The 56,277-nt window shown below is 56.0% G+C and carries 54 protein-coding genes and 1 tRNA gene (2 of these 55 running past the window's edge); 31 read left to right on the forward strand and 24 right to left on the reverse strand.

Going from position 1 to position 56,277, the window contains the following annotated elements; translation table 11 throughout:
• Positions 1-233, reverse strand: partial view of a GntR family transcriptional regulator gene (locus I9187_RS06010; RefSeq protein ID WP_171619306.1) — the start only. Its footprint begins 469 nt before the window's first position; the window shows 233 of its 702 coding nt (coding positions 1-233); the start codon lies at positions 231-233; the stop codon falls past the left edge of the window.
• A 232-nt stretch (positions 234-465) separates the two neighbouring features.
• Between I9187_RS06010 and I9187_RS06015 the strand changes: the two genes are divergently transcribed.
• Entirely contained in the window at positions 466-1,593 is a 1,128-nt protein-coding gene (locus tag I9187_RS06015; RefSeq protein ID WP_171174693.1) for an aminotransferase class V-fold PLP-dependent enzyme, read from the forward strand.
• Positions 1,594-1,605: 12 nt separating this feature from the next.
• Here the strand turns inward: I9187_RS06015 and I9187_RS06020 are convergent, their stop codons facing one another.
• The 3 genes from I9187_RS06020 to I9187_RS06030 all read right to left on the reverse strand — a co-directional run bounded on the left by I9187_RS06020 (position 1,606) and on the right by I9187_RS06030 (position 3,855).
• Complete coding sequence (locus I9187_RS06020) at positions 1,606-2,802, reverse strand: UbiH/UbiF family hydroxylase (protein ID WP_171174691.1); 1,197 nt, start codon at positions 2,800-2,802, stop codon at positions 1,606-1,608.
• Between the two features lie 74 nt (positions 2,803-2,876).
• Positions 2,877-3,125, reverse strand: a complete 249-nt coding sequence (locus I9187_RS06025; protein WP_171091130.1) for a hypothetical protein — start codon at positions 3,123-3,125, stop codon at positions 2,877-2,879.
• A gap of 85 nt (positions 3,126-3,210) precedes the next feature.
• Positions 3,211-3,855 carry a pyrimidine 5'-nucleotidase gene (locus tag I9187_RS06030; RefSeq protein WP_171174689.1) on the reverse strand — a complete coding sequence of 215 codons (645 nt, stop codon included), beginning with the start codon at positions 3,853-3,855 and terminating at the stop codon, positions 3,211-3,213.
• Between the two features lie 100 nt (positions 3,856-3,955).
• Between I9187_RS06030 and I9187_RS06035 the strand changes: the two genes are divergently transcribed.
• Complete coding sequence (locus tag I9187_RS06035; RefSeq protein WP_171174686.1) at positions 3,956-4,603, forward strand: GntR family transcriptional regulator; 648 nt, start codon at positions 3,956-3,958, stop codon at positions 4,601-4,603.
• Between the two features lie 3 nt (positions 4,604-4,606).
• On the opposite strand, the gene I9187_RS06040 is transcribed toward I9187_RS06035, so the two are convergent.
• Together I9187_RS06040 and carA are read right to left on the reverse strand one after the other, a co-directional pair.
• Positions 4,607-6,484, reverse strand: a complete 1,878-nt coding sequence (locus tag I9187_RS06040) for a glycosyltransferase family 2 protein (protein WP_209509222.1) — start codon at positions 6,482-6,484, stop codon at positions 4,607-4,609.
• An 82-nt stretch (positions 6,485-6,566) separates the two neighbouring features.
• Positions 6,567-7,733: a glutamine-hydrolyzing carbamoyl-phosphate synthase small subunit gene (carA, locus tag I9187_RS06045; protein WP_171174681.1), complete on the reverse strand. Its 1,167-nt coding sequence runs from the start codon at positions 7,731-7,733 to the stop codon at positions 6,567-6,569.
• Positions 7,734-7,916: 183 nt separating this feature from the next.
• On the opposite strand from carA, the gene I9187_RS06050 reads away from it, so the two are divergent.
• Positions 7,917-8,402, forward strand: a complete 486-nt coding sequence (locus I9187_RS06050) for a GatB/YqeY domain-containing protein (RefSeq protein WP_171174673.1) — start codon at positions 7,917-7,919, stop codon at positions 8,400-8,402.
• Between the two features lie 21 nt (positions 8,403-8,423).
• Here I9187_RS06050 and I9187_RS06055 read toward each other — a convergent pair whose 3' ends face one another.
• The 3 genes from I9187_RS06055 to ctaD all read right to left on the reverse strand — a co-directional run bounded on the left by I9187_RS06055 (position 8,424) and on the right by ctaD (position 11,340).
• Positions 8,424-8,915 (reverse strand): DUF2244 domain-containing protein, encoded by a 492-nt coding sequence (locus tag I9187_RS06055; RefSeq protein WP_171174670.1) that lies wholly within the window; start codon positions 8,913-8,915, stop codon positions 8,424-8,426.
• Between the two features lie 44 nt (positions 8,916-8,959).
• Positions 8,960-9,559: a 2-hydroxychromene-2-carboxylate isomerase gene (locus tag I9187_RS06060; protein WP_171174668.1), complete on the reverse strand. Its 600-nt coding sequence runs from the start codon at positions 9,557-9,559 to the stop codon at positions 8,960-8,962.
• Positions 9,560-9,681: 122 nt separating this feature from the next.
• Positions 9,682-11,340, reverse strand: a complete 1,659-nt coding sequence (gene ctaD, locus I9187_RS06065; RefSeq protein WP_171089416.1) for a cytochrome c oxidase subunit I — start codon at positions 11,338-11,340, stop codon at positions 9,682-9,684.
• 305 nt (positions 11,341-11,645) lie between these two features.
• On the opposite strand from ctaD, the gene I9187_RS06070 reads away from it, so the two are divergent.
• Positions 11,646-12,062, forward strand: a complete 417-nt coding sequence (locus I9187_RS06070; RefSeq protein WP_209940110.1) for an HIT domain-containing protein — start codon at positions 11,646-11,648, stop codon at positions 12,060-12,062.
• A gap of 390 nt (positions 12,063-12,452) precedes the next feature.
• Here I9187_RS06070 and lipB read toward each other — a convergent pair whose 3' ends face one another.
• Positions 12,453-13,109: a lipoyl(octanoyl) transferase LipB gene (gene lipB / locus I9187_RS06075; protein WP_171174664.1), complete on the reverse strand. Its 657-nt coding sequence runs from the start codon at positions 13,107-13,109 to the stop codon at positions 12,453-12,455.
• Between the two features lie 39 nt (positions 13,110-13,148).
• Entirely contained in the window at positions 13,149-13,808 is a 660-nt protein-coding gene (locus I9187_RS06080; protein ID WP_171174662.1) for a DsbA family oxidoreductase, read from the reverse strand.
• 141 nt (positions 13,809-13,949) lie between these two features.
• Here I9187_RS06080 and I9187_RS06085 point away from each other — a divergent pair.
• The 6 genes from I9187_RS06085 to I9187_RS06110 all read left to right on the forward strand — a co-directional run bounded on the left by I9187_RS06085 (position 13,950) and on the right by I9187_RS06110 (position 21,133).
• Positions 13,950-14,036 (forward strand) — tRNA-Leu (locus I9187_RS06085).
• A gap of 468 nt (positions 14,037-14,504) precedes the next feature.
• Positions 14,505-15,314 (forward strand): type I restriction-modification system subunit M, encoded by an 810-nt coding sequence (locus I9187_RS06090; protein ID WP_348540075.1) that lies wholly within the window; start codon positions 14,505-14,507, stop codon positions 15,312-15,314.
• Between the two features lie 161 nt (positions 15,315-15,475).
• Complete coding sequence (locus I9187_RS06095; protein ID WP_171174653.1) at positions 15,476-17,350, forward strand: glycosyltransferase family 2 protein; 1,875 nt, start codon at positions 15,476-15,478, stop codon at positions 17,348-17,350.
• 108 nt (positions 17,351-17,458) lie between these two features.
• Positions 17,459-18,130 (forward strand): class I SAM-dependent methyltransferase, encoded by a 672-nt coding sequence (locus I9187_RS06100; RefSeq protein WP_171174651.1) that lies wholly within the window; start codon positions 17,459-17,461, stop codon positions 18,128-18,130.
• 22 nt (positions 18,131-18,152) lie between these two features.
• A complete protein-coding gene (locus I9187_RS06105) occupies positions 18,153-19,205 on the forward strand; it encodes a glycosyltransferase family 2 protein (protein WP_245223145.1) in 1,053 nt (350 codons plus the stop codon).
• A gap of 26 nt (positions 19,206-19,231) precedes the next feature.
• Complete coding sequence (locus tag I9187_RS06110; protein ID WP_171174649.1) at positions 19,232-21,133, forward strand: ATP-grasp fold amidoligase family protein; 1,902 nt, start codon at positions 19,232-19,234, stop codon at positions 21,131-21,133.
• Between the two features lie 43 nt (positions 21,134-21,176).
• On the opposite strand, the gene I9187_RS06115 is transcribed toward I9187_RS06110, so the two are convergent.
• Entirely contained in the window at positions 21,177-21,479 is a 303-nt protein-coding gene (locus I9187_RS06115; protein WP_171174647.1) for a DUF6476 family protein, read from the reverse strand.
• On the opposite strand from I9187_RS06115, the gene I9187_RS06120 reads away from it, so the two are divergent.
• Together I9187_RS06120 and rpoH are read left to right on the forward strand one after the other, a co-directional pair.
• Positions 21,478-22,515, forward strand: a complete 1,038-nt coding sequence (locus I9187_RS06120; protein ID WP_171174645.1) for an RluA family pseudouridine synthase — start codon at positions 21,478-21,480, stop codon at positions 22,513-22,515. The two genes, I9187_RS06115 and I9187_RS06120, sit on opposite strands and share 2 nt — an antisense overlap.
• 142 nt (positions 22,516-22,657) lie before the next feature.
• A complete protein-coding gene (rpoH, locus tag I9187_RS06125; RefSeq protein WP_171174643.1) occupies positions 22,658-23,554 on the forward strand; it encodes an RNA polymerase sigma factor RpoH in 897 nt (298 codons plus the stop codon).
• A 44-nt stretch (positions 23,555-23,598) separates the two neighbouring features.
• Here rpoH and I9187_RS06130 read toward each other — a convergent pair whose 3' ends face one another.
• On the reverse strand, positions 23,599-24,684 hold the full coding sequence (locus tag I9187_RS06130) for a fasciclin domain-containing protein (protein WP_209940111.1): 1,086 nt from the start codon (positions 24,682-24,684) through the stop codon (positions 23,599-23,601).
• A 253-nt stretch (positions 24,685-24,937) separates the two neighbouring features.
• Between I9187_RS06130 and I9187_RS06135 the strand changes: the two genes are divergently transcribed.
• The 3 genes from I9187_RS06135 to I9187_RS06145 are packed head-to-tail and all read left to right on the forward strand — an operon-like array spanning position 24,938 to position 27,129.
• On the forward strand, positions 24,938-25,912 hold the full coding sequence (locus tag I9187_RS06135) for a Gfo/Idh/MocA family oxidoreductase (protein ID WP_171619255.1): 975 nt from the start codon (positions 24,938-24,940) through the stop codon (positions 25,910-25,912).
• 58 nt (positions 25,913-25,970) lie between these two features.
• Entirely contained in the window at positions 25,971-26,240 is a 270-nt protein-coding gene (locus tag I9187_RS06140) for a DksA/TraR family C4-type zinc finger protein (protein ID WP_171174636.1), read from the forward strand.
• Positions 26,241-26,253: 13 nt separating this feature from the next.
• Entirely contained in the window at positions 26,254-27,129 is an 876-nt protein-coding gene (locus I9187_RS06145) for a DMT family transporter (RefSeq protein WP_209940112.1), read from the forward strand.
• Here the strand turns inward: I9187_RS06145 and I9187_RS06150 are convergent, their stop codons facing one another.
• The 3 genes from I9187_RS06150 to I9187_RS06160 form a co-directional block, all read right to left on the reverse strand.
• Positions 27,130-28,950, reverse strand: coding sequence for a M3 family oligoendopeptidase (locus I9187_RS06150; protein WP_209509225.1), 1,821 nt, complete (start codon positions 28,948-28,950; stop codon positions 27,130-27,132).
• A 109-nt stretch (positions 28,951-29,059) separates the two neighbouring features.
• Positions 29,060-30,010 (reverse strand): alpha/beta hydrolase, encoded by a 951-nt coding sequence (locus I9187_RS06155; protein WP_171174630.1) that lies wholly within the window; start codon positions 30,008-30,010, stop codon positions 29,060-29,062.
• Positions 30,010-30,300: an SCP2 sterol-binding domain-containing protein gene (locus tag I9187_RS06160; RefSeq protein ID WP_171174628.1), complete on the reverse strand. Its 291-nt coding sequence runs from the start codon at positions 30,298-30,300 to the stop codon at positions 30,010-30,012. The genes I9187_RS06155 and I9187_RS06160 overlap by 1 nt, the downstream gene beginning before the upstream one ends.
• 30 nt (positions 30,301-30,330) lie before the next feature.
• On the opposite strand from I9187_RS06160, the gene I9187_RS06165 reads away from it, so the two are divergent.
• From I9187_RS06165 to I9187_RS06190, 6 genes are all read left to right on the forward strand, one after another.
• Positions 30,331-30,939, forward strand: a complete 609-nt coding sequence (locus I9187_RS06165) for a tetratricopeptide repeat protein (RefSeq protein ID WP_171174626.1) — start codon at positions 30,331-30,333, stop codon at positions 30,937-30,939.
• 18 nt (positions 30,940-30,957) lie between these two features.
• Positions 30,958-33,774: a DEAD/DEAH box helicase gene (locus I9187_RS06170; protein WP_216598996.1), complete on the forward strand. Its 2,817-nt coding sequence runs from the start codon at positions 30,958-30,960 to the stop codon at positions 33,772-33,774.
• A 6-nt stretch (positions 33,775-33,780) separates the two neighbouring features.
• Positions 33,781-34,146 carry an RNA-binding S4 domain-containing protein gene (locus I9187_RS06175; protein WP_171174622.1) on the forward strand — a complete coding sequence of 122 codons (366 nt, stop codon included), beginning with the start codon at positions 33,781-33,783 and terminating at the stop codon, positions 34,144-34,146.
• Between the two features lie 66 nt (positions 34,147-34,212).
• Positions 34,213-34,551 (forward strand): ferredoxin FdxA, encoded by a 339-nt coding sequence (gene fdxA, locus I9187_RS06180; protein ID WP_074735041.1) that lies wholly within the window; start codon positions 34,213-34,215, stop codon positions 34,549-34,551.
• A 283-nt stretch (positions 34,552-34,834) separates the two neighbouring features.
• Positions 34,835-35,344, forward strand: a complete 510-nt coding sequence (locus tag I9187_RS06185; protein WP_171089457.1) for a CarD family transcriptional regulator — start codon at positions 34,835-34,837, stop codon at positions 35,342-35,344.
• 114 nt (positions 35,345-35,458) lie between these two features.
• A complete protein-coding gene (locus I9187_RS06190) occupies positions 35,459-36,220 on the forward strand; it encodes an ion channel (protein ID WP_209509226.1) in 762 nt (253 codons plus the stop codon).
• On the opposite strand, the gene cobS is transcribed toward I9187_RS06190, so the two are convergent.
• Positions 36,217-37,029, reverse strand: a complete 813-nt coding sequence (gene cobS, locus I9187_RS06195) for an adenosylcobinamide-GDP ribazoletransferase (RefSeq protein WP_348540076.1) — start codon at positions 37,027-37,029, stop codon at positions 36,217-36,219. The genes I9187_RS06190 and cobS overlap by 4 nt on opposite strands.
• Positions 37,030-37,059: 30 nt before the next feature.
• Here cobS and cobT point away from each other — a divergent pair, with 30 nt between their 5' ends.
• Positions 37,060-38,070: a nicotinate-nucleotide--dimethylbenzimidazole phosphoribosyltransferase gene (cobT, locus tag I9187_RS06200; protein ID WP_209940113.1), complete on the forward strand. Its 1,011-nt coding sequence runs from the start codon at positions 37,060-37,062 to the stop codon at positions 38,068-38,070.
• Positions 38,071-38,100: 30 nt separating this feature from the next.
• Here the strand turns inward: cobT and I9187_RS06205 are convergent, their stop codons facing one another.
• The gene (locus I9187_RS06205; protein WP_171174614.1) at positions 38,101-39,981 is read right to left on the reverse strand and encodes a monovalent cation:proton antiporter-2 (CPA2) family protein; all 1,881 of its coding nucleotides are present in this window, start codon (positions 39,979-39,981) and stop codon (positions 38,101-38,103) included.
• Between the two features lie 20 nt (positions 39,982-40,001).
• The gene (locus I9187_RS06210; protein WP_171091132.1) at positions 40,002-40,457 is read right to left on the reverse strand and encodes an Lrp/AsnC family transcriptional regulator; all 456 of its coding nucleotides are present in this window, start codon (positions 40,455-40,457) and stop codon (positions 40,002-40,004) included.
• 148 nt (positions 40,458-40,605) lie between these two features.
• Between I9187_RS06210 and hppD the strand changes: the two genes are divergently transcribed.
• Entirely contained in the window at positions 40,606-41,703 is a 1,098-nt protein-coding gene (hppD, locus tag I9187_RS06215) for a 4-hydroxyphenylpyruvate dioxygenase (protein WP_209509227.1), read from the forward strand.
• 42 nt (positions 41,704-41,745) lie between these two features.
• Here the strand turns inward: hppD and I9187_RS06220 are convergent, their stop codons facing one another.
• Positions 41,746-43,761 carry a hypothetical protein gene (locus tag I9187_RS06220; protein ID WP_209940114.1) on the reverse strand — a complete coding sequence of 672 codons (2,016 nt, stop codon included), beginning with the start codon at positions 43,759-43,761 and terminating at the stop codon, positions 41,746-41,748.
• Positions 43,762-43,916: 155 nt separating this feature from the next.
• Between I9187_RS06220 and I9187_RS06225 the strand changes: the two genes are divergently transcribed.
• The gene (locus I9187_RS06225) at positions 43,917-44,621 is read left to right on the forward strand and encodes an SIMPL domain-containing protein (RefSeq protein ID WP_348540077.1); all 705 of its coding nucleotides are present in this window, start codon (positions 43,917-43,919) and stop codon (positions 44,619-44,621) included.
• On the opposite strand, the gene I9187_RS06230 is transcribed toward I9187_RS06225, so the two are convergent.
• The 3 genes from I9187_RS06230 to I9187_RS06240 all read right to left on the reverse strand — a co-directional run bounded on the left by I9187_RS06230 (position 44,618) and on the right by I9187_RS06240 (position 47,697).
• Positions 44,618-45,334 carry a GNAT family protein gene (locus I9187_RS06230; protein WP_171174605.1) on the reverse strand — a complete coding sequence of 239 codons (717 nt, stop codon included), beginning with the start codon at positions 45,332-45,334 and terminating at the stop codon, positions 44,618-44,620. The two genes, I9187_RS06225 and I9187_RS06230, sit on opposite strands and share 4 nt — an antisense overlap.
• A gap of 2 nt (positions 45,335-45,336) precedes the next feature.
• Positions 45,337-46,629: an O-acetylhomoserine aminocarboxypropyltransferase/cysteine synthase family protein gene (locus I9187_RS06235; protein ID WP_171174604.1), complete on the reverse strand. Its 1,293-nt coding sequence runs from the start codon at positions 46,627-46,629 to the stop codon at positions 45,337-45,339.
• Positions 46,630-46,701: 72 nt separating this feature from the next.
• Positions 46,702-47,697, reverse strand: coding sequence for a hypothetical protein (locus I9187_RS06240; RefSeq protein ID WP_171174601.1), 996 nt, complete (start codon positions 47,695-47,697; stop codon positions 46,702-46,704).
• Between the two features lie 466 nt (positions 47,698-48,163).
• Here I9187_RS06240 and I9187_RS06245 point away from each other — a divergent pair, with 466 nt between their 5' ends.
• The 3 genes from I9187_RS06245 to preA are packed head-to-tail and all read left to right on the forward strand — an operon-like array spanning position 48,164 to position 51,704.
• The gene (locus tag I9187_RS06245; RefSeq protein ID WP_209509228.1) at positions 48,164-49,498 is read left to right on the forward strand and encodes an NAD(P)-dependent oxidoreductase; all 1,335 of its coding nucleotides are present in this window, start codon (positions 48,164-48,166) and stop codon (positions 49,496-49,498) included.
• A 46-nt stretch (positions 49,499-49,544) separates the two neighbouring features.
• Positions 49,545-50,381 carry a methyltransferase domain-containing protein gene (locus I9187_RS06250; protein WP_171234076.1) on the forward strand — a complete coding sequence of 279 codons (837 nt, stop codon included), beginning with the start codon at positions 49,545-49,547 and terminating at the stop codon, positions 50,379-50,381.
• Between the two features lie 18 nt (positions 50,382-50,399).
• Complete coding sequence (preA, locus tag I9187_RS06255; protein WP_171174595.1) at positions 50,400-51,704, forward strand: NAD-dependent dihydropyrimidine dehydrogenase subunit PreA; 1,305 nt, start codon at positions 50,400-50,402, stop codon at positions 51,702-51,704.
• Positions 51,705-51,751: 47 nt separating this feature from the next.
• Here preA and I9187_RS06260 read toward each other — a convergent pair whose 3' ends face one another.
• Complete coding sequence (locus tag I9187_RS06260; protein ID WP_171174593.1) at positions 51,752-52,360, reverse strand: TetR family transcriptional regulator C-terminal domain-containing protein; 609 nt, start codon at positions 52,358-52,360, stop codon at positions 51,752-51,754.
• Between the two features lie 171 nt (positions 52,361-52,531).
• On the opposite strand from I9187_RS06260, the gene I9187_RS06265 reads away from it, so the two are divergent.
• The 4 genes from I9187_RS06265 to I9187_RS06280 all read left to right on the forward strand — a co-directional run.
• Positions 52,532-53,782 (forward strand): Zn-dependent hydrolase, encoded by a 1,251-nt coding sequence (locus I9187_RS06265; RefSeq protein ID WP_171174591.1) that lies wholly within the window; start codon positions 52,532-52,534, stop codon positions 53,780-53,782.
• 92 nt (positions 53,783-53,874) lie between these two features.
• Positions 53,875-55,329: a dihydropyrimidinase gene (hydA, locus tag I9187_RS06270; RefSeq protein WP_171174589.1), complete on the forward strand. Its 1,455-nt coding sequence runs from the start codon at positions 53,875-53,877 to the stop codon at positions 55,327-55,329.
• 55 nt (positions 55,330-55,384) lie between these two features.
• A complete protein-coding gene (locus I9187_RS06275; protein WP_171619237.1) occupies positions 55,385-56,182 on the forward strand; it encodes an ABC transporter ATP-binding protein in 798 nt (265 codons plus the stop codon).
• Positions 56,172-56,277, forward strand: partial view of a GNAT family N-acetyltransferase gene (locus I9187_RS06280; protein ID WP_171174585.1) — the beginning only. 338 nt of this gene lie beyond the right edge of the window; only the first 106 of its 444 coding nucleotides appear in the window; the start codon lies at positions 56,172-56,174; its stop codon lies off the right edge, out of view. Before I9187_RS06275 ends, I9187_RS06280 begins: the two co-directional genes overlap by 11 nt.

Raw genomic sequence — 56,277 nt, forward strand, 5'->3', positions numbered from 1 at the left:
TGTTTGCTGGGTTCTTTCTTGACCCGCGTTCCGCTTTTACGCTTGCGTTCGACGAACCCCTGATCGGCCAATTCCCTCAGGGCGCGGTTCACTGTGGCACGCGCGCAATTAAATTCGTCTGCCAACTGTGTTTCCGTTGGCAAAAGAGACCCTTGTGGCCAGACACGGCTTTCAATACGTCGTTTAACTTCGTCTCGAACGGACTGGAAGCTGATCCGCTTTTGTATAGTCACGGGTAGAATTATCCCTTCAAGTATAAAGTGTGTGCATCTGTTCAGAAGCAATTAGAAGTGTAAAGGGGAAGGTGACACTAGTTGGCGTCAAATGTGGTGGTGTTGGCGAGATTTGGCGCAGATTTGTACAAATCTGTGTGACATGCCGTAACGTCACTTTTTGTCGCGAAAGTACTTTACGGGCAAAGGCAAAACGATCAGGTTCTCGGAAGAGTTTTGGAAAGGATCAAGAATGCCTGCGTTGTTGGACACCGTTGACCCGAACGGACTTCAAGAGTTTTCGGTGGTATTCACCGATCGTTCGCTGAACCATATGTCCCAGAAGTTCCAGCAGGTCATGCGGGACATCTCGGACATGTTGAAGGGGGTATACAACGCAGACGGCGTTGCGGTCATTCCCGGCGGCGGTACTTATGCCATGGAAGCCGTCGCCCGTCAGTTTGCGCGGGGGACGGATGTTTTGGTGGTTCGGAACGGGTGGTTCTCGTACCGATGGAGTCAAATCATTGAAAGCGCGGCCCTGACGCAGAGTGCCACGGTTATGAAGGCGCGTCAGACAGGCAATTCCAGCCCGTCGCCGTTTGCGCCCGCACCCATTGACGAAGTTGTCGAAGCCATTCGGTCACAAAAGCCGGGTGTTGTCTTTGCCCCGCATGTCGAAACATCGGCAGGAGTCATTTTGCCGGATGATTACGTGGCCGCGCTGGCTAATGCGGCGCATGAGGTCGGAGCATTGATGGTACTGGATTGCATCGCATCCGGTTGCGCCTGGGTGGACATGAAGGCGACAGGTGTCGATGTTCTGATTTCTGCCCCGCAAAAAGGGTGGAGCGCATCGCCTTGTGCTGGCCTTGTCATGTTGTCCGAGCGGGGCGAAGCCCGGTTGCAAGAGACCAACTCCGACAGCTTTGCGGTTGATCTGAAAAAATGGCGTCAGATTATGCAGGCGTATGAAAACGGTGGTCATGCCTATCATGCAACCATGCCCACGGACGCATTGTTGGCTTTCCGCGATACCATGGCTGAGACCAAAGACTATGGGTTCGAAAAGTTGCGCGCGGCGCAATGGGCGTTGGGAGATGGTGTGCGGGCAATGCTGAAGGACAAGGGCATCGTTTCAGTAGCTGCTGACGGTTTTGGCGCGCCCGGCGTTGTGGTCAGCTACACTTCGGACCCCGACATTCAGAGCGGCAAGAAATTTGCAGCGCTGGGGATGCAGATTGCTGCTGGCGTGCCCCTGCAATGTGATGAACCCGAGGGGTTCAGCACCTTCCGCCTGGGTCTGTTCGGGCTCGACAAGCTTTATGATGTGGACGCAACCATTGCGCGCTTGAAACGGGTGCTGGATCAGGTTCTGTAAACGAACCGGGCCTTAGCGGACGCCAAGGCCCATCTGCATCAGTGTCTTGCGTACGGGCGGCAGAGAATAGAGCGCGCTCAGCCCCATGGCCCGTGCGTCACGCAACGGACGCGCCTCGATCATCGAGGCGCGGTTCAACAGGTCGATGCCCCTGACGCGCATTTCGACCTCGGTATGGCGGGCCTTGTGGTATGCATCCAGCATCTGAGCATCGCCCAATCCTTCGGGACGGGCCTGTGCCAAATCCAGCAGACAGCGCAGATCACCCAAAGACATGTTCAACCCCTGAGCGCCAATCGGCGGCACCACATGCGCCGCTTCGGCCATAAGGGCAATGCGTTCGCCAGCCAGCCGCTCAGCAGACTGGCTGATAATAGGCCAGATCGTCCGGCGCGACGCCAACTTCAAGGGGCCAAACAACCCGCAGGATCGTTCGGTCATTGCGGCCTCAAATGCTTCAGGCTCGAGGTTCAGAAGGTCGATTGCCTTCGGACCACGCTCCATCCAGACAATGGCTGAGGACGGCTGCCCTTGCCAATCGGGTAAGGGGACTAGCGTGAACGGCCCGCCCGATCTGTGAATCTCGGTTGAAACGTTTTCATGCGGAATGGGGTGGGTGACGGCAAAAGCCAGCGCTTTCTGGCCATACCGTGTTGTGTGAACCGATATCCCGGCGGCATCGCGCATGGGCGAATTGCGGCCATCGGCGGCCAGCACCAGGTTACACCGAACGCGGCTGCCATCGCTCAGCCCAACGCGGGCTTCGGCGGTGCGGGTGAATAGGCTGGTCGTACCTGTGCCGGGGCGGAAATCGACATTGGGAAGTTCTGCCAGTCGCGCCACCATTTCCCGGCGCAGCAGCCAGTTGGGCAAGTTCCAACCAAAGGGTTGATCAGAAATGTCGGCGGCATTGAAATCGCGCACAACGCGCGGTTCGGGCACGTCACCGCCTGCGTCTACGATACGCATGATTTGCAAAGGCGCTGCATGAGCGTCCAGACGCGCCCAAAGCCCGCACTGTTCGAGCAATCCGTGCGCGGGCTGCAGAAAGGCAGTGGTGCGCAGGTCCGATCCGTCCACATCCCGCTCAGTGATCGGAGGGGTCGGGTCCACGCAGATCACGTCAAAGCCTGCTGTTCCGAAAACCGCTGCTGCGGTCAGGCCAGCGATGCCGCCGCCGGAAATCAGGATGTCACAGCTGTCAGTCATGGCGCCTCTCATCGGTTTGGGCAGAACCTAGTTCGGTTCGACCCCAAGCGCCAAGTGACATCCTGTCCCGTGCCTCAGCCCCGAGAAATCAGGACGAGAATCAAAAACATCACCGGCACCATCATCAAGGCAGGAATGAAGAGACCGGGCAGGCCGAACAACATGATGGAACAGCCCCACATGCTGAAAATCGCACCGGCGGTGTAATACAGATCTTCTGCCTTGCCATTGACCGCATCGCGGGCCAGCCATCCGAATACAGGGATTGCAAAGAAAAGGCGCTGCCAAATCGGCAGGCGGCCGGTCATCTCGATCGCGGTCATTGAGGTCTCCATCTGTTCGTCGCTGACGTGCATATAGGGACGAGGATGCAGGTGCAGAATGTGCGGATCGTCGCAGTGTGACAGCCTATCGCAGGCGAGCCAGAAACGCGGTCAAATCGTCCGTGTGATGGTGGATGTGATCTGCGTCATGCGGGTCAGGCGCCACGTGCACTGTGCGCATTCCCATCTCGTGCGGAGCCGCCAGATTGCGCGCATCATCCTCGAACATGGCGGCTTTTTCAGCTTGGATACCATCCTGGGCAAAGATGGCCTCAAAGGCTGCTTTTTCGGGCTTGGGCCGATAGCCTGCATGCTCAACGCCATAGATTGCATCGAACAACCCGGAAAGGCCGCGCGCATTCAGCACGCGTTCAGCGTAAGGGGCGCTGCCATTGGTGTAGACAATGCGCCGCCCAGGCAGGGCGCGTATGTGATCGGCCAGGTCTTCATCTGGGTCCATATGGCTCATGTCCACCTGATGGACTGCGTGCAGATACGGGTCGGGGTCCAGATCATGTTCGGCCATCAAACCGGCCAGCGTGGTGCCGTATTCGCGCCAGTAATGCGCCCGCAAACGGTCCGCCTCGGCTTGATCCACACCTATGGCCCGCATGACATAATCCGTCATCAGCACCTCGATCTGATCGAACAGACGCATGTGTGGCGGGTACAGGGTGTTGTCCAGATCGAACACCCACTGTGTGACATGAGAAAAAGCCGGTTTGACCATAAGCAGGGTGTAGGGCGCGGGCGCGGTGTTTTCAATGCTCTACTTGATCGTTCCCCCTTTGGACGGATAGACATGTCCGAACGAGGAGATAATGAACCCCATGAGCCAGACCCGATCCCCAACCAAGGATGCCTATAGCCTGATACTCGAAGCTATCGACGTGGGTGTCTACAAACCCGGTGATCGTCTGGTGGAAAGCGAGCTGGCCGAACGGTTCGGAGTGTCACGCACGCCGATCCGCGAAGCGTTGCAACGGCTCGAGACACAGTCACTGTTGGAACGGGACGGCCGGTCGCTGATCGTGGCGTCGCTGGATCACAACCAGATGGCCGAGCTTTACATCGTACGTCGGGAACTGGAGGGGTTGGCTGCAAGCCTTGCGGCCAAACATGCGACCGAAGAAGAGATCAAGGTTCTGCAGGAGATGGTCGTCGAAGATGACAAGCTGATTGATGACCCGTCGGCATTGTCGCGTGCAAACCGGCGCTTCCACGAACAGATCCATCTGGCGTCTCATAATCGCTATCTGGTGCAGCAACTTGATCTTGTGCATCGCACAATGGCGTTGATGGCAACCACCTCTCTGGCGGTGCAGGGGCGTGGTGAAATCGCCCAAAGTGAGCATAAGGGCATTGTCGAAGCCATTGCCGCAAGGGATGAAGAGGCAGCGGCTCGAGCGCTGAAGGATCATATCTCGATCGCGTTCATGACGCGCCTGAAACAGGACGCAAGCCTGCGCGACAAATAAGTATCAGGCCAGCGGCTGATCTTCGCTGGCTTGCCCATGTTGGGTTTTGTCCCAGAAGAATGGATTCGTTGCCAGCTCCCACAGAGCTTTGTAGGCTGCAACCACGCCCAAGGGGTAGTACAAAGCCATGGTGGGAACCCAGGGCAACAAAAAACGCCGCTCTCGTGCCGAAACGGCAAGACAGCCAACGCAGATATTCAACGCCTCAGTCGTCAAAAACAACAGCACCAGCGCCGTAGTCAGATTCTGTGGCAAAACGGGTGCCAGCGGATTGGAAAGCCCCAACGTTGAGAGCCAGAATACCCACAGAACAGGGGCCAGCAAAAACTGACCCAGCGTGCCTAGGAAAAACGCCTGAAGCCCCAAAAACTGCGCGGCGCCCAGATCGCGCAATAGTCTTTTTGCTGAGCGCATGTGCACAAGATACGTCACCATAAAGCCCTTGAGCCAGCGTGAGCGCTGTTTCACCCAAGGCCAGGCGCGAAAATTTGCCTCTTCATAAGTTGTAGTGTCCACCAGTTCGGTTCGGTATCCGGCCCGGCACAGCCGAACGCCAAGGTCAGCATCTTCGGTCACGTTGTGTGCATCCCAGCCTCCCAATTCCAACAGCTTGTCTCGACGGAAGAAAAACGTTGTCCCACCCAACGGGACGACAAGCCCCAAGCGCGCAATTCCGGGCAGAATGATGCGAAACCAGCTGTTGTATTCGATGGTGAAGCAGCGTGAACGCCAATTTGTGCGTGGGTTGTAGTAATCCAGACTGCCTTGAAGACACACGACCTCGGGCGGAGCCTGGGAAAAATGCGCGACGACCCGTTCGATCTGATCCGGCTGCGGTGCGTCTTCGGCGTCCCAGACACCCACATAGTCGCCGCGGCAAAAGTCCAAGGCATAGTTCATGGCGCGCGGCTTGGTGGTCAGCCCGTCCAATTCTGGCACCTCGACAATCCGCATCCAGCTGGGCAGGTCAATCTTCGCCAAAGTTGCGCGCGTGACCTCATCTTTTTCTTCCAGCACCAAGATAACGTCCAAGAGCGCCTTGGGGTAGGTCAGGCGTTTGAGCCGTTGGACAAGCGCATTCGCAATCTCGCGTTCTTTGTAAAGGGGAACCATGATCGAAACGCAGGGTTGTCGCAGGGTGACAGCTGCATCAGACGCTTCTGGCTTCTGACGAAAGCTGTGGCGCAAATAGGCAAAAGTACCGGCAAGGCGAAGAACAGCAAAGAGAATTAAAGTTCCCACAGCCGCGGCAAGCAGGGTCGCCAACACAAACCACGGGAAAGCAAAAAACAACGCAATAATTCCAAGCGCTGAAACAGACGGTACGATGCGCGACCCAATCGTCCAGTTGCGGCAACTCTGATCCGCATCAACCCGTGTTTCTGCAGCCTCTGCCAAAGGGCGCGAAAACTGTCGGGCAATAGTGCGGTCGATCTGATCAGAAGCCGCAAGAACTGGAATGATCGTGTAGTCGCAATCCCGCATGTTGTTTGTGACAGCTGGAAACCGATCCGGACGCGCTGTCGCAACCAACAGAAGCGGGCCCACGCGCATCCACGGAATGACGTTGTGTTTCAACCAAAAGCCAACTGGTTTCAGGTCGCACAGCCCCGGCATGGGCGGGATCTGTTCCAAGTTCGCAATCTGCCAGCCGGACTGGACAGACAGGGCATGCAAGATGTCTTGCCGGGTGGCAAATCCTTCACCCACCAAAATTTCGCCCAAAGGCGCGTTTTGCTGGGATTGCAAATGCAAGGCGTGGTCGAGTTCCGACTGCGTCAGAGTTTCGACTTCTACCAGACAGGTGCCCAGCGGTTTTCGAAATCCGGGAGCGGGGATCGGAGAAGCGGCTGTGAAATTTTGGAGATTAAGCTCAACCATAAAAAGAATCCTGGCACAGTTACCCGTGCTCAGGGTTGTTCGATCAAGGTTAACGTGCCGTTAACACTGCAAAGCTTGAGAGTTATGCGCTCTGTTTTTTCTTTTCCATGGCGTCAGCGAAACGCTCGAACAGATAGAAACTGTCCTGAGGCCCGGGGGATGCTTCCGGGTGATACTGCACCGAATAAACGGGCCGATCTGTCATGCGAATCCCGCAGTTCGACCCGTCAAACAAAGATTGGTGGGTTTCCACAACGCCATCGGGCAGAGACTGAGCATCAACCGCAAAGCCGTGGTTCATCGAAGTAATCTCAACCTTGCCGGTATCCAGATCCTTGACCGGATGGTTGGCGCCGTGGTGGCCGTGGTTCATCTTGACTGTCTGACCGCCCAAGGCCAGTGCCAGCATTTGGTGGCCGAGGCAGATGCCGAAAACAGGCAGATCGGTGGTCTCCAGTATCTCTTTGATCATAGGCACAGCGTATTCTCCGGTCGCTGCCGGATCGCCGGGGCCATTCGACAGGAACACTCCATCAGGCTGATGGGCAAGCACCTCGGCGGCAGTGGCTGTTGCGGGCAGTACCGTTACATCACACCCAGCTGACGCAAGACAACGCAGGATGTTGCGCTTTGCACCATAGTCGACGGCCACAACCTTGTGCACCGGGGCTTCCTGACGCTGATACCCGTCAGGCCAGGCCCAACGCATTTCGTCCCAGCGATAGCTTTGAGCACAGGTCACATCCTTGGCCAGATCCATGCCCTCCAGACCGGCAAACCCACGGGCGGCTGCAACCAGTGCCTCGATGTCGAAATTGCCTTCGGGGTTATGGGCCAAAGCAACATGAGGTGCGCCTTGTTGACGGATAGCACGTGTTAAACGGCGGGTGTCGACGCCGCCGATCGCGATCCGTCCGCGACGGGCCAACCAGCCTTTGAGCTCCTCGGCCGATCGCCAGTTCGAGGGCTCGGTCGGATCCCATTTTACAACCATGCCTGCAGCAACCGGGTCGCCGGTTTCATCATCTTCGGGGTTCACGCCGACATTGCCGATATGCGGGAAGGTGAACGTCACGATCTGACCGGCGTATGACGGGTCTGTCATGATTTCCTGATAGCCTGTCATGGCTGTGTTAAAGCACAGCTCGGCCACAGTCTGCCCGGTGGCGCCAAAGCCATTGCCATAAAACAATGTACCATCGGCCAATGCCAGACATGCGGTGGGCTTGGACGGGGCGTTCTGGGCCATGGCGCGACTCTCCTTCAAGGTAAACCGGCGCATACCTAAGGGGGTTAGGCGCGTGGGTCAAGCCTGTTCAAATTTTTGGCTATTGTTGTTTTTCAAAGACTTAGATGTAATGGCTTCCTGTTGTATCAGGCTTTTTGTTTAGATATGGTCGGGGTTCCGTTGTCATGGGGATGGACAAACCAAATGGACATGCGATCACGGGTGAACACAGCCCTGAAGCAAGCAATGAAAGACAAAGCGGCCGAGCGTCTGTCGACGTTGCGGTTGATCAACGCGGCTATCAAGGACCGTGACATCGCCGCGCGCGCCTTGGACAATGAAGAGGCCAAGGGTTGCGGCGATGCTGAGGTACTTGAAATCCTTGGTAAAATGACAAAGCAACGCAAAGAAAGCGCCCGTGCCTATGAAGAAGGCGGCCGTTTGGATTTGGCCGAACGCGAGATGCAGGAAGTTGCGGTCATCGAGGAATTTCTGCCCAAGCAGCTGGATGATGACGAGGTGTCAAAGGCGATTCAGACTGCGATCACCGCAACCGGGGCCGGATCCATCCGAGACATGGGTAAAGTCATGGGCGAATTGAAGACTCGTTACACCGGACAGATGGATTTTGGCAAAGTTGGCCCGATGGTCAAAGATCACCTTTGCGCGGCGTCAAACGGCAACTGCTGAAAAAACAAAATGAACGATGACCTACTGCGCGACCCGTTCGCGCAGTCTTGTGCTTAGTTCGTCATAAAGCGTTATCCGCTCATCTTCCGATAAAAACGAACCGATCTCGACCTCGCGCCCATCACCGACAAGCGTGACATAGTGAGGGACGGGTCCACCTTTCTCGTGCATTTCTGTCCTCGCCCAAAAGCGGTTGCAGGACCATTCCTGTTGGTCTTTGCCGGGTGTGTAATGCACCAGATGCGCTTGCGTATCAGACAGCGTCAGAACCTCGAAAACGCTGCGTGCGCGATAGTTGGTCTGAATGGCCAGCCAAAGGCCAGATACCGTGATCAGAAGAAAGGGTAATAGCCCCCACAGAACCACGGACCCCAGCATGGCCAGCAAAGGGATAAGGCCAAACAGGAACACCGAAAGTATAGTGATCATAGCTCCGCGCGGAGGCAGAGAGTTATGCGGCCAAAGGCGCAGCTCTTGTTCCGTTTCGGATGTCTGATTCCATGTATACGGCATATCGGGAACATAGCGCAGGACTGTCTTGTGTCGACGGGTTTTGACTAGATGACGTGACCGACACGCGCCCAGGACAGGGCATCGTCCAAACGGTCATCTCCCCAGAACACTTCTTGGCGGACGACAAAACTTGGGGCGCCGAATACGCCCAGCTTCATAGCTGTTTCTGTTTCGGCTTCAAGCGCTGCGGTGACGTCATCACTGCGCGCCCGTCCCAGCGCCAACCTGGGGTCTTGCTGGCATCGTAAAAGGGCTTCGGACAAGGCGTTCTCGCTTCCGGCTTCAATCCCTTCTTCGAACCAGATACGGTACAGCGCCTGGGTAAAGGATTTACCCCAACCTTCGATCATTCCCAGCACGGCGACCTGATTGGCCAGAGCCAGGTCTGAAACAGGGTAGGGCGCAGGCAGGTTGGCGTGAATGTGGTACTTGGCGCAACGGCGCTCGATATCGCGCCACATATAGGCCGATTTGACCGGCTTTCCGGTAAACGGAATGTTCTGTTGGGTCGACATCACGGTACGCACGTTAAACGGCCGCCAGTTCACTGTGGCGTCATGTTCGGCGCACCACTCGTCCAGACGCATCACGGTTAGGTAGCTATAAGTACTGCCGATCGAGTACCAAAAGTCGATTTCAGGCATAGACGACCCTCCGGCTGTCTTGCACTGATATAATACCCGATTTTGTCCTGATTGGCGAACGTCGGGTCCGCGCAAAGAAAAACCCCGCCACTTGGGCGGGGTTTCTTTGGATCATGTTGGGATTAGTGCGCGTGGCCCTTGTCCCAGTCTTCCTGCTTGGGCAGCTGCTCGAACGTGTGTTCGGGCGGCGGCGAGGGCAGGGTCCATTCCAGTGTGTCGGCGTATTCGTTCCACGGGTTCGGACGCGTCTCTTTCGCGCCACGGAACAAAGCGTAGAACACGATGCCGAAGAACAGCAGGAACGAAGCGAACGAGATGAACGCGCCAATCGACGATACGAAGTTCCACTGAGCGAACGCTTCGGGGTAGTCAATATAGCGGCGCGGCATGCCTTGACGGCCCAGGAAGTGCTGCGGGAAGAAGGTCAGGTTGGCGCCAATGAAGAACATCCAGAAGTGAACCTTGCCCCAGAACTCGGAATACTGACGGCCTGTCATCTTCGAGAAGTAGAAGTACACGCCAGCGAAGATTGCGAAGACGGCACCCAAGCTCATCACATAGTGGAAGTGTGCCACCACGTAGTAGGTGTCATGATAAGCACGGTCGACACCGGCCTGCGACAGAACCACACCGGTCACACCACCAACGGTGAACAGGAACAGGAAGCCGAAGGCAAACAGCATCGGAGTTTTGAACTCGATCGAGCCGCCCCACATGGTCGCAATCCACGAGAAGACCTTAACGCCAGTCGGAACAGCAATAACCATCGTTGCCAGCATGAAATAGGCCTGCTGACGTAGCGACATGCCAACGGTGTACATGTGGTGCGCCCACACAACGAAGCCCAGAACACCGATCGCGATGATCGCCCAAACCATCGGCAGGTAGCCAAAGATTGGCTTGCGCGCGAAGGTAGCGATCACGTGGCTGATGATGCCGAAACCGGGCAGGATCACGATGTACACTTCCGGGTGGCCGAAGAACCACAGGATGTGCTGATACAGGATCGGGTCACCGCCACCAGCAGGGTCAAAGAAGGTGAAACCAAAGTTGCGATCCATCAGCAACATGGTGATCGCGCCTGCCAGAACCGGCAGCGACAGCAGAATCAGCCACGAGGTGACGAAGATTGACCAGCTGAACAGCGGCACCTTGAACAGGGTCATGCCCGGGGCACGCATGTTCAGGAAGGTGGTGATCATGTTGATCGCGCCGAGGATCGAGGAGGCGCCCGATACGTGCACGGCGAAGATCGCAAGGTCCATGGACATGCCGCCCTCGGTCGTGGACAGCGGCGGGTACAGAACCCAGCCTACGCCTGAACCAAGCTGGTCGTTACCACCGGGGCTGAGCAGCGAGGCCACACCCAGAGAAGTACCGGCGACGTAAAGCCAGAAGGACAGGTTGTTCATCCGCGGGAACGCCATATCCGGCGCGCCGATCTGCAACGGCATGAAATAGTTGCCAAATCCGCCGAAAAGCGCCGGGATGACAACGAAGAACATCATCAGAACACCGTGGTAGGTGATCATAACGTTCCACAAATGTCCGTTGGGGGTACATGGGTCGGCCATGAAGCCTTCCAGGCACATGTACTGAACACCGGGGTGCATCAGTTCAAGCCGCATGTATACGGTCATCGCTACCGAGATCAGACCGGCCAGGGCCGAAACGATCAGGTACAAAATCCCGATGTCCTTGTGGTTGGTCGACATGAACCAGCGCTGGAAAAAGCTGCGCTCGTCTTCATGGTCGTGACCATGAATGGCTGCGTCTGCCATTATAGGTGCCTCCTGTTGCAACTGCACCGCGCAGTCGGACCTCTCCAACGCGCGGGATTCCTGCTGGTTTTAGATTGCGAAGAGGGTACCTTCAATGGCCGAGTTTGATCTGGATCAAGATTAATTGTCGCGGGCAGGGGGCTGTCACGCTGTTTTTGTGTCTCGAACAGCGCTTATCTGGGTATGTCTGCCCGGTTTTCAAGCCGCAGATGGTGGCCCGCAAGGGCGTTTGGCAGAGTTCCGCCTTGACCGTCATGGGCAGGCGTCTCAGAACTACGCCAACACCCGCAATCCGGAGACCTGATATGGCTGACTACGATCCCGACAACATCTTTGCCAAAATCCTGCGCAATGAGATCCCCTCGACCCGCGTGTTCGAGGATGATGAGACGTTGGCCTTCATGGATATCATGCCGCGTTCGGACGGTCATTTGCTGGTGATACCCAAATCGCCGTGCCGCAATGTGCTGGACGCCACGCCCGAGCAACTGGTTGCCGTGATGAAGACGGTGCAGAAAATGGCACAAGCAGCGAAGGCGGCATTTGATGCAGACGGAGTGACGATCCAACAGTTCAACGAAGCCGCAGGCGGGCAGGAAGTTTTCCACCTGCACTTCCATGTCCTGCCGCGTTATGAAGACGTGTCGATGCGCCCGCCCGGAAAGATGGGTGATTTCGACCAGATCGCGCAGCACGCCGAAAAGATCAAAGCCGCATTGTAAAGCTGAGTTTCAGTTATCCGCCGTAACGAATTTCGGACCTACACCCCATCAAAGGGCGCGGCGTTTACGCGCGTATCAATCAGGGGAAAGAGAATTGCCGTTCCGATTTGGGGTCGGAACGGCAGACTCGTAACCAAACACTTCTCGGATTTCGAGGGCGAGCCCTGGATCACCGGTTAACATACCACTCACTCTTGATTGGCAGTTTCATACTACTCGTTAACGGCCCCTTTGTATCTAGTTGAGTTAAATAATGTCTAAAAAAAACGATAAACCCGGCTTAAACACGGTTAATTGCTTCAGGTGTCGGAAACAGAGCTAACCGCTTGAGCGTATTGTTTTGAAGCTCGCATGATATCACCGATTCGCTTTGCTGAGATACAGGGTGACTCACCCGTCATTCGAACCAAAGACATCCAAAAATGTCTTCTCTAACGCGGCATCAAGATCAGCCATGGTCACAGGAAGCCCCAGATCGACCAGAGAGGTCACGCCGTATTCGCTGATCCCGCAGGGGACGATTCCCGAGAAATGCTCCAGGTCTGGCTCGACGTTGATCGAGATGCCGTGAAAGCTGACCCATTTGCGCAGGCGCAGACCAATGGCTGCGATCTTGTCTTCCGCCGGCTTGCCCGTCACCGTGAGCGGCTTGTCGTCCCGCCGAACCCAAACTCCAACGCGTCCGTCGCGGATCTCGCCGTGTACATTGAATTCAGCCAGGGCCGAGATCACCCAGGTTTCCAATTGCTTTACAAACTGGCGCACATCCCGTCCGCGTTTGTTGAGATCCAGCATGACATAAGCCACACGCTGACCCGGTCCGTGATAGGTGTATTCACCGCCACGTTTGCTTTCATAGACCGGAAACCGATCAGGATCGGTTAGGTCCTCGATCTTGGCTGAGGTGCCGGCAGTATACAATGGCGGATGCTCCAGCAGCCAAACGCATTCTTCAGCGTTGCCGCGTGCGATTTCGGCAACGCGGGCCTCCATGAAGGCCACGGCGTCGTCATAGCTGGTCAGACCATCGGTGATTTTCCATTCCATGCCGGCCTCATATCTGTGCAAAGCGGTCAGGGAAAGGGGTCAGGCGGCCTCGGACAGGCATCGTTGCAACATCTGAGCATAGGTTTCGGTTCCCTGTGCGCCGGTCAGCAGGTATTTTCCGCCAAACACCATGGACGGCACGCCGGAAATACCCCGGCTGGTCCAGAATTGCTGTTTCTCGCGCACGGGGCCCGTGTGTTGGCCACTCTCAAGCGCTTGCCGAGCAGCTTCCGCATCAAGCCCGACTGATCGAACGGCATCCAGCAAAACCTCGGAGTCCGAGACGTCCTTCTGCTGGGTAAAATACGCATCAAACAGAGCAAGCTTCAGCGGGTGTTGCTGACCTTGCCCTTCTGCCCAATCCAGCAACTGATGTGCGGCAAACGTATTTACCATCCGGCTTTCGTCGCCGAAGTTGAACGTAAACCCCAGCTCTGCGCCAATCGAAGTGAGTCTGTCCCGCGCTTGCTGGCTTTGTTCGGCGGTGGTTCCGTATTTCTCCATGATATGCTCGCGCAGGTTTTGACCTTCGGGTGGCATATTCGGGTTCAGTTCGAACGGATGCCAGCGCAGCCGGGCCAAAACACCCATTTGCTGCAATGCTGTGTCCAATTGTTTAAAGCCAACAATGCACCACGGGCAAACCACGTCTGAAACGATGTCGATCTGTACAATGGGGCGGTTCTCGGTTGAGGTCATTTGCGGTTCCTGTCAGATCGGATGTGTGGTGATCATTCAGCTAGATAAGTCTGCTTCCGAGTAATTTAAACCAGAGCGTTTTTGCCTCTTCACATCGTGCGCGCCAACGTCTATACGCCGCTCTACCAAGTCACAGGCAATGCGGTCGTGGCGGAATTGGTAGACGCGCAGCGTTGAGGTCGCTGTGGGGTAACACCCGTGGAAGTTCGAGTCTTCTCGACCGCACCATATTTTCTTGAAAAAAATATATAAAACAATTGCTTGTTAGGTTTGGGTGATTGGCGGTCCACCTTATAGTCCACCTCTAGTGATGCGTTGTGGGTAATCCGACTGATATCGATTGCGTTAAATTGCCATCGTGAGCATTGAATGGCAGGTTTTGCTTCAACTCTGCGATAAACGAAGGGTTGGCTTCCTCTTCCGGTATATCGCCAGCTGTTTGACCGGCGTGGCCTGAAAGTAAAGGTTGAATGCAATACTTGTCAGTTTGCCCAGTTTGTACTTGAAGCATTCCTAGTCCCAAATATACGACTGTTCGGGATACCAATTGATGGTGTCTTACAGTGAAAGGACTCGCTTTTTACCTCGAGAACGCGGGTGGATCGATAGATCGGTTTATTTTTTGAGGGATTTACCGGTTTCAAAGTGGGAAATTTGTGGCGGCCTCGTAGAGGCGAGATCGATCGCTGGTTTGCTGTGCAGGAAAAAAACAAAAAAAGGGGAGCGAAAATGACAGGTCAGCAACAGGTTGAAGCATTGCAGCGGCAAATCTGGCAAATTGCCAACAAAGTGCGTGGCGCAGTGGATGGTTGGGACTTCAAACAATTCGTTCTGGGCGCGTTGTTCTATCGCTTCATCAGCGAGAACTTCACCAACTACATCGAAGGTGGAGACGACGGCATCAACTATGCGGGGATGTCTGATACTGGTGTACCTGATGAAGCCAAAATCGACGCCATAAAGACCAAGGGATACTTTATCTATCCCAGTCAGCTCTTTGAAAATGTAGTAAGAAACGCCAGCAAGAACGATAGCCTGAACACTGATTTGGCCGAAATCTTCTCGGCTATCGAAGCCTCTGCCAGCGGTTACCCATCTGAAGAGGATATCAGTGGCCTATTTGCCGACTTCGATACCACCAGCACCAGGCTAGGCAGCACGGTCAAACAAAAGAACGAAAGGCTGGCTGAGGTCCTTAAAGGCGTGGAGGAATTGCCTTTGAAGTTCGACGAGAACGAAGGTGATCTGTTTGGTGACGCCTATGAGTTCCTGATCTCGAACTACGCAGCCAATGCGGGCAAGTCCGGCGGTGAATTCTTCACGCCAACCCATGTTTCCAAGCTGATCGCCAAGCTGGCCATGCACAAGCAAACCAGTGTCAACAAAATCTATGATCCGGCAGCAGGGTCTGGGTCGTTGCTCTTGCAGGCCAAGGAGGAGTTCGACACACACATCATCGAAGACGGCTTATTCGGGCAAGAGATCAATTATACCACCTACATCTAACGGCGTCGCCTTCTCGCTGGCAGGAGCAATTTTTCAGCAGATCGGGATGAATTTGAGGCTGGGGGACGTAACAAAACCAAGCGCTTAGTTGGATCTGCGCTCGGTCGCAGCAAGCTAAATCGTACCGAGGTTTTGCGGTCAACAGTCACGGGATAATGAAAATGAGACTTGTCGTATCCACGATGAAAGACGAAGGGCCGTTTATTCTTGAGTGGATCGCTTACTATCTCTCGATCGGTTTTACGCATTTTATCGTTAACTCGAATGATTGTTCGGATGGGACGGATGCCATCCTGAAAAGGTGCGAAGAGCTTGGGTTCCTGGCGCATATTGATAATCCGGCTCCGTGGAAATTCGGACCTCAGGCATCGGCCTATGCCAACGCAATGCAACATCCCTGGTCATCCGAGGCCGAGTGGATTCTCGTGTGTGACGTGGACGAGTTTCTGGATGTCCGTATCGGGGACGGTACGCTGGACGACTTGTTTCGCGCTTTGCCACATGCTGATGGGTTTGCGGCACTGTGGCAGATGTTCGGGCACAACGGGATTGTTGAATTCGAGGACCGGTTCGTTGTTGAGCAGTTCACGCGTGCGGGCGAGCTGGGGATGGTCATGCCGCAGAATGTGCGCGCATTTAAGTCTTTGACCCGCAACAACGGGTCCTATCACGCGATCAATACACACCGCCCGCGCGGTCCTGTTCGGGGCAAGGCCGAAAATTTTGCTTGGGTGGATGGTGACGGAGATCCTCTGCCGCCTGCCATGCGTCGGCGAGGCTGGGCGTACACGACAACAGGAGCAGCCTTCGGAACCACGTTGTTCCGAATGAACCACTATGCCGTCAGATCTATCGAAAGCTATTTGATGAAACGGCTTCGAGGGGATGTGAACACAACGGCTTTTCACCCAAAGATGGAAGCGACGGGGCGGGCCTACTGGCACATGCACTGCTTTAATGTGGTCGAAGAGCGGTCGATCCTGACAAAGCTGAGCCGCCTACGTGAGTTTCACACACGTTTGTATGAAGACAACGTATTGAGAGACCTTCATGAAAACGCAGTGAAGTTTCACAAGTCCAAGATTGCCACGATCCGTGAAACAGAAGCTGCCAAGGGCTTTGTTCAGAGGTATCGGAACTTTCGCAGCGGGCAGTATCTAAAAGCTCTGGATCTTGGTGTTCTGGAAGAAGCAAATGCTTCATTTGACATTGAGATGTACAAAGACCCAGCGGTTAGTTTTGCTCAGGTCGCCAAGTGGAACCGGATTGGTCAAATGGCAATTGCCGGAAACGCCAAGTCGATGAATTATCCGTGGTTTGTTCGCCTGGATTCCCTGGAAACGCCTTTGGATTTTGAACAAGCGGCAGCAGAACATTCCAAGATCACAGATCCAAAGCAGGTCGATCTACCGTTTGATCCCAAAGATACTGATTTGTTGCCGTCGCCCGCCAAAGAAGTCGAGCGAACGGCGAAGCAACGTCAGAAATTCCTCAAGTCGATCAGCGGCAAGAAGTCTTGGGTGCTGATTGGTCAGGTCGAAACAGAAATCGTGCAGGAAATCCTGGATTTGGGAACTGTGGCGCAACTGACAATTATTGCGCCTTGGGGCTTGTCGTGGAACGGGTTTGCTTGTGTGGACACAACGCAAGACGCTGATTTGCAGGCGCTTGACCGTGCATTTTATGCATTTCTCGAGTATTTCCGCGAACCCATTCTGTCGGGAAAGCTGCGTGTATACCGGGCGATGCCAGCCTTGATGCTGAAACTGTTCGAGGATCAAAGCGTTGGCGTCGTGATCATTCGCGGCGTCCGGGCAGAGCGTGTGATGCTGCAGCTACTGAGGCGAATAGACAGGGTTTTGGCACCAAGTGGAAGCATTGCTTTTACGTCTTATAGACGCGGCAAAGGTTCGTACTCGGGCATGTCCGCAGCAATTAACAGGTTTCTTGCGGGCAACGCTGCCAGCTATAGGATCACCAGCCTGGAACCACCGTGGCTTGGGATCGACAAATTACCTCCGCTCAATAAAGAATAAGCCAAGCTTCTGGCTCTTGCGCGGCTGACATGGTAGCGATCAAAAAAAGAATAAGGCTGGATGGACGCTGTTCGGTAGTGCCCGCCGCATAAGCAGAACGAGGTTGAGATGGCAAACGAACCCCAAATCATCGGTGCCGTGCCGGGGCATAAGGAAAAGCCTAAAGCCGACAAGGTTACCAAGCGCAAGAATACCAAGGAAGCGATCCGCCGCACGTTCTTGTCGCGCCTTCCCAAAGGGGGCGTAGCAGTTGAGATCGGTGTTTGGCAGGGTGAGTTCTCTCCGACCATTTTGAAACTGCTTGAGCCCAGTCAGCTGTTTCTTATCGATCCGTGGAAACACATCGGGGAAGAGTCGCACACCACTGCGTTTGTCGGCCGAACCGAAGATGAAAAGATGGAGGCCATCTTCCAGAAGGTGGTCAAATCTTTTGAAAAAGAGATCGAAGAAGGCAAGGTTGGCATTATCCGAGACTTTTCTGTCCCTGCGCTCGAATTGTTCGATGACGAAAGCATTTCGTTTGCCTATGTCGATGGCGACCACTCCTATGAAGGCGTGACTGCCGACCTCGTGGCGCTGTTTCCCAAGATCAAGCCCGGCGGGATCATGGCCTTTGACGATTACCACCGTCGCGGATGGTGGGGTGACGGCGTGATCCGTGCGGTGAATGAGTTTCTGGGCAAACATCCACGTGCCCTGCGTATCCGGGCTATTGCCGGCGCTCAGATCGCCATCGAAAAGATTGTGCCGCAGGATGACAGTAAAGGGCAAACTGGCTAAGCGGTAGGATCGAGTGACAACGATGGTCAAGCCTGAAAAAATTCTCATCACTGCGATGAAGAACGAAGGGCCCTATATTTTGGAATGGGTCGCCCATCACAAGGTGTTGGGGTTCGACAGAATAATCGTCTACACAAATGACTGTACGGACGGCACAAACCAAATACTGCGCCGTTTACAAGACTTGGGCCATGTCGAGTTTCACAAAAATCGCGTTGGAACAGGCGGTATTCATCGTTCCGCCCTTAGGCAGGCGCGCCGTTTGCCAGTGGTGAAAAACGCCAAATGGATTCACGTGGGCGATGCGGATGAATTTCTGAATATCCACGTTGGTAATCACAAAGTTGATGATCTGATCGAAGCAACGCCCGGTGTCGACGTCATCTCGATCCCGTGGAAGATTTTTTCCAACAACGGTCGACATGTGTTGCGCGATATGCCCATCACGCAGCAGTTCTTTGATGGTGAGTTGGACTATGAACAGGGCGGGGCCGGGCGCCGATTTGTAAAATCCATGTTTCGACAGGGCGATGTGTATCTACGCTATGGATTGCACAACCCTCATCCCAGAGCCGAGTTTCAGGCGGCCGTCTTCAGGTCGGTCCCAGGTGGCCACGCAAAGGAACCGGCACCCTTCGGCAATCACGTCGCACCTCCGTTTGGTTTCGAAGTCGCGCAAATCAACCATTATGCGGTTCGGTCCACCCAGGCTTATCTGGCCAAGCGCAGCCGGGGCAGGGCGAACCACTCGTCTCAGACCCTTGGAACGGACTATTGGGATCGCTGGAACCGAGGTGGTGCGCAGGACGCAACGATCTTGCGATACAAGGATGAGGTAGACGCCGTGTTGGAAGAGTTCCGCGCAGATGACCGCCTCAAACGGTTACACAGAAAATCGTTCCGTTGGCATAAGGCACTGATTAACGATCTTCTGAAGCAACCTGACTATCATGAACTGTACCAGAAACTGCTCGCCAAACCGGCTGTGGAATTCGTCAAGAAGGACCGTACTGTGCGGGAACGACTTTCAGCAGAGCCCATTCCTGTGCCCGATGAACATCGATCAGAATCCTAACAGACCCCCCCTCGGAGAATATTGAAATGGCTGCGGATCGCTCTCTGCCGACGATTGGGATGCTCTGGATGGAAGGGCGTCTGAGTTTTCTGGAACAGATGTGCATGTTGTCCTTTGTCGAACAAGGGCACAGAGTGGTTCTGTTTCACTACGGTCAGGTGGAAAACGTGCCTTCTGGTGTCGAATTGGTATCTGCCAACGAGGTGCATGAGCCGAAACAGTTCATTATGAACAATCAATTCAAAACACCTGTACCGCAATCTGACATTTTCAGACTTCAGTTGATGAAAAAGACGGACTTCCTGTGGTGTGACACGGATGTTGTGGCGCTGGCTTCGATCCCAAAAATAGATCATATCTTTGGCTATTACAACCGAGACACGATTTGCAATGCTGTGATGCGGCTGCCAGCCGACAGTCCGGCGCTAGACGCGTATATCGACTACAGCAAGGACCCGTACCCCATCCGCCCTTGGGTTGAAGGAGAAGAACGGGAAGAGCTGGAGCGCATGAAGAGTGCTGGAGAGTTGCCGCACGCTTCAGATCAGGAACACAGTGTTTACGGTCCGGGCGTTATGACCTGGTATCTGCGTCAACACGATGAGTTGAAGCATGCCAGCCCAATCCCCGTGTTTTATCCGCTACCGTTCCGTCAGGCAGGGCAAGCCAACGACATTCACGTTCGAGAATTCAGAGAGACCTATATCAAGGAAAATACTCTTGCCGTGCATTTGTGGGGCCGCCGAATGCGGTGGTGGATCGCCAATGGGATCAAACGGCATTCCTTCCTCGACAGGCGCCTGCGGAACTTAGGCATCCGCGCCAGCGATGCGCCTTTGCCGCGCCATGGCAGAAAAGGACCCAAGCCGATCGAGTTTCCGGCAAATTTGCCTGGGCTTCGCGCAACAACCGAAGATATTCGAAAGGCTACGGGTGGGGCAATGTCAACGGCCTTGCTGTCCGACCGGGAAGACTATCTGAAGGCAGCACAGGCCGAGTTGGACAAGATCACTGCTGGCAATCTCTTTGGTGTAAACGACCCACCGCCTCAGGGGTTTTTGCGAGGCTGGGATCACTACCGCAGCGATGCAGCGCGGCTGAATGCGCTCGCGTTGGCTATGTTCAATTTCGCCGAAAGCCATCGCCATCTACCCGATCTCTGTGACCCAAGCACATTTATGGAAAAGCTGTTGGTCATGAAGCTTTTGGGGGCTGTCCCACAAGCGTTCATCGCCGACAACGACATGGCTTTTGAAAGGCTGCCGGATCGCCTGACCGTGCCTAATCGAGTGTGGCATGCACATGTTCCGGGCTTGCCGGACAAGCTTGAATGCGAGCCTGGGCAGTATAGCCTGAAAGGCTCAGCCAGCGCATCGCACCAGATTTCTCTGTCGCTTCCAATGGACGATGCTAAGCGTAATGAGGCGAACGCTCAGATGGCGGCGTGGCACAAGACCAAAACGCCAGAGGGTTTTTGGACCGGTGATTGGTGGCGCGTTACCAGCAAGCCATCCTATTGGATCGAACAAGATCAGACTGTTGGTGAACAGTCTGTCACTGAATGGCAGTTCTGGGTAATTGCCGGGCGCGTGACTTTGGTGCAGGTAGATCGAGACAGCGCGCGCGGACGCATTCAGATGTTACACGACCGCGAATACAATTATCTGGCCCAAGAGCTTTTTTTCCCTAGCAGTTCGGATACAGAGCCGCAGCCTGCGCAATTCAATGACATGATTCAGATCGCTGAAACCCTGGCAAAAGATGTCGAATTCGCCAGAATAAACTTGTGCTTGGTCGGGGAAAAGATCTGCTTGCGCGAAGTTGCTTTGTCTCCAACTGCGGGAAAGCAGAAGATACGCTCAGATGCGCTGGATCAGCAATTGGGCGCTGCATGGGTCGGAACATCTTTGTTTCCAAACGCCAGTTAGCCTGCGTTAAAGATCCAGTAGGCGGATCAAATGTTGCTCAGGCTCATTCAACAGCAATCTCTTGGCGCAGCTTTCCGGTCGTTTTGTCAAAGATCAGAACACGGTTGTCATCCGTGACAACTGCATACCAGTTAGAGCCGATGGTCAGCGCCTGGGCCTTCGCGCCGTCCGGCAACTCGATCTGATCCGGAAGGGTGGGGGTGCGGTCCGATAGGCGGATGACAATCAGGGCGAATGTCACTAGAACCCCGCCAATCATCACCGCGGTCAACAACATGACCATCCGCCGCAGCAATCGCAGCTGCGGTGTTTCCTGCGGTTCTTGGGGTTCGGAAGGGACAGTCATGGGCACCCGCCAGATTGAGTTTCAGATCGCGGCTGATCCGCCGTCACGCCTTGATAAGGCGCTTTCGAGGGATGTGCCAGACGGTGAAAACCTGTCGCGCACCAGGTTGGCGCGTCTGATCGAAGAGGGTGCGGTTCAGATCGACGGGCGCGAAGCACGTGACCCTAAGGCAAAAGTCTCGGAAGGAGCACATATTACCATCGTCGTGGCCGAGGCCGAAGACAGCCATATCGGCCCCGAAGACATCCCGCTTGAGGTTGTCTTTGAAGATGCGGACGTAATCGTTGTGAACAAGCACGCAGGCATGGTCGTGCATCCCGCGCCGGGTTCGCCAAGCGGCACTCTGGTGAACGCGTTGCTGCACCATTGCGGGGATGATCTGTCAGGTGTTGGTGGGGTAAAACGTCCGGGCATCGTGCATCGGATCGACAAGGAAACCAGTGGCCTTTTGGTGGTGGCAAAATCGGACGCTGCACACCACGGCCTGGCCGAGCAATTCGCAGCCCATAGTGTCGAACGGTATTACCGCGCCGTGTGCTACGGAGTGCCGGACGCAAACGATCCACGTTTGCGCGGTGTCAAAGGCGTCAGTTTCGAACCCGGCAACATCATGCGCGTGACCACGCAGCTTGCGCGGCACAAGACAGACCGTCAGAGGCAGGCGGTTCTGTTTCACGGGGGGCGCCACGCAGTAACGCGTGCACGGGTTGTTGAGAGTTTTGGTACACCCGCAGGGCTGGCCTTGATCGAATGCTGGCTGGAAACCGGACGCACCCATCAGATCCGTGTGCATATGGCTCATGCAGGGCATGGGCTGGTCGGAGACCCAGTTTACGGCGGCAAGCGCAAGCTGTCTGCCAAGGCGTTTTCGCTTTCGGCTGCTGAATCTGTCCGCGATTTCCCGCGTCAGGCCCTTCATGCAGCGGTTTTGGGCTTCGAACACCCGGTGACCGGCGAAAACCTGCGGTTCGAGGCTGACCTGCCGCAAGATATGAAATCCCTGATTGCAGGGCTGCGCAAACCAGTGTCACAATAAGCAAAGTCCCGTGAGAAAGAGTTTCTTATCTTCCCTTAACAGAAGTTTAATTTCAGACTGATAACAGCACCTCTTGAATAGGCAGGGTTCCTTACCCATATCCTATGTTAAAGACTTAAACATTTGTCGGAGGGACATCATAATGGCAAACTACGCAAATCTCCCCGCACCGACGCCCGAGGGCGGCCTGAATCGCTATATGCAGGAAATCCGCAAGTTTCCCCTGCTGGAGCCGGAAGAAGAATACATGCTGGCCAAGCGCTGGGTCGAAGAGCAGGACACCGAATCCGCGCATAGGATGGTGACATCTCACCTGCGTCTGGCAGCCAAGATCGCCATGGGCTATCGCGGCTATGGCCTGCCGCAGGCCGAAGTGATTTCCGAGGCAAATGTGGGCCTGATGCAAGCGGTCAAACGGTTTGATCCTGAAAAAGGCTTCCGGTTGGCGACCTATGCCATGTGGTGGATTCGCGCCTCGATTCAGGAATATATCCTGCGGTCGTGGTCATTGGTGAAGCTGGGTACAACCTCGGCTCAGAAAAAGCTGTTCTTCAACCTGCGCAAGGCCAAGGCTCGTATCGGCGCGTTGGAGGAAGGCGATCTGAGACCGGAAAATGTCGCTCAAATCGCCAATGATCTGGGTGTGACCGAAGAGGAAGTCATCAGCATGAACCGCCGTATGTCCGGTGGGGATGCCTCGCTGAACGCGACCGTTGGGTCCGAAGGCGAGGGCACGATGCAATGGCAGGATTGGCTGGAAGATGAAGATGCCGATCAGGCGGGTGACTATGAGGCGCGCGATGAATTGGAAGCCCGCCGCGAGTTGCTGACCGCAGCACTGGATGTTCTGAACGATCGGGAAAAGGACATCCTGACCCAGCGCCGGTTGATGGATCAGCCGGTGACACTGGAAGAGCTGAGCACGCAGTACAACGTCAGCCGCGAACGTATCCGTCAGATCGAGGTGCGCGCGTTTGAAAAACTGCAAAAGAAAATGCGGGATCTGGCCCGTGAAAAAGGCATGCTGGCAACCAGCTGACCGAAAAACCAGCCCGCAATCTCTGCGGGCTGGTTTGTTTCGCTTCAAACGAAAACAAAATCGTCTTCAGAGAGCTGACCTGGGCGAACACCAGTCAGTACGATGCTGTCGCCATCGTCCAATTCAATCTCTGTGCGCAAGAACCCACCAGAGATGTCGTCTTCGATATCTTCATAGCTGGTAATCCCGTCATATCCGGACAGATCAATCTTGTCTTTGCCAGCGCGAAAATCGAGGATCAAGTCGTCCCCACCTCCGTTCTCCATGACGAAAGTATCCTTGCCGCGTCCGCCGATCAGGATGTCATCGCCAGCACCGCCATCGATCAGGTCAGCGCCGCGACCTCCGTAGATTTTATCGTGGCCATCATCGCCGCGCAAAATATCCTTGCCGCGCCCGCCAAAAACGATGTCATTCCCGTCGCCGCCAAGAGCTACGTCATTGCCTTTACCCGCTTTGATAACATCGCGACCACCACCGCCATGGATGAAATCCTGACCCTTCCCGGTGAAAATGAACTCGTCAGTGTCATCACCCAGAATGAAATCGGTATTTTTCTGACCCAGTATGCTTGATACCGATACCGGAAGCAGCACGCCGTCCAGCACGTGAATGATCCCATTGGACGCATCCACGTCAAATGCAACCAGGTTTGGGTCAGTAATAGCAGCGTCCGCATCAACCAAGCTCGGTGGTGACGTTTCCAGGTTCAGTTCAAGAGATGATCCCAGAAGGGTGTTAATCTCAGCACCGTTACCCAGCGCAACCACGGCGTCCTTGGTGAATTCTCCGTCAACCACATGGTACTTGAGGATATCGGTCAGCAAGGGCAAAGGATCTCCGCCACCAAGAAGCGTGAGTGCCTTGACGATAAAATTCAGCGCTTCCGCCTCGTCATCGCCCGCGAAGCCAAGGGTTTGGGCCAAATTTATGAACGCTGAATCCTTCGGTGCGAAGACCGTCAAATCCACTTCAGGGCTATCCAATGTTCCGACAAGCCCTGCTGCAATCGCTGCTTCACGCAATATGTCAAAGTCATCCGGGTTTTCGTCAAAGGTGCCCGGCGCGCCGCTGTTCAGGACAATCCCGGTTATGGTTTGCTGATCCTTGGTTGTCGTCTGCATATCCATCGTTTTTGGTTTCTCCCACCCAATTGGTTACGTCTGATCAAGACAAGCGGCAGACATAATTGCGCTGCGCACTTGTCGATATGTTTGCTACGGGCAGACACGGAAACGGATCAGGAAAAGTGAATAAGTGGCGGCGGGCCAGCTTGCATGCTACGGGAAAGGCGTGCTTTATTTCGATGACATTTTGAAAGCGTCACATCGTTTATTCTTGCGATGATTGAACAAATTGGCGTGGACAAATAGGGAGGGCGCGATGCAAAGACCTGTTCAGTTTGGCGTTTTGGGGGCCGCGAAATTTGCGCGGGAATATATGGCGCCAGCGATCCATTCCGCCTACGGCGCGCAGTTGGCGGCCCTGGCGACCTCTGACGCGGCAAAGGCGGACCCTTTTCTGTCTTTTTGCCCTGACCTCCAAGTTCACAACAGTTACGACGCGTTGTTGGCGGACCCAGGGATAGACGCAATCTACATCCCTCTGCCCAATCATTTGCACGTCGAATGGAGCCTGAAGGCCCTTGACGCTGGTAAGCACGTGCTATGCGAAAAGCCGATGACTATGCGCGCAGATGAGTTCGACGCGTTGATCGCCAAACGCGATCAAACCGGCCTGCTTGTGGCCGAAGCTTACATGATCGTGCATCACCCCCAATGGCAATTGGCCCGTGATCTGATCGCGGATGGGGCCATCGGGAATTTGGTGCATGTGACCGGTGCGTTCAGTTTTGACAATCGGGCGGATACCGGGAACATCCGTAACCGCGCTGAAACCGGCGGCGGCGGTTTGCGGGATATCGGCGTCTATGTGATCGGCGGTGCACGCTTTGCCACCAGGGAAGAGCCCGTGTCCGTACAATCTGCAATCCGTTGGCAGGATGACATCGATGTCTTTACGGAAATCCGGGCCCAGTTCCCGGGGTTCACCTATTCCGCCTACGTATCCATTCGCGCGCACCCTCATCAGGAAATGGTGTTCCATGGCGAGCAGGGCCTGATCCGCCTGACAACCCCTTTCAATGCCCGAGTGTTCGGCGAGGCACGAGTCGAACTGCATCGTCCAGGGCTAGAGGTTCAGATCACCCGTTTCCCCGGTGCGGACCACTACAAACTACAGGTCGAGGCGTTCTGCCGTTCGGTCCGCGAAGGGGTGGACTATCCCTGTCCACTGGAGTTTTCGCGCAGCACGCAAGAGATGATCGACCGCGTATTTGTCGGCGCAGAGCCGCTGTAACTTGCTAAGCGGCTCAAGCACCGGCTATCGTATCCTCCTGTGTTTCAGGAGGTGAGCCATGGCCGGAGGTTGGGCGCGTGACGGCGCGGTAAGCGAACAGATCGAAGCGTCGATTTCGGATGAGCTGGCGCGGATGCAGGCACAAAAGCGGCCTTTGGGGGAAAGCCTGACACATTGTGCGGAATGCGAAGAACCCATTCCCGAAAAGCGACGCATCGCACTGCCGGGCGTCAAACTTTGCCTCGATTGCCAGCAAGAACGCGATGGCGCGTTCAAATTGAGGGGTGGAGTGAATCGTCGAGGTTCGAAAGACAGTCAGTTGAAGTAATCGGAACAAAGCGATGCTCAGCACCAAACTGACGCAAAATGGTCTGGTTCTGGGATTCCTGGCAGCGCTCCTTTGGGGCACGCACAGCGTTATTGTACGTTATCTGACCAGCGATCTGGGCGGGCTGCAAATCGCTGTAACACGTCTGTTTGTCGCCGCTCTGGCGATCTATTGCATGTTACGTGTGATGCGGGTTTCAGTATCGATTAAGTTGGGCGATTGGAACTTTCGGCTCGCAGTCTTGTCGACGGTGATCAACTACATCCTATTCCATGTTGGCCTTGAATACACAGGCGCGGCAAGTGCCATGGTACTGGAGAATACTGCTCCGTTCTTTGTTCTGATTTTCTTGTATTTCTTTTCCGACACGCAGGTGACACGTGCAGATGTCTTGGCCACGGCGCTGGCAATTCTGGGAGTTTTCCTAACAGTTTACCGGGATTTTCAGGGCGGCGGAGACCCTTTTTATGGCGATCTTATGGAAATCGGAGCCGGGCTAAGCTGGGCAGTGTTTCTAGTTTCCAGCAGCCGTGCAATGCGCAGCTCAAAATCAACAGAAGAGCGGTTGAACTTCCTTTTCGGTATTTTCCTGTGCGCGGGCGTGCTGTTGCTGCCGTTGGCAGCTTTTTTGTTTAAGCTGCCAACAGCCAACGACGTCTTGTTTTTGACCTTGTTAGGCGTCCTGCCTACCGCATTGGCCTATTACCTTTGGTATGAGGCGGCCGCTCGGGTTTCAACCTTGACAGCCACGTTGATGTTCGCGGCGTCCGTCGTATTTACTTTCATCAACTCAGCCTTGTTTTTGGGGGCCACAATCACTCCAATTGCGGCCCTTGGGGCTGTTTTGATTATCCTGGCCATATTCCTTACAACCAAGAACCAAAAATGATCAGCCTTCCATCGCCTCCAGCTCGTCAATAAAGCCAGAAATCATCGACAGGCCCTTGTCCCAGAACTTCGGGTCGCTCGCGTCCAATCCGAATGGGGCCAGCAGTTCCTTGTGATGCTTCGATCCGCCCGCGCGCAACATTTCGAAATACTTGTCTTCGAACCCGTCCGCTCCGCTTTCGTAAACCGAATAAAGCGCGTTCACGAGGCCATCACCGAAGGCGTAGGCGTAGACATAGAAGGGTGAGTGGACAAAATGCGGGATGTAGGCCCAGAAGGTCTCGTACCCGTCCATGAATTCAAATGCCGGGCCAAGGCTTTCGGCCTGAACGCTCATCCACAATGCGTTGATGTCATCCGGGGTCAGTTCGCCTTCGCGACGGGCCGCATGTAGCTTGCATTCAAAATCGTAGAATGCAATCTGGCGGACCACGGTGTTGATCATGTCCTCAACTTTACCGGCCAGCAGCACCTTGCGCTGTTCCGGGGTTTCGGCTTGATCCAGCATCTTGCGGAAGGTCAGCATTTCGCCAAAGACCGAGGCTGTTTCAGCCAGCGTCAGCGGGGTAGAGGACAGCATCTCACCCTGATCGGCGGCCAGCACCTGATGCACGCCATGGCCCAGCTCATGCGCCAGGGTCATCACATCACGTGGTTTGCCCAGATAGTTGAGCATCACATAGGGGTGGACATCAGTGACTGTCGGGTGCGCAAAAGCACCTGGCGCTTTGCCAGGCTTCACCGCCGCGTCGATCCAGCCCTTTGAGAAGAACGGCGATGCGATCTCGCCCATGCGTGGGTCGAAGGCATTGTAAGCGTCCATGACGGTCTTTTCGGCTTCGTCCCAATTGACGACGCGTGTGTCTTCCATGGGCAAGGGCGCGTTGCGGTCCCAGACCTGCATCACATCCAGACCGAGCCATTTGCGCTTCAGCTCATAATAACGGTGGCTCAGCTTGGGGTAGGCGGCCACAACTGCCTCGCGCAGCGCTTCGACCACTTCGGGCTCTACATCGTTTGACAAGTGACGCCCGGTCTGCGCGGTGGGCATTTTACGCCAGCGGTCGACGATTTCCTTTTCCTTGGCCTGTGTGTTGTGAACACGGGCAAAGGTTTTGATGTTGTCCTGAAACACCGATGCCAGTTCCCGCGCAGCCGCTTCGCGCTTAGAGCGATCCTGCTCGGTCAACAGGTTCAGGGTGCCTTCGATATTCAGCTCTTCGCCGTCAACGTCAAAGGTCAGTCCAGCTATGGTTTCATCAAACAGACGTTCCCACGCATCACCTACAACGCCCAGATCGTGCAGGAATTTTTCCAGCTCATCGGACAGCTGGTAAGGCTTCATCGCTCTGATGCGGCGGAAAACGGGCTCGTAGCGTGCCAAATCGGCATTGGCGTCGAAATGAGCCTTTAGCACAACGTCGTCGATACGGTTGAGTTCCAGAGTGAAAAAAACCAGCGGCGTGGTGAAAATCGTGATTTTTTCCTGCATGTCTGACAGGAACTTGGCGCGCTCGGAATCCGTGGTCAGTTGATAATAGCGCAGACCAGCAAAGGACATGATGCGTCCGGCAATGGAATTGATCTTTTCATTGCGCTGTACACAATTCAGCAAGCCGGCTGCGTCCAGCTCGGCCAGTTTGCCTTCGTAATCCGCGGCAAAGGCGCCGCATTCGCCTTCCAGCCAGCCCAGGTCACGCTCAAGCTCGGGCGCTTCTTCCGAGGTGTAGAGATCGCTCAGATCCCATTCCGGAAGGTTACCAAGGTTGTCGGCACCGCCCATTGCGTTTGCGTCACGGACGGGAAAGGGAAGGTCGCGCATGGATCACCTTTTGTAGATATCTTTTGCAAACATCTAGGGCCGGCGCGACCGGATCACAAGCGGACAGTCCTTTGAGTGGGCAAAGGGGCCGATCTTTTCAGCCCACGGCCTAGCCGGTTGGGTTGGACTGAAAATGCGCGGCCAGCTGATCCAGAACCGGACCGCGCACTTCCAGTGCCTCCATCAACACTTCATGCTCGCCATCCGGGATTTCGACAAGCGTGCCGTTTGGCCAGTTTTCCATACGTGTGCGTATCGCCTTGCGGTCGACGATCTGTTCGTGGCTGCCCAGAAAGGTCAGGCAAGGTGTGTCTGGGGCGGGGTGTTCCATCAGCCAGGTGCATTCGTCCAGCGACTCGCGCAGCCAAAGGTTTGAAGGCGCACCAAGCGCCAGTTCGGGATGGGCCTTTAGTTGATCCTGCATCATCTTAAACATCGCCGCATCGCGGGTCAGCATGTTGCCTTCAAACGGTTGCGACAGGACATAGCTTTCCAGGGTTGTGGTCGGAGGTGTCTTTTCACCAAGACCAAGCGCCGTACCCCAATAGGCTGTCACACGACTGAGGGGTTTCATAACCGGGGTGAAGAAAATACCCCACATCGGTCCGGTGAAAGCACAGGCGGCAAAGCACTTCTGCTCTATCACGGCGCGTAACCCAATAGCACCGCCCATTGAGTGTCCGATCACATGCCAGGGTTTCGGCAGATCCAGCGCACGGGCAAGATCTAGCGTCGCCTGAACGTCATGCTGGTAGTCTGTAAACTGATCGACATGGCCAATACGAGGGTTGTCCAGCAAACGGTCCGCCAGGCCCTGACCGCGCCAATCAACCGCCAGCATGGCAAAGCCGCGTTGGATGAACTCGGCTGCGGTGCTTCCGTATTTCTCGATATATTCGGTTCGACCGGGAAACATCAGCACCGTGCCATGCGCATCGCCTTCGGGTCGCCAATGACCCACACGGATTCGAATCTGGTCAGAAGTCATCAGCCAGTGGGCGCTCCCACCGGCGGGACCGCCGGCCACGTCTTCAAAAAAAGGGGCCGGCGTCAATTCCATCAGGCCAACACCGATGCGAGTTTCATAGCAACGCCCATGTCGCCATCAATGGTCAGCTTGCCCGACATGAAAGCACCCGTAGGGTTCAGCTCACCGCTGAGGATTTGCTCGAACGTTTCGGCGTCAGCGCTCATTGTAACGTCCGCATCATCGTCACTGACGCGCGCGCCGTCTGCGTCCAACACGATTGCGCCCAGATCGGCGATAGCAAACTTGGCCGAGGCGTCGAATGCGCCGCCTTCCAGTTTTTCATTCAGCGCGGCTGCCGCCTTTTCAAGAATCTCGCTCATGCTTTTCCTCATTTTGTTTGTGCGCCGTGAATGGACATCCCCGGTCGCAACGCTACACTGACGATTGTTATGAGCATTGCAATCCACAATCTCAAAGGTACCGTTGCGGCACTTGTTGTCCTAGTCACGTTTTCCACCAGTTGCTTCGCGCAACAGGCGGATTTGCGGGATGAAGACGCGCTGCTGCAGCAACTGGCCCAATCCACGCCCGAACAGGCTATGGCTCTGGATCGGCAGTTGCAGGCGCTGTGGGCACAGTCCGGTTCAGCTTCGGCGGATCTGTTGTTGGAACGAGGGCGCGAAGCGCTTGAAAACGGAGACGTAGACGCCGCATTGGATCATCTGACAGCGTTGACAGATCACGCACCCGAATTTGCGGAAGGCTGGCATGTACGTGCCTCGGCTTTTTTCGGAATTGAACGGTTCGGAATGGCGGCTGCTGATCTGGAGCATGCATTGACCCTCAACCCCAACCACTATGAGGCAATATATGGGCTGGGTTTGATCTTTGAGATTATCGGAGAGCCTCAGAAAGCCTATGACGCGTATTCGCGGGCCTTGGCTATACATCCCCATCATGAAGAAGTAACCAATGCGGTGAATCGACTGAAGCCTCAGGTTGAAGGCGCAGCGCTGTAAGGTCTGGGGCAGGGGGCAATGGTGAGCGGGTCATCCCGAGTAGTGGCCGTATTGGGCCCGACAAACACAGGTAAAACCCACTACGCAATCGAACGGATGCTGGGATACCGCACCGGCGTGATTGGTTTGCCGCTGCGTCTGCTGGCGCGCGAAGTCTATGATAAGATCGTTGCCATTCGTGGCCCGTCGGTTGTGGCCTTGGTAACGGGTGAAGAGCGCATCGTGCCGCCGCGCACCCAGTATTGGGTCTGCACGGTCGAGGCCATGCCTGAAGGCATGGGGGCAGATTTCGTTGCGATCGACGAAATCCAACTTTGTGCCGATCCCGAACGCGGCCACGTCTTTACAGATCGTCTGCTGCGATCCCGTGGCACGAACGAGACGCTTTTCCTAGGCTCTGACACTATGCGCGGCCCCATCGCGGCGCTTGTTCCCGAAGTGCAATTCGTAAGGCGCGAACGGATGTCTCAACTGGTCTATTCTGGGTCAAAGAAGATCAGCCGGATGCCTGCACGCAGCGCCATTGTCGGATTTTCGGTCGACAATGTTTATGCCATCGCGGAATTGCTGCGCCGTCAGAAAGGGGGGGCGGCCGTTGTAATGGGGGCGCTCAGCCCACGAACGCGGAATGCTCAGGTTGACCTCTATCAAAACGGCGAAGTCGATTATCTGGTTGCCACCGACGCCATTGGGATGGGGCTGAACCTGGATGTGAATCATGTCGCGTTTTCATCTCTGACCAAATTTGATGGCCGCCGGATGCGCCCACTGGCCCCGAATGAACTGGCGCAGATTGCGGGCCGGGCCGGTCGCGGGATGTCTGATGGCACCTTTGGTGTGACGGGCGAGGCCCCGCCGCTGGACGAAGGTGTGGCGCAGGCCATCATGGACAGCCGCTTTACGCCGATGAAAAAGCTGAACTGGCGGAATGCCGCCTTGCGGTTCGGCTCCATCGACGCGCTGATCACTTCGCTTGAGGTCAGCCCAAATGATGAGCATCTGATCAAAGCGCGCCCTGCGGATGACCTGAACGCGCTCAAATCTCTTTCGCAAGTGACCGAGGTCGTAGCCCGCGCCAGCGATCCGCAATCCATCCGTTTGTTGTGGGACGTGTGCCGAATCCCCGATTTTCGCGGCATCAGCCACGCAGAACACGCCAGCTTGCTTGAAGTGATCTATGGTCACCTGCACGAGCGCGGATCGATCCCGGATGATTTTATGGCGCGGCAGATTCGCCGTATCGACCAGACCCAGGGTGACATTGATACGTTGTCCAAAAGGTTGGCATATATTCGCACTTGGACATATGTTGCGCAACGAAACGGCTGGGTCCGTGACGAATCGCATTGGCGTGACGAAACACGCACTGTAGAAGACAGACTGTCAGACGCGTTGCATGATCGTTTGACTCAAAGATTTGTGGACCGGCGTACATCTGTTTTGCTGCGCCGGCTCAAACAGAAGGAGGCCCTTTTGGCCGAAGTAAATGACAAGGGTGAAGTGACCGTCGAAGGCGAATTCGTCGGTCGTCTGGAAGGGTTCCGGTTTACACCGGACAAAAGCGCGCAAGGGACCGAGGCAAAAGCTTTGAAATCGGCTTCTTTGCAAGCACTCGCGCCGCAATTCCATCTGCGCGCCGATCGCTTCTACAATGCGCCCGATACCGAAATTGATTTCACGGATCAGGGTGGCCTGATGTGGGGCGAATACGCCGTCGGCAAGCTGGTTGCCGGGGCAGAGCCTCTCAAGCCAATGGTCGAGGTTTTTGTGGATGAGGCCGCAGGGCCGGATGTCGAACAGAAAGTGCAGCGCCGGTTGCAGCATTTCATCGACCGCAAGGTCGCTGCGCTGTTCGAGCCGCTGCTGAACTTGTCGCGCGACGAAGAACTGACGGGACTGGCGAAGGGCTTTGCCTTTCGCATGGTAGAAGCCTTGGGCGTTCTGCCACGCGGTCAAGTCGCGCAAGAGGTCAAGGATTTGGATCAGGATGCCCGTGGCGCGCTGCGCAAGCATGGCATCCGGTTTGGCCAATTCACGATCTTCATGCCGCTGCTGCTGAAACCCGCGCCAACACGCCTGCGTCTGGTGCTGTGGGGCTTGTCCAGCGGTTTGCAGGAATTCCCCGAAGCGCCGCCTCCGGGTCTGGTCACTGTGCCCGTCGCCAAGGACGCGCCGCAGGGCTATGACACTATGTGCGGCTACCGCGATGCGGGCGAACGTTCGATCCGGATCGACATGTTGGAACGTCTGGCTGACATGCTGCGTGCCGAAGACAGCCGGGGAGGGTTCGAAGCCAAGCCGGACATGCTGTCGATCACCGGCATGACGTTGGAACAATTCGCAGACCTGATGCAGGGCCTGGGCTACAAGGCCGAGCGTGGCGAGCGCGAAAAACTCAAACAGGCGCCGGTGGAAACATCTGCGACTGAGTCTTCTGATCAAGCCAGCGCGCAAGAAACGCCAACTGCAGAAGTTGCAACCGACGAGGTTGCAGCACCCGCCGAGGCATCAGACGAGGCCGCGACAAGCACCGAGGCGGCAGCCGAGGCACCAGCGCCTGACGCCGCACCGGATGAGCCCGAGGTTGAGGTTTTCTATACCTTCACCTGGGGCCGTCAACGCCAGCAAAACCGTGGCCCGCGCCGCGAGCAGGGGCAGGGCAAAGGCAAGCCCCGTGGCAAACCCCAGGACGGTCGCGGCAAGCCGCACGGCAAGAAGGGCGGCAAACCTCAGGGTGCCAAGACCTTCTCGTCACGGCCTCCGAAAAAGGAAAAGGCCATTGATCCCGACAACCCATTCGCTGCGGCGCTTATGGGTTTGAAAGACGGCAACTGACACAAGATGGCCGAGGCCAAGCTGCGGATCGACAAATGGTTGTGGCAGGCGCGGTTCTTCAAGACCCGTAGCCTGGCAGCCAAGCAGGTCAGTGGCGGCCATGTCCGATTGAACGGAAACCGGGTGCTCAAACCGGCGCAAGCCGTGGCATCCGGAGACGTTCTGACCTTTCCCCAGGGCCGTATCGTGCGGGTTGTGCGTGTAGAAAAACTGGGCGAACGCCGCGGTCCGGCCCCCGAGGCGCAAACGCTGTACTTCGATATGACGGAAAAACAGGACGTGCCTCCTAAAAATCCGGGGTTCGAAGGAAAAGGTCGTCCAACCAAGAAGGATCGGCGCGCTCTTGATCTTTCTCGCACAGAAGATCGCTGATCCCATCTTGAAGAGCGGGCCAGACTGAATTAGCTAGTCGAACGAACCGCAAACGGGAATCCGCTCATGACCTATGTTGTCACCGAAAACTGTATCGCCTGCAAATACACAGACTGCGTCGAAGTGTGCCCGGTGGACTGTTTCTATGAAGGTGAGAATACATTGGTTATTCACCCGGACGAATGCATCGACTGTGGTGTTTGTGAACCGGAATGCCCGGCAGACGCAATCCGCCCGGATACTGAGCCGGGAATGGAGCAATGGGTTGAGTTCAATCGCAAGTTCTCGGAACAGTGGCCGGTGATTGTTACAAAGAAAGACCCGCTTCCCGACGCTGAAGAGCGCGACGGTGAAGAGGGTAAGATGGAGAAGTATTTCTCTGAAGCACCTGGCGAAGGCGGCTAAGCGATTCGCGAAGAAAGCGCACGGCACAGCGCGAAGATCTTGAAATAAAGCATTGTGCGCGCAGGTAATTCGAATATTTTCCTTTGGGTAAACTTTCGGGTGTCGTATTTTTGTGATATACTCAGTTTTCATATGATGACCGAGATTGGGATGCGCTCCGTAAGTATGCTCGCTTTGGAGTACTGAATTTATGACAGAAACGCCGCCTGACGGGGCTGAGACAGTCCCGGCACGTGGTGCTTTTGTTGTCTGTGTCCCGGTCCGTAAGCAAGGAAAAAACTGAATGACAAAGTCGAAAAAGCTTGAGTTCCGCCCCAACGACTATGTTGTCTATCCCGCCCATGGCGTGGGTCAGATCATCTCGATTGAGGAGCAGGAAGTTGCGGGTTTCTCGCTCGAGTTGTTCGTCATCTCATTTGAGAAAGACAAAATGACACTGCGGGTGCCGACCAACAAAGCAACCGAATCCGGTTTGCGGTCGCTCAGCTCGCCAGATGTCATCAGCCAGGCGATGAAGACATTGAAGGGCAAGGCCAAGGTAAAACGCGCCATGTGGTCCCGCCGCGCCCAGGAATATGAACAGAAAATCAACTCGGGCGACCTGATCTCGATTGCCGAAGTTGTCCGCGATTTGCATCGCACCGACGATCAACGCGAGCAGAGCTATTCCGAGCGTCAGCTTTACGAAGCTGCTCTGGAACGCCTGACACGTGAGGTTGCAGCCGTGTCCGGTGCTGGCGAGGTTTCCGCCGCCAAGCAGGTAGACGAAGTCCTGACCTCGCGCGCCGCCTGATTGCAAGAGAATCGTGACTAAGGCCGCTCTAATTGGGGCGGCCTTTTTCGTGGCTTGGTGATTTGCACAACTGTCGTTAATTTCATTGTGTATGCAGCATGATACAGGATGGATATGAAGCAGACGCTGAAATACCTGTATATCGGGCACGACCCGATTTCGGTCTGGTTTCGTTATGGTCTGATCCTTTTCGACATTGTGTCGATCATCTTCTTTGTCGCCACCGCTCATTTTCCTCAGGGGTCGGGCGTCACGGTCGCAAGCCTGCTGATTGGCTTTGTGATTTTTTTGGATTTCTCAGCGCGGCTTTGGATCGCCAAGGACCGTTGGAAGCAGCTGCGCCAGATTTACACGCTGGCGGATATCGTTGTTATCGTCTCTCTGGTGCTTGATCCGTTCCTGACGGGTAACCTTGCGTTTTTGCGGATTCTACGCGCCTTGCGGTTGATCCATTCCTACCACCTGCTGCGGGACTTACGACGCGACAGCAATTTCTTCCGCACCCACGAAGACGCGGTGATCGCCGCCATCAACCTGATGGTTTTTGTCTTCGCAACTTCGACCGCCGTTCTGGTGTTCTTTATTCCCGCAGATTCGCAAACGCCCTATATTGACGCACTCTATTTCACCATGGCGACCCTTACGACCACCGGGTTCGGCGATATCACCTTGCCTACGCCAGGGGGTAAGCTGTTCTCGGTTTTTATCATGGTGGTGGGTGTGGCGCTTTTTGTCCGGTTGGCGCAGGCGATTTTCATGCCTCAAAAGGTTCGCCACAAATGCCCAAGCTGCGGCTTATTCCGACATGACCCGGACGCTGTGCATTGCAAACACTGCGGCGGCACTTTGCGCATCGAAACCGGGGGTGCGTCTTAAACTAGCGCGGCGCAGACCAGCAGAAAGGTTATCTCGGACACCAATTGCGTGGCCCCAAGAATATCGCCGGTCTGGCCGCCGATCTTTTTCTTGGCAATGACGGCCAAAACTGCTGCGCTGGCTGCCGCAAAACCCATCGCAGGTATTGCATCCACACCCATAAGAAGCAGGGCGAGTGCCACCGCCAGAACAAGTGCAGCGATGACGGAAATCGTCTGGGGTTTTCCGACGGAATGGCTCAGGCCCGATTTGCGGGCATGAGGTAATCCAGCCATCACTGCAGGCATCAACGCCCGCGAGACAATGCTGGCGGCTAAAACTGCGCCCACCGCATCAGCCGTCAGCAAAGCAGCGATAGCCGATATTCGAACCAGCTGAGACACGATCAGGGCAAGCACGCCGAAAGTCCCAATATGACTGTCCTTCATGATCTCCAACCGGCGGTCGCGGGTGAACCCGCCCCACAGGCCGTCGAACGTGTCCGCCAGGCCATCCTCGTGCATCGCCCCGGTTGTTGCGATCAGCGTGGCCAGTAAAAGACCGGCCGCCGCCAGAACAGGTAAACCCAGCGCCAGCGCGCCCCAGCCCACAAGGCATGCGAGTCCTGCAACCAGCAGACCGACAATCGGAAAGGCCCAGGTTGCCTGAGCTTGCCGAGAAAACACTGGATCCGGCAAACGCGGCAGGGGCAGGCGGGTGAGAAGGACCAGCGCCAGCCGAATATCCCGCAGAGAAAAGGGTTTCGTGTCGTTTTTATGCACGCCCGTGCCTTTCGGGGTCTTGTCGGTTTCGGTGCTTCGGTTAAACACACTGCACCACTCTGATGCAATGAGGCTTTTATGTTGCCTGAACTGAATGATTTGAATGCGTTCCGTGCTGCACTAGCTGCAGCTCCGGGTCCGGATGCCGCTGCGGTGCATGGCGCGGGTGAGCGTAACGGACAACTGACTAAACCGCCCGGCGCGTTGGGTCGGCTTGAGGATTTGGCGATCTGGTATGCGGGTTGGCGTGGGGATGCCCGCCCGCAAATTACCGCACCACAGGTCATCGTCTTTGCCGGAAATCATGGTGTTACGGTACAGGGCGTATCGGCCTTTCCGCCGGAAGTGACCGTCCAGATGGTTATGAACTTTGAACATGGCGGCGCGGCGATCAATCAGCTGGCCAAGGCAGCAGGCGCGACAATGAATGTGCATGCACTTGAGCTGGACAGACCCACTGTGGACTTCACCCAGGCCCCGGCCATGAGCGAAGAAGATCTGCTGAGTGCCTTGCGTACCGGTTGGCAGGCCGTTGATCCGAAGGCCGATCTGCTGGTTGTGGGCGAGATGGGTATTGGCAACACCACTCCAGCAGCGGCTATCGCCTGCGCACTGTTTGGTGGGGATGCCGAGGATTGGACCGGGCGTGGCACCGGTGTCGACGATGCAGGGCTGGCCAATAAAACCCGTGTCGTAGCAGAGGGCGTCGCGAAACATGCGTCAGAAGATGGCCTGGAGATTCTGCGCTGCCTTGGAGGGCGTGAGATTGCCGCGATGGCCGGGGCGATTGCCGCCGCGCGCGTGTTGCGCATTCCGGTCATTCTGGATGGGTTCATCTGCTCTGCTGCTGCGGCGTGCCTTTGGAAGCTGTCGCCTAGCGCGCTGGATCACGCTGTCGCGGGGCACCAAAGCGCGGAAGCGGCACATGGTGCCGTATTGTCTCGGCTGGGCAAAGACCCGCTGTTAAGCCTTGGTCTTCGGCTGGGCGAAGGATCTGGCGGGGCATTGGCGATCAACATCCTCAAAAGCGCCGTGGCCTGCCATTCAGGTATGGCCACCTTTGCCGAGGCTGGGGTATCCGACGGGTAATGACTTGCCTGACCCAATCGGGGTTTTGGGTCAGGCAGATTTCTTGGCGTGTTCTTCCGCCAGTTCGAGCAGCGCAGTTTCCAGATCCTTTTCCAGTTTCTGAGCGCGCTCGATGTATTTCTTGTTTTCGGCTGTTGGCAGGCCAGGAACCCACAATTCAGCCAAATCACGAACAGACGTCCTGTCGTGGTGGTAAAAGGTCTGTTCAGCTTGCGCGGCCTCATACTCACTCAGCCCTATATTCTCCAGTACATAACGGCCTGCGCGCAACGAGCTGTCGAACAGTTCGCGCACGATGTCGTTGGCACCAGCTTGGTACAGCTCGTACACGTGGGTCCGGTCGCGGGCGCGGGCGATGATGTGCAGGTCAGGGCGCTGTCGTCTGGCATAACTGACTAGTCGCGTGACTTGCTTGTGGTCATCCATCGCCGCCACGAGGACCGAGGCTTTTTCCAACCCCGCAGCGCGCAACAGTTCAGGACGCGTCGGATCGCCCAAAAAGCCTTTTACACCAAACCGGCGCATCAGCTGGACGGTTTCGATATCATGGTCCAGAACCACCGTTTTAAAGCCGCTGGCCCGCACCAGCCGGTTCACGATCTGACCAAACCGGCCAATGCCAGCAATGATCACTGGGCCTTTTTCGTCGATCTCATCAGGTTCAGGCTCTTTGGACGTATCGCTTATTTTTCGGGACAGAAGGTCATAGATGATGAACAGAAGCGGGGTGATCAGCATCGTCAGGGCAATGATCATCAGCAGTTTCTGTGACAGGTCAGGCGGGATAACGTTCTGCTGCGTCGAAAAGGCCAGCAGAACGAAACCAAATTCACCGGCTTGTGCCAACCCCAATGTGAACAGCCAATGATCTCGGCCTCGCAGCTTAAAGGCTCTACCGACCAGAAACAGGATGATGCCTTTTGCAAGGATCACAAGCAGTGCCAAGCCGATCAGGTCAAGCGGGTCATCGAAGAAATAGGCAACGTCGATCCCGGCCCCAACCGTGATAAAGAACAGCCCAAGAAACAGCCCTTTGAACGGTTCAAGGTCGCTTTCCATTTCATGGCGAAACTCTGAGCTGGCCAGCACGACACCCGCCAGAAACGCGCCTAAAGCGGGCGACAGCCCAACAAGCGTCATCAGGAAAGAAATACCGACCACAATCATAAGCGCCAGAGCGGTGTACATTTCGCGCAGGCGCGTCGCGTGTATAAATCGAAAGAGAGGTCGGGTAAGATAGACGCCTGCCAAAATGACAAAAGCAATTGCGCCAATCGTGACCAGTGTGACAGCCCAGCCCGGCAATCCTTCAACCAAGGACAGACTGTGATGACCCGCGTCATGCAGATCACCCGCCCCCCGATCAATCGAACCGTCTGCTTCGATGTGAGGCATCGCAGGTAGGGCGAGCAACGGAAGCATGGCCAATATTGGAATGACTGCGATGTCTTGCGTCAAAAGCACCGAAAACGTCGCGCGACCACCATTTGTCTGCATCAGACCTTTTTCAGACAAGGTCTGAAGGACGATAGCGGTCGACGACAGCGACAGGGTCAACCCAACGGCCAACGCAACGGACCACGGGTGGTTTGCATACATCGCCACCGCAGCAATCACCGCGGTTGAAAGAAAGACCTGTAGCCCCCCAAGACCCAACAATCGGTCGCGCATGTCCCAAAGGGCACGAGGTTCAAGCTCCAGCCCGATCAGGAACAGCATCATCACAACACCAAACTCGGCGACATGTTGAAGGTTTTCCGTTTCGGCCCCGACCAGCCCCAGCATCGGTCCAATGATAATCCCGGCGGCCAAATAGCCCAGCACCGACCCAAGCCCCAGCCTTGCGGACAGAGGCACCGCAATCACAGCCGCAGCCAGATAGATCGAAGCCTGGTATAGAAAATCGTCCATGAGTCTCCTCGTGAGCCCGTTCAGGTGGGCAGGGGGGCGTCGCGTTTTAGTTGGTCCATCACTATCTGGCTTTGGACACGGGCAACAGCAGGATGCGGCAGGATGACCTGATGGAGCAAGCTGTTGAGGGCGGAAAGATCGTCGCAATAGACGTGCAGCAGGTAATCTGCCTCTCCTGTCATCGTCCAGGCGCTGGTAATTTCGGGGCGGGTATCGACCATGCGGGCAAAGCTCTGGGATTGTTCGGGGCCATGTGTACCCAGATGAACCTGAACAAAGCCTTGAACCTGCAAGCCAAGTTTCAGCGGATCGAGCCGGGCGGCATAACCTGTTATATAGCCCTCGGCCTCAAGCCGTTGTCGGCGTCGACCTGCCTGGCTGGGTGAGAGATTCAGCATTTCACCCAGTTGGTGCGCGGTCAGATGTGCGTCCTTTTGCAAGGCAGATAGAAGACGTTTGTCAGTAGCATCCAGCACGTGCGGAGGAATCCCGAATTTTTTGCGATTCATGCGCGTTTTACGCGTCTACTTTGATTTTACACGAAAACAATGCGCAGAAACAGCGTCTGGAAAGTCATATTTTTGAATCAGCAAAAAAACTTCCTGTCTTCAAAGGAGACGCGCCATGGGTCCTTTCCCGCACAACGCCCCGAAATCAGTGATCAGTGAAGAAAACCCCGCCGGAACCGACGGGTTTGAATTCGTTGAATTTGCCCATCCCGAACCGCAAGAACTGCGCGATCTGTTCGCCAAGATGGGGTTCGATCTGGTGGCCCGGCACAAGGACAAGCCGCTGGTCGAACTCTGGCAGCAGGGGGATGTCACCTATATCCTGAATGCTGATCCAGAGAGTTTTGCGGACAAGTTCGTGGCCGAACACGGCCCTTGCGCCCCGGCGATGGGGTGGCGCGTGGTCGACGCGCAAAAAGCATATGAACACGCTGTTTCAAAAGGGGCCGAGCCCTATGACGCAGATGACAAAACGATGGATGTTCCTGCTATCAAGGGCATTGGTGGATCGCTGATCTATTTCATCGACCAGTATTACGACACTTCGCCCTACAATCAGGAATTCGAGTGGATCAAGCAATCCAAGCCGCGTGGCGAAGGGTTCTATTATCTCGATCACCTGACCCACAATGTCTACAAGGGTAACATGGACAAGTGGTTCAAGTTCTATGGTGACTTGTTCAACTTCCGTGAAATTCGTTTCTTCGACATTCAGGGCAAGTTCACGGGGCTGTTCAGCCGCGCATTGACATCACCCTGCGGTCGCATCCGAATTCCGATCAACGAAGACCGGGGTGAGACCGGGCAGATCGTGTCGTACCTCAAGAAGTACAAGGGCGAAGGGATTCAACACATCGCTGTGGGCAGCGAGGACATCTATGCCTCAACCGACGCGATTGCCGAGAATGGTTTGAAATTCATGCCCGGACCCAACCGGGGCTATTACGAGATGTCGAAAGATCGTGTGACGGATCATGACGAACCGCTTGATCGCATGATGAAGCACGGCATCCTGATCGACGGTGAAGGGGTTGTGGACGGCGGTGAGACCCGCATTCTGCTTCAGATCTTCTCAAAGACCGTGATCGGCCCGATCTTCTTTGAGTTCATCCAGCGCAAAGGGGATGACGGTTTTGGTGAAGGCAATTTCCAGGCTCTGTTCGAATCCATCGAACGCGAGCAGATCGAAAGTGGCGAGATCTCTGCAGCCTGAAACTTACGCGAAACGCCGGGGTAATCTCCGGCGTTTTGACGCTCAACTGCGGGGCATCGAAAGCGTCACGTTACGGCCTTTTTTCTGATACCGCAGTTCGCTATCGCTTATGGCGATGACCTTGCCACCGTCGATGCGGTCTCCAACCTTCAGTTTCTTGTACCGGCCACTGGGCAGGCGGACCAAGGCACGGCGGTTGGCAGGCGTGCCATAAACGCCAATCAGGTTCAGCCTGCGCAGATTGATGGCGTTGTCGATAGTAGCCTGCCGGGCGACTGATGCGGTCGAAGGTATCTTGGGTGCCACGGTCTTGGGTTGAAAAGATTCTGCGTCGTCAGAGTTTTCAACAAGTGCCGCTGTTGATGCCAGAGTGGACGGCTTCGCGACGGTCGGTCTGGCAGCAACCAGTCCAGCCGGTCGCGGCTTAGGTCGGGGAACGCGCATAATGGCCAGCTCGGAAACAGGAACTTCGACCTCTTCTGGGGATTCCAGGCCTGCAGGGCGCGCTTTGGGTCGTTTTCCGGCAAGTTCCGCCAGCGATTGGCCGCCCAGTTGCTGACGTTCGAAGGTCTCTTCAATGTCGCCGGGGCGCGGTTTGGGGCGCAAACCAGCCAGCCGTTGATCAACTTCTTCAACAACAGGTTCTTCTTCGAACCGCAGCGGTGCCTGAGGCGGCGCTTTGGAAGGGCGGCCCAGGTACACAGTGATCCCTTCGGGATTCAACGCGCCTTCGGGTGTGGGAACAACAAGTCCCCGGTCATCCAGATCGAAACGTGAGCCTGCAACACTGGGTAAATCGTCGCTCTGAAATGGTTCGTCCGTGTCGAAACTTGATGCGGGTGGTAACGCGACAGCATCTGTGGACAGATCAGACTTGTCGATGGATGTCAGGTACAGGTCTTCATGCTCAGCGATTTCCGGTTCTTGCAGAGGTGCGGGGGGTGATACGTCAATGCCAGTCTCGGCAAGGATTTCCTTTGGGGCGTCGGGGTCTTGAGCAATGGGTTCGACCGGTGTCGGAGCAACCTTGAGCGCCTCAAGGATCGCCGCGTCCGTAGGTGACAACTCTGGCTGTGCCTCAGCCTCCTCCGCTGGTGGTTCGGGGGGCGTGTTTTGCTGGGCGTCGACAGCTGCCACCTCAGGGTCTGGCTCAGGGGCGACCTCGGGGTCCGGTGCATCTGAATTCAGCTCAGCCTGCTCGGACGTTTCCTCTGACGATTCAGGAAGGAAGGTTTGTTCTGGCTGGACGACCGCGATCTCTGGCTCCGGCTCAGGAGGGGCCTCGGACGATGAGACTTCCGGTGCAGTAGGACTCAGTTCAGCCTGCTCTGGTTGATCCGTGGGTCCAGAAGCCAACCATGCGCCAAAAGCTCCGCTCAGAAGAACTACGGCAGCAAAAGCTGGAATGGCATACCGCTTGGAGGCAGGGCTTGAGGTGGCATGTGCTGCGGGGGACGTGTCAGGCGCTCGAAATGTTTCCGGCGCAACTGTGCCCGCAATAGGATGAGCGGGCAGGCCGGGGGTGTCTGCCTCATCGTGCGAATCCGCTTCATCGGGCTCTGAGGTCAGTGTTGCATGCGGCTGATCAGGTTGCTCTGTAAACACTGGCTCACGCGGGAAAGACCCAGCGCTTTCTTCGGCGCTGAACAGTGTCGGCACAAATCCATGGCCTGCGGTAAAGCTTCGCGCTTCGGCCAAAGTCTCATTGGCGACAACAGCGATATGGCTTGTGCTGCCGATTGTTTGGCTGTCGTAGCTGAGATCAGACAGGGCATACGGGGTCGAATCGGCCAATGCAGCCTCAATACGTGCCTCTCGCTCGTCGGGCGGTAACTCTCCGGTTTCGACGTCCAGAAAGCGCACCTGATCTGCTGGCAATACGACTTTGCAACTCAGATCGTTTTCCAGCGCAAAGGCCTTTTCCCGCAACGCCTGCATTTGTTCGGGCAGGTCCTCAGCATCCAGCGGAATCGAGCCGACAACATACCAATCGTCATCCGATTGGTGATGCAGAGTTATTCCGGTTGTAGAAAAAGAAAGCGCAAAGGCGGGTTTCATAATCCGGAGGAACCATAATTATCATCGTCAATGCAAACGACTTTGCATTCGCAGACCGACATTAAAGCAGGAACCCGCCGAGGGAAAGAAAAAGGCTGGGTCTGCTCTTGTATGGCGACGGTCCGCTAACCCATCTTAAAGTAGAACAAATTGGAGTGATAACCTTGAAGACATTCGCTTTTCTGGCCGCGATGATGGCAGCAACAGCCGCAGGCGCAGCCCATGCGGAAGAACGTCGCATCACCGTGGACGCCAGCGGGACGGTGCAAATCGCGCCGGATATGGCGACGATTACCTTGGGTGTAACAAACGAAAATGCCGAGGCCGGGGCGGCCATGCAGGCGACCTCGGACGCGGTTGCCAAAGTCCTTGCGCGGCTGGCCGATATGGGCATCGAAGACCGGGACGTTCAAACCCGAGATTTGTCGCTGTCACCAGTTTGGTCGGGACGGCATGGGCAGAATGGCGAAAAGCCCGAAATTACAGGGTTCACCGCGTCGAACCGGGTTTTTGTGCGGGTTCGCGATCTGACACAGTTGGGGACGATCATGGATGTGGTCATTCAGGACGGTGCCAATGATTTCGGCGGGCTGAGCTTTGGTGTGCAGGATCCCAAACCGCTTGAGGCGCAGGCCCGTGCGCAAGCCGTAGGAGAAGCCACCGCCAAGGCCGAGCAGTTGGCGCAGGCGGCCGGTGTCACGCTTGGCGCGGTCCAGACAATCTCGGAACGTGTGGCTGGTGTCCGCCCGATGGCCGAGATGCGCGCCATGAGCATGGCTGATGCGGGCGGGGTCCCTGTTGCAGGCGGAGAGGTTTCAGTCTCGGTCAGTGTCTCGATGGAATTCGAGATTTCGGACTAAGATAGTGCCTTCGCACGGGCCATCAGCGGTTTGCGTTGTTGGCCCGCTGCATCGAAATTGTCCGGTGAAAGCCAGGCTTCGAACGCATCCCGAATGCGCGGCCATTCGCTATCAATAGTCGAATACCACGCAGTATCACGGTTGCGTCCTTTGTAATGGGTCGCTTGCCTGAAAATCCCTTCAAAGCTAAAGCCCAGCCGCTCTGCCGCACGGCACGATGGCGCATTGAGTGCGTCGCATTTCCATTCATAGCGGCGATAGCCCAATTCATCGAACACCCGCTTCATCATCAGATACATGACTTCGGTGGATTGTGGTTTGCGCTGAAGCAGAGGTGAGAAGTGGATATGCCCCACCTCAATTGCGCCTGCAGCGGGCTCGATCCGCAGGTATGAGGCCATGCCGACCGGTACGCCTTCGCCGTCCAGAACGGTGTGAAACATCGGGTCCGCATCCATGCAGTTGGTGCGCGCCCAGTCTTCGAACTTTGCCTCACTGTCAAACGGGCCATAGGGCAGGTACGTCCAATTTCGACCATCCCTGTCATTGGCAAACGCCCGGAAAAGTCCGGGCGCATGCCTGTTCACGTCCAAAGGCACGACAGAACAGTACCGTCCTTCCATCGGAGTGTACGGCGGGGTCGGGCGCGGAAACTCGCCCGAAACCGGCAGGCCGATGGGCTGGCCAAGGTCGTTAGTGTCATGCCCGGCCATCGTCAGGCGCTTGCCTTAGCCAGAGCTTGATCAAGATCGGCGATCAGGTCGTTAGCATCTTCGATTCCGATGGACACGCGCACAACACCCGGACCTGCGCCAGCGGCTTCTTGCTGTTCCGGGGTCAGCTGACGGTGGGTGGTCGAGGCCGAGTGGATAATCAACGAGCGTGCATCGCCCAGGTTGGCCACGTGGCTGAAAATCTCGAGCGCGTTGACCAGTTTGATGCAGGCGTCATAGCCACCTTTGACGGCAAAGGTGAACAGCGCACCGGCACCGCGATTGTACTGCGATTTGACCCGGTCGTGATATGGAGACGAGGGCAGACCCGCATAGGTGACATATTCCACGCGGTCATCCGCTTCCAGCCAGGCCGCGATCTTCTGGGCGTTCTCAACGTGGCGTTCCATGCGCAGCGATAGGGTTTCGATCCCCATCAGCGTATAATGCGCGGCTTGCGGGTTCATTGTCATGCCCAGATCGCGCAGACCGATGGCAATACCATGGAAGGTGAATGCCAACGGACCAAAGGTTTCGTGGAACTTCAGCCCGTGATAGGCCAGCTCCGGTTCGCTGAGCGAGGGGAACTTGTCATTTGCCGACCAATCGAACTTGCCCGAATCCACGACGCACCCACCGGTGACAGTTCCGTTGCCGGTCAGATACTTGGTGGTCGAGTGCACAACCAGTGTCGCACCGTGTTCAATGGGACGGCACAGGTAGGGCGTGGCCGAGGTGTTGTCGACGATCAGCGGAATGCCAGCTGCATCAGCAACGTCCGCCAAGGCACGGATATCGGTGACATAACCGCCTGGGTTGGCAATGGATTCGCAGAATACAGCACGGGTGTTTTCGTCGATTGCGTCCTTCACCGCGTCCAGATCATCTGTATCGACAAACTTGGCTGACCAGCCAAAGCGTTTAATGGTTTGGCTGAATTGCGTGACCGTTCCACCGTACAAACGGGTTGAGGCGACAACGTTGCAGCCCGGTCCCATCAAGGGGAACAGCGCCATGATCTGTGCCGCGTGACCAGATGAGCAGCACACGGCCCCAACACCGCCCTCAAGCGTGGCCACGCGTTCCTGCAACACCGCGACGGTTGGGTTGGTCAGGCGCGAATAGATAAAGCCCACTTCTTGTAGGTTGAACAGTGCCGCCGCATGGTCGGCGTCGCGAAAGACATAGGCCGTGGTCTGATAGATCGGTGTCTGGCGCGCTCCGGTCGCCGGGTCGGGGCGGGCGCCCGCGTGAATCTGCAGCGTGTCGAAACCGTAGGTGGGGCCGTCAGACATCTTGAAAATCTCCTGTTGGAACTTGTGTTGCTGAATCTTTAGGTGAATGCGCGCTTGCGCACAACGATCCTGTCAGCGCAGCCACAACCCTTTGCTTTTGATCGTGTTGCGAATGGCCTGTTCGCGCCGCGGAAGATTGTCCTGATCAAACAGAGCCCGGATTCTTGCGCCTTTCCCTTGCAGGACCAACTTTTTCAGCGGGTCATACTGTTTGAGGACCTTCTTGACCTTGTTCGGAGCCACAACGGCCTCCAGAACGTCGATCACATGATCACTTTCGCGGGCGTAGAGCAGTGGGAACAAGCGGTAGTGACAACTGACAGAGCCATCAAGCAGGCCTTCGGGCAGCGCATCCCGACCTCCGCCGAATGAATGTATCACAAGCGGAAGGGCAGCTTGATCCAGCCATGGATCAAGGTTTTGGCCCGTCAGTTCGGGTATGTGTTCATCTCGGATCGCTTTGGCATAGTCCAGATAGCGTTCACCAAAAACCCTCGGGCATTTGTAAAAGAAATAGCCTGCGTTGAAATACAGATACCGCCGCCAGTAATCATGGGGTTGGCTGACATATATTGAGCTTTCAAAATCCAGCCCGAACCGCTGATATAGCGCCCGCCAGATGCCGTCGAGGCCGGGGCCGTAGAGCGTTGGTTTTGGCCATGTCCCCTCAACCTTCAACGATGCGCCAGGACGGTCGAAGTCAAAGGGTACAGTTGTGATGTCACCGGTGATCAGCGTGTCGGTGTCAAAGAACACAAAGGGCTCATTTTCGGGCAAGGCCAAAAGGGCCTCGATCTTGTTGCCGTATGGGTAGCTTTCGCCAAAGACATGCGAATCAAAGGGAAGAACTTCGGCATCCAATTGCGTCAGCGCTTTGAGAACGTCTTCGTCCTGAATGCTGGGGTTCTGGTTCCAACGTGGTCCCGAATTGGGCGTGGCAATAAACAGTTTGCCTTCAAATCGCGGCGAGCTGTGCCGCAATGATGCGGCAAACAGCAGGGCTTCGTATTGCAGGCGATTATTTTGTCCGACAACAGCAATGTTAAATTTCTGTGTATTTGCCTGCATCTGCGCCCGTTCCTGATGTGTGCGCGATCCGGCACCCTTCGTCCCGGAGTACAACACCTGACCCGAACCGTCAAAAGCCGAAAGCTGAATGCACTGCCGGGTAATCTCATTTTTTCAAGGTGGTCATGTGAAACAGCTGAATTGAGCGCTGACCAAGGCACAAAGGCCTTTGTCATTGACGGCAGATCAACCGAAAAGGACGAGATATTCGAGAAATGGATCGGTTGCACTTACCGCCTGGTACGCAAGCGCCGGCCATCGCGGCGCGCGGGTTGGGACCGAGTCCGATCATCTCATCACAATGACTGAGGTTTCTTAGTCTCAAAATTACACAAAGCCGGAGGAAAACCGGCTTTTTGCCCGGGTTTTTCACTTTTTTGACCTTTTGATAAATTTTACCAATTGATAAAAAATTTTTTTGTGGCAAGCTGAGGTCATAACAAACATATCTACAGGGAGTAGAGTGATGGCACAGGGCCAGATGGCACCCGGCATCGTCGCTGGGCGGCTTTCCAGCGATGAGCTGACCTCGAATTTCACCGATCTGCATCCGCCACTGGCCCCGCATGAGGCCGCCGTTGCCGCTGATCGATGCTATTTCTGCTATGACGCACCATGCGTGACAGCCTGTCCGACGGATATCGATATTCCGTTGTTCATTCGCCAAATTCAGGCGGGGCAGCCACAATCGGCAGGGCGGACCATTCTGGAACAGAATATTCTGGGCGGCATGTGCGCTCGGGTCTGTCCAACCGAAACCCTCTGTGAAGAAGCCTGTGTGCGCGAGGCTGCAGAAGGCAAGCCGGTTGAGATCGGTAGACTGCAACGTTTTGCGACCGATGACATCATGGCCTCTGGCGCGCACCCGTTCGAACGGGCGGCGCCTACGGGCAAGACTGTTGCTGTTATCGGGGCAGGGCCTGCAGGGCTGGCTTGCGCCCACCGTCTAGCCATGCTGGGCCATGACGTGGTGATCCACGAAAGCAAGCCCAAGCCGGGCGGTTTGAACGAATATGGGATCGCCGCTTATAAATCGACCAATGATTTTGCGCAGGCCGAGGTGGATTGGCTGCTGAAAATCGGCGGGATTGCGATCGAGACCGGATCGGTGCTGGGCGACAGTGTCTCGCTGGATGGCCTGCTTGAGAATTACGACGCGGTGTTCCTATCCATCGGCCTGGCTGGGGTGAACGCCCTGCGCGCAGGCGGTGTTGAAAAGGATGGCGTTCGTGCTGCCGTTGATTTCATCTCGGATGTGCGGCAGGCAGATGAACTGGTAAACCTGCCCGTTGGTCGCAACGTTGTCGTCATTGGCGGCGGCATGACAGCGGTAGATGCTGCTGTGAAATCCAAGTTGCTGGGCGCGGAACATGTCACCATTGCCTACCGCCGGGGCCGCGACGCCATGGGCGCCAGCCGGTATGAACAGGACCTTGCCGCCTCGCACGGCGTTCGGATCCTGACCAATGTGCAGCCGGTTGCCGTGCATGGAAACGGAACTGCTGCTGAGATCGAACTGGAATATACCTCCAACCAGAACGGTCAACTCACTGGAACCGGCGAGACAATCCGCCTACCAGCAGATCAGGTGCTCAAAGCCATCGGTCAGACGCTGGATGGCGCGCCTGAAGGGCTGACGCTGGACGGCAATAAGATTGCTGTCAGCGGGGCTGGACGCACCTCAATGCCGGGTGTCTGGGCTGGTGGGGACTGTGCGGCGGGGGGTGAAGACCTGACCGTGACAGCGGTTGCCGAAGGGCGGGATGCAGCGATGGACATCCACGCGACACTCGTTTCGTGATAGGGTGGGGTATTCACCCCATTCCTTTCGCTGCTGAGGTATTCTCATGTCCCAGATCGAACAAGCTGTTGCTCAACACTACACCACCGGTGCCCTGACCGAACGCGTCCGCGCGGCGCTTGAGGCCAGCGGTATTGACCCGGACGCGGCCACCGTTGCTGATCTGAAGGCAGGGGATGAGTTCCACACGGGCGGTGTTCTGGCGACCGATAACCTGTTTGCTCAATTGTCGCCGACCCATGCAACCCGCGTTCTGGATGTGGGGTGCGGTATAGGTGGCACCTCGCGTTATATCGTGGATCGTTTTGACTCGTCGGTAACCGGGGTCGATCTGACGCCTGAATTTGTGGAAACGGCCACCGTGTTGAGCGATCTGGTCGGGCATTCGGAAAAGGCCACTTTTCATGTGGGCAGTGCCTTGGACATGCCTGTGCCGGATGCGGGTTTTGACCTTGCAGTCATGATGCATGTGGGCATGAACATCGAAGACAAGGCCGGACTGTTTGCTGAAGTGTCGCGGGTGCTGGCCACGGGCGGAACTTTTGCCTTGTTCGATGTTATGGGCGGAGACGTGGACGAGCCGCTGGCTTTCCCACTCCCTTGGTCCACTTTGCCGGAGACTTCGTTCGTGCACGCGCCGGATGTGTACAAAGACGCAGCAGTGGCGGCGGGGCTGGAACTTGAGACCGAAACCGACCGCACCGATTTCGCGCTTCAGTTCTTCGAAGATGTCTTTGCCAAGATCGCTGAAAGCGGCCCCGCGCCGCTGGGGATCCACCTAATGATGGGCGAGACGGCGCCCGAGAAATTCCAAAACTACGTCACAAACCTCAAAGCCGGGCGCATTCGCCCGACCGAAATGATTTTCAAGAAATCCGGCTGAGCCGGGAAGGGAGAAGCCATGGCCGATCTGACGACAAACTTTCTGGGCATTTCCAGCCCCAACCCGTATTGGCTGGCCTCTGCGCCGCCCACCGACAAGGAATACAACGTCCGCCGCGCCTTCGAGGCCGGGTGGGGCGGTGTTGTCTGGAAAACTCTGGGGGCCGAGGGTCCTCCGGTCGTGAACGTGAACGGCCCGCGCTATGGCGCGATATACGGCGCGGATCGGCGGTTGCTTGGCCTGAACAACATAGAATTGATCACGGACCGACCATTGGAAGTGAACCTTGAAGAAATGGCGCGGGTCAAAGCGGATTACCCGGATCGCGCACTGATCGCTTCGATCATGGTGCCCTGCGAGGAGGAGGCATGGAAGGCCATCCTGCCGCGCGTTGCCGAAACCGGCGCGGATGGGATCGAACTGAACTTTGGCTGCCCGCACGGTATGAGCGAGCGCGGAATGGGCTCGGCTGTGGGACAAGTGCCGGAATACATCGAAATGGTCACACGCTGGTGTAAGCAGTACTACGACCGCCCGGTCATCGTGAAGCTGACGCCGAACATCACCGATATCCGTAAACCGGCAGCTGCGGCAAAGAACGGTGGCGCCGATGCGGTGTCGCTGATCAACACGATCAACTCGATCACAAGCGTCAACCTGGATACGTTCAGCCCCGAACCCTCAATCGACGGCAAGGGCAGCCATGGTGGCTATTGTGGCCCTGCGGTGAAGCCGATTGCACTGTCGATGGTGTCCGAGATCGCGCGGGCCGAGGCCACGCATGGCCTGCCGATTTCCGGTATTGGCGGCGTCACCACATGGCGCGACGCGGCCGAGTTCATCTCATTGGGTTGTGGCACAGTGCAGGTTTGCACCGCTGCGATGACCTATGGTTTCAAGATCATCGACGAACTGACCGCCGGTCTGTCCGAATGGATGGATGAAAAAGGGTACAGCAGCATTGACGAGGTGATCGGTCGAGCCGTGCCCAATGTCACCGACTGGCAGTATCTGAACCTGAATTACATCGCCAAGGCGAAGATCGACCAGGACCAGTGCATCAAATGTGGTCGTTGCTATGCGGCTTGTGAAGATACCAGCCACCAGGCGATTTCGATGTCGGAGGACCGCGTGTTCGAAGTGATCGACGAAGAATGCGTGGCGTGCAACCTGTGCGTTGATGTCTGCCCGGTTGAAGACTGTATCTCGATGGTGCCGATGGCACCGGGTGAGGTAGATCCGCGCACAGGTAAAGAGGTGCAGCCGACCTATGCGAACTGGACGACGCATCCGAACAATCCGATGGCCAAGGCAGCCGAATGAACCGATTTGGAAAGATCATCAAGGGGCCGTTCTTGCGGCCCCTTTTTTCAAGGGGTCAAAAGCTTTCGGTACAGGGTGTCCACAAAAGGGTCGGCCCCTTCAAACGGATCCTCTTCCCCCAAGATCGCACGCACCTGAACTTCGAAATCTGCGTAGTGCTGGGTCAGCGCCCAAATCGAAAACATCAGGTGATAGGGGTGCACCCGCGCGATTTTGCCCTGATCCATCCAGCGCGTCAGGATCACGGTTTTTTCGTCAACCAGTTCCTTGAGATCCTTGGACAAAGCCTCGTGGATACGTGGCGCGCCCTGAACCAGTTCATTGGCAAAAAGGCGGCTTTCGCGTGGTAACTCCTGACTCATTTGCAACTTGCGCCGAATATAGGCCAGGATTTCTTCCATCGGATCGCCATCCTCGTCCAGATCGTGCAAAGGGGCCAGCCAGGTTTCCAGAAGACCCGATAGCAGTTCAGTATGGATCGCCTCTTTCGAAGGGAAATAGTACAGCAGGTTTGGTTTGCTCAGTCCGGCTTCGGCGGCAATCTGATCCACGGTCGATCCGCGAAACCCGTGGGCTGAAAACACGTTCAGGGCGGCCTCGAGGATCGCAGCACGGTTCTTTTTCTGAATGCGAGTCGGTGCGCGGTCTTTCGGCATGTTTTCGGCGTGTCTCTTTTTTCGACTATAGGCGCGGAATTCAGTGAAAATTCAAGCTGTGCCGCGCAATTTCTTGACTGATCTCGAACCCGTGATAGCGTGAGTTTGACCAGATGGTCAAATCAAGACACCAAAAGCGAGCCAAATCGCAAGCAAACAGGGAAGATGAACATGGCAGCTCCGGCGCAGAATCTCAGGATCAATGGCGACAGGTTGTGGGACAGCCTGATAGAGATGGCCAAGATCGGCCCCGGTGTTGCCGGTGGCAACAACCGCCAAACCCTGACGGATGAGGACGCAGAAGGCCGTGCTTTGTTCCAGAAATGGTGCGAGGAAGCTGGTTGCTCCATGGGCTTGGACCAGATGGGCAACATGTTCGCCCACCGTGAAGGGGCGGACCCTGACGCGTTGCCGGTCTATGTCGGTTCGCATCTGGATACGCAGCCGACCGGCGGGAAGTATGACGGTGTCTTGGGTGTTCTGGGGGGGCTCGAGATCATCAGGACCCTCAACGATCTTGGGATCAAAACAAAGCATCCAATCGTGGCGACCAACTGGACCAATGAAGAAGGCACGCGATATGCGCCCGCCATGCTGTCTTCGGGCGTGTTTGCAGGAATGCACACGCAGGATTGGGCGTATGATCGCGAGGATGCCGAGGGCAAAAAGTTTGGGGATGAACTGAACCGCATTGGCTGGCGCGGCGATGAGGAAGTCGGCGCGCGAAAAATGCATGCGTTTTTTGAGCTGCATATCGAACAGGGCCCGATATTGGAGGCCGAGGGCAAGGATATTGGCGTTGTCACGCACGGGCAAGGGCTGAGCTGGACCCAAATCACCGTGACCGGCAAGGATGCCCATACCGGGTCAACCCCGATGCCGATGCGTAAGAACGCGGGCCTTGCGATGGCGCGTATTCTCGAGAAAGTGGACGAGATCGCGTGGTCTCATGCGCCGCACGCAGTGGGAGCGGCTGGTCATATCGATGTCCATCCGAACTCACGTAACGTGATCCCGGGAAAGGCAGTGTTCACGGTCGATTTCCGCTCGCCCGAATTGGATGTGATCACGGACATGGAGAACCGTCTGCGGGTGGCGGCCGAAGACATTGTGGAAGACATGGGCTTGCAGATCGAATTCGAAAAAGTTGGTGGATTCGATCCGGTGAAATTCGATGATAGTTGTGTGTCCGCCGTACGCAACGCGGCCGAGCGGTTGGGATATTCGCATACGGATATCATCTCGGGTGCGGGGCATGACGCCTGTTGGATCAACCGCGTGGCCCCGACCGCGATGATCATGTGCCCATGCGTGGACGGGTTAAGCCATAACGAGGCTGAAGAGATCAGCAAGGAATGGGCTTCGGCTGGGGCGGATGTTCTGTTGCACGCCGTCGTCGAGACGGCTGAAATCGTGGAATAGGGGGCTCTGCCCCCGTCGCCCGATGGGCGACTCCCCCGAGGTATTTTTAGCCAGATGAAGCAAGCGGCGCAGACCGCATCAGGGAGTTTGAAATGAGCACTGTTATCAAGAACGGAACCGTCGTCACTGCGGATTTGTCGTACAAAGCGGACGTGCTGGTCGAAGGTGGTGTGATCACTGAAATCGGAATGGATCTGAAGGGCGACAAGGAGTTGGACGCCACCGGCTGTTATGTGATGCCGGGTGGGATCGATCCTCATACTCACCTCGAGATGCCCTTTATGGGCACCTATTCCAGCGATGACTTCGAAAGCGGCACGCGTGCGGCTTTGGCTGGTGGCACAACAATGGTGGTGGATTTCGCTCTGCCCAACCCCGGTGAAAGTCTGCTGGATGCGTTGAAACGCTGGGACAACAAATCGACGCGTGCGAATTGTGATTATTCGTTCCATATGGCGGTCACCTGGTGGGGCGAGCAGGTGTTCAACGATATCAAGACTGTGATTGAGACGCGTGGCATCAACACGTTCAAGCATTTTATGGCCTATAAAGGCGCGCTGATGGTGAATGATGATGAGCTGTTTGCGTCGTTCAAGCGTCTGGCCGAATTGGGTGGAACCGCAATGGTTCATGCCGAAAACGGCGACGTTGTGGCCGAGTTGAGCGCCAAGCTGTTGGCTGAGGGCAATACAGGACCCGAAGCGCACGCCTATTCCCGTCCGCCGCAGGTCGAGGGTGAGGCTACCAATCGGGCCATCATGATTGCCGATATGGCCGGGGTTCCGCTTTATGTGGTGCATACTTCTTGCGAAGAGGCACATGAGGCTATTCGGCGCGCCAAGATGCAGGGCAAGCGGGTGTGGGGCGAACCACTGATCCAACATCTGACCCTGGATGAGAGCGAGTATTTCCATCACGACTGGGAACACGCTGCGCGGCGGGTCATGAGCCCTCCGTTCCGCAACAAGCAGCATCAGGACAGCCTGTGGAACGGTTTGCAATCTGGAACGCTGAGCGTTGTTGCGACGGACCATTGTGCGTTTACGACTGAGCAAAAACGTTATGGCGTAGGGGATTTCACCAAGATTCCGAACGGGACCGGAGGGTTGGAAGACCGAATGCCCATGCTGTGGACCTATGGTGTGAATACGGGACGACTGACGCCGAACGAATTTGTCGCTGTTACATCAACAAACATCGCCAAGATATTGAATTGCTACCCTAAAAAGGGTGCGGTTCTGGTCGGCGCTGATGCTGATCTGGTGGTTTGGGATCCAAACAAGGCCAAGGTGATTTCGGCTGAGACGCAGCAATCATCGATCGACTACAACGTCTTTGAGGGTAAGGAAGTGCGCGGGTTGCCGCGGTTCACGCTGACCCGTGGTGCGGTAGCGGTGCATGATGGAGAGATCAGGACTCAGGAAGGTCACGGGAAGTTTGTGGCGCGTGACGCCAACACCCATGTCCATAAGGCTCTGAGCACCTGGAAAGAGCTGACGGCACCACGGCCCGTTGAGCGGACGGGTATACCGGCCACCGGTGTTTGATCTGTTTGGGCCGCTTTGCAGGCGGCCCTGACACCACTCTTTTCAAGGCAAAGTAATGAACACTGAAAGCACGACCCAGCCCGTCATCCAGGCAAGGCAGCTGGACCTGACGTTCCAGACCAACGATGGGCCAGTTCACGCGCTCAAGGACGTGAACCTGACAATCGACAAGGGTGACTTTGTCAGTTTTATCGGGCCGTCCGGATGCGGCAAAACCACGTTTCTACGCTGTATCGCGGCGTTGGAAACACCTACGGGTGGCACGCTGACTGTAAATGACATGACCCCCGATGAGGCGCGTCGGAAACGGGCTTATGGGTATGTGTTTCAGGCGGCGGGTTTGTATCCGTGGCGTACCATTTCCAAGAACATCAAGTTGCCGCTTGAGATCATGGGATATTCCGCCGCCGAACAGGATGAGAGGGTGAATAAAGTCCTGGAACTCGTTGATCTTGCTGGCTTTGGGGGGAAGTTTCCCTGGCAACTATCCGGTGGGATGCAGCAACGCGCAAGCATCGCGCGGGCCTTGGCATTCGATGCCGACATCCTGCTGATGGACGAGCCGTTCGGCGCGTTGGATGAGATTGTGCGCGATCACCTGAATGAACAGCTTTTGGCGCTGTGGGCACGGACCGAGAAGACAATTGGCTTCGTGACACACTCGATCCCCGAGGCGGTGTATCTTAGTACCAAGATTGTGGTCATGAGCCCAAGACCGGGGCGGATCACGGATGTAATCGATAGCCCTTTACCCAGAGAACGGCAATTGGACATTCGTGACACGCCGGAATTCATCGAGGTCGCGCATCGCGTGAGGGATGGGCTGCGGGCGGGGCATTCCTATGACGACTGAACTGAACGCAGATAAGATCAGACGCGCCGTGCCAAGTGACGTCAAGTCCTGCGCCAAGGTCGTTCACGACTGGGCGACGCAAACAGATTGGATGC

The sequence above is a fragment of the Ruegeria sp. HKCCE4148 genome, from assembly GCF_017872495.1.
Taxonomy (GTDB): Bacteria; Pseudomonadota; Alphaproteobacteria; order Rhodobacterales; family Rhodobacteraceae; genus Ruegeria.

What these genes read in the sequence shown, in the direction of transcription:
- I9187_RS06015 (WP_171174693.1), top strand. Translation starts at nt 466, where the DNA reads ATGCCTGCGTTGTTGGACACCGTTGACCCGAACGGACTTCAAGAGTTT.
- I9187_RS06020 (WP_171174691.1), bottom strand. Translation starts at nt 2,802, where the DNA reads ATGACTGACAGCTGTGACATCCTGATTTCCGGCGGCGGCATCGCTGGC.
- I9187_RS06025 (WP_171091130.1), bottom strand. Translation starts at nt 3,125, where the DNA reads ATGACCGCGATCGAGATGACCGGCCGCCTGCCGATTTGGCAGCGCCTT.
- I9187_RS06030 (WP_171174689.1), bottom strand. Translation starts at nt 3,855, where the DNA reads ATGGTCAAACCGGCTTTTTCTCATGTCACACAGTGGGTGTTCGATCTG.
- I9187_RS06035 (WP_171174686.1), top strand. Translation starts at nt 3,956, where the DNA reads ATGAGCCAGACCCGATCCCCAACCAAGGATGCCTATAGCCTGATACTC.
- I9187_RS06040 (WP_209509222.1), bottom strand. Translation starts at nt 6,484, where the DNA reads ATGGTTGAGCTTAATCTCCAAAATTTCACAGCCGCTTCTCCGATCCCC.
- carA (WP_171174681.1), bottom strand. Translation starts at nt 7,733, where the DNA reads ATGGCCCAGAACGCCCCGTCCAAGCCCACCGCATGTCTGGCATTGGCC.
- I9187_RS06050 (WP_171174673.1), top strand. Translation starts at nt 7,917, where the DNA reads ATGGACATGCGATCACGGGTGAACACAGCCCTGAAGCAAGCAATGAAA.
- I9187_RS06055 (WP_171174670.1), bottom strand. Translation starts at nt 8,915, where the DNA reads ATGCCGTATACATGGAATCAGACATCCGAAACGGAACAAGAGCTGCGC.
- I9187_RS06060 (WP_171174668.1), bottom strand. Translation starts at nt 9,559, where the DNA reads ATGCCTGAAATCGACTTTTGGTACTCGATCGGCAGTACTTATAGCTAC.
- ctaD (WP_171089416.1), bottom strand. Translation starts at nt 11,340, where the DNA reads ATGGCAGACGCAGCCATTCATGGTCACGACCATGAAGACGAGCGCAGC.
- I9187_RS06070 (WP_209940110.1), top strand. Translation starts at nt 11,646, where the DNA reads ATGGCTGACTACGATCCCGACAACATCTTTGCCAAAATCCTGCGCAAT.
- lipB (WP_171174664.1), bottom strand. Translation starts at nt 13,109, where the DNA reads ATGGAATGGAAAATCACCGATGGTCTGACCAGCTATGACGACGCCGTG.
- I9187_RS06080 (WP_171174662.1), bottom strand. Translation starts at nt 13,808, where the DNA reads ATGACCTCAACCGAGAACCGCCCCATTGTACAGATCGACATCGTTTCA.
- I9187_RS06095 (WP_171174653.1), top strand. Translation starts at nt 15,476, where the DNA reads ATGAGACTTGTCGTATCCACGATGAAAGACGAAGGGCCGTTTATTCTT.
- I9187_RS06100 (WP_171174651.1), top strand. Translation starts at nt 17,459, where the DNA reads ATGGCAAACGAACCCCAAATCATCGGTGCCGTGCCGGGGCATAAGGAA.
- I9187_RS06105 (WP_245223145.1), top strand. Translation starts at nt 18,153, where the DNA reads ATGGTCAAGCCTGAAAAAATTCTCATCACTGCGATGAAGAACGAAGGG.
- I9187_RS06110 (WP_171174649.1), top strand. Translation starts at nt 19,232, where the DNA reads ATGGCTGCGGATCGCTCTCTGCCGACGATTGGGATGCTCTGGATGGAA.
- I9187_RS06120 (WP_171174645.1), top strand. Translation starts at nt 21,478, where the DNA reads ATGGGCACCCGCCAGATTGAGTTTCAGATCGCGGCTGATCCGCCGTCA.
- I9187_RS06115 (WP_171174647.1), bottom strand. Translation starts at nt 21,479, where the DNA reads ATGACTGTCCCTTCCGAACCCCAAGAACCGCAGGAAACACCGCAGCTG.
- rpoH (WP_171174643.1), top strand. Translation starts at nt 22,658, where the DNA reads ATGGCAAACTACGCAAATCTCCCCGCACCGACGCCCGAGGGCGGCCTG.
- I9187_RS06130 (WP_209940111.1), bottom strand. Translation starts at nt 24,684, where the DNA reads ATGGATATGCAGACGACAACCAAGGATCAGCAAACCATAACCGGGATT.
- I9187_RS06135 (WP_171619255.1), top strand. Translation starts at nt 24,938, where the DNA reads ATGCAAAGACCTGTTCAGTTTGGCGTTTTGGGGGCCGCGAAATTTGCG.
- I9187_RS06140 (WP_171174636.1), top strand. Translation starts at nt 25,971, where the DNA reads ATGGCCGGAGGTTGGGCGCGTGACGGCGCGGTAAGCGAACAGATCGAA.
- I9187_RS06145 (WP_209940112.1), top strand. Translation starts at nt 26,254, where the DNA reads ATGCTCAGCACCAAACTGACGCAAAATGGTCTGGTTCTGGGATTCCTG.
- I9187_RS06150 (WP_209509225.1), bottom strand. Translation starts at nt 28,950, where the DNA reads ATGCGCGACCTTCCCTTTCCCGTCCGTGACGCAAACGCAATGGGCGGT.
- I9187_RS06155 (WP_171174630.1), bottom strand. Translation starts at nt 30,010, where the DNA reads ATGGAATTGACGCCGGCCCCTTTTTTTGAAGACGTGGCCGGCGGTCCC.
- I9187_RS06160 (WP_171174628.1), bottom strand. Translation starts at nt 30,300, where the DNA reads ATGAGCGAGATTCTTGAAAAGGCGGCAGCCGCGCTGAATGAAAAACTG.
- I9187_RS06165 (WP_171174626.1), top strand. Translation starts at nt 30,331, where the DNA reads ATGGACATCCCCGGTCGCAACGCTACACTGACGATTGTTATGAGCATT.
- I9187_RS06170 (WP_216598996.1), top strand. Translation starts at nt 30,958, where the DNA reads ATGGTGAGCGGGTCATCCCGAGTAGTGGCCGTATTGGGCCCGACAAAC.
- I9187_RS06175 (WP_171174622.1), top strand. Translation starts at nt 33,781, where the DNA reads ATGGCCGAGGCCAAGCTGCGGATCGACAAATGGTTGTGGCAGGCGCGG.
- fdxA (WP_074735041.1), top strand. Translation starts at nt 34,213, where the DNA reads ATGACCTATGTTGTCACCGAAAACTGTATCGCCTGCAAATACACAGAC.
- I9187_RS06185 (WP_171089457.1), top strand. Translation starts at nt 34,835, where the DNA reads ATGACAAAGTCGAAAAAGCTTGAGTTCCGCCCCAACGACTATGTTGTC.
- I9187_RS06190 (WP_209509226.1), top strand. Translation starts at nt 35,459, where the DNA reads ATGAAGCAGACGCTGAAATACCTGTATATCGGGCACGACCCGATTTCG.
- cobT (WP_209940113.1), top strand. Translation starts at nt 37,060, where the DNA reads ATGTTGCCTGAACTGAATGATTTGAATGCGTTCCGTGCTGCACTAGCT.
- I9187_RS06205 (WP_171174614.1), bottom strand. Translation starts at nt 39,981, where the DNA reads ATGGACGATTTTCTATACCAGGCTTCGATCTATCTGGCTGCGGCTGTG.
- hppD (WP_209509227.1), top strand. Translation starts at nt 40,606, where the DNA reads ATGGGTCCTTTCCCGCACAACGCCCCGAAATCAGTGATCAGTGAAGAA.
- I9187_RS06220 (WP_209940114.1), bottom strand. Translation starts at nt 43,761, where the DNA reads ATGAAACCCGCCTTTGCGCTTTCTTTTTCTACAACCGGAATAACTCTG.
- I9187_RS06230 (WP_171174605.1), bottom strand. Translation starts at nt 45,334, where the DNA reads ATGGCCGGGCATGACACTAACGACCTTGGCCAGCCCATCGGCCTGCCG.
- I9187_RS06235 (WP_171174604.1), bottom strand. Translation starts at nt 46,629, where the DNA reads ATGTCTGACGGCCCCACCTACGGTTTCGACACGCTGCAGATTCACGCG.
- I9187_RS06240 (WP_171174601.1), bottom strand. Translation starts at nt 47,697, where the DNA reads ATGCAGGCAAATACACAGAAATTTAACATTGCTGTTGTCGGACAAAAT.
- I9187_RS06245 (WP_209509228.1), top strand. Translation starts at nt 48,164, where the DNA reads ATGGCACAGGGCCAGATGGCACCCGGCATCGTCGCTGGGCGGCTTTCC.
- I9187_RS06250 (WP_171234076.1), top strand. Translation starts at nt 49,545, where the DNA reads ATGTCCCAGATCGAACAAGCTGTTGCTCAACACTACACCACCGGTGCC.
- preA (WP_171174595.1), top strand. Translation starts at nt 50,400, where the DNA reads ATGGCCGATCTGACGACAAACTTTCTGGGCATTTCCAGCCCCAACCCG.
- I9187_RS06260 (WP_171174593.1), bottom strand. Translation starts at nt 52,360, where the DNA reads ATGCCGAAAGACCGCGCACCGACTCGCATTCAGAAAAAGAACCGTGCT.
- I9187_RS06265 (WP_171174591.1), top strand. Translation starts at nt 52,532, where the DNA reads ATGGCAGCTCCGGCGCAGAATCTCAGGATCAATGGCGACAGGTTGTGG.
- hydA (WP_171174589.1), top strand. Translation starts at nt 53,875, where the DNA reads ATGAGCACTGTTATCAAGAACGGAACCGTCGTCACTGCGGATTTGTCG.
- I9187_RS06275 (WP_171619237.1), top strand. Translation starts at nt 55,385, where the DNA reads ATGAACACTGAAAGCACGACCCAGCCCGTCATCCAGGCAAGGCAGCTG.